Source organism: Ensifer sp., assembly GCF_031989085.1.
In the GTDB taxonomy this organism is placed as follows: Bacteria; Pseudomonadota; Alphaproteobacteria; order Rhizobiales; family Rhizobiaceae; genus Ensifer.
The window spans coordinates 168,165-224,945 of record NZ_DALZXU010000005.1 but is presented as its reverse complement, the minus strand read 5'-3'; the positions used below and the strand labels follow the sequence as shown (position 1 = coordinate 224,945).

Genomic DNA, 56,781 nt, shown 5'->3' with positions numbered 1-56,781 from the left:
GTAGCGTTGCCGCAAACAGGTTAAACTTGAGAAAACGTCCGCCGCCAACGGGACGATTCCGCGTTCAGAAATGACCAGGGCCCGCACCGACCGCCTCGACATGAATGGGCGCGCCGGCATCGCCAGGTCGCGGCGCCAGACTTGACCCGAACCGGCGCCCTGATAGTTTGACCAAAGGGTAAAAGAATCCAAGCGGGCACCACCGCCCGACACCGGACCATGCCGAGGAGAACTGGAATGTCGAACCGCCTCAATACCACGCCGAACGACCTGCGTGCCTTCTGGATGCCGTTTACCGCCAACCGGCAATTCAAGAAGGAGCCGCGCCTGTTCGTCGGCGCCAAGGACATGCATTACACGACCCATGACGGTCGCACGGTGCTTGACGGTACGGCCGGCCTCTGGTGCGTCAATGCCGGCCATTGTCGCCCGAAGATCACCGAGGCGATCCGTCAGCAGGCGGGCGAACTCGACTATGCCCCGGCCTTCCAGCTCGGCCACCCCAAGGCCTTCGAGCTTGCCAATCGCCTGGTCGACATCGCGCCTGAGGGCATGAACCATGTGCTCTACACGAATTCCGGATCCGAATCGGTCGAGACCGCGCTGAAGGTGGCGCTCGCCTATCACCGCGCCAAGGGCGACGGCTCGCGCACCCGCCTGATCGGCCGCGAGCGCGGCTATCACGGCGTGAATTTCGGCGGCATCTCGGTCGGCGGCATCGTCTCCAACCGCAAGATGTTCGGAACGCTCCTGACCGGCGTCGACCACATGCCGCACACCCATCTGCCGGCCCAGAACGCCTTCACCCGCGGCGAGCCGGAACACGGCGGGGATCTCGCGACCGAACTCGAGCGCATCGTCACCCTGCACGACGCCTCGACCATCGCCGCCGTCATCGTCGAGCCGGTCGCGGGCTCGACGGGCGTGCTGATCCCGCCGAAGGGCTACCTCCAGAAGCTGCGCGACATCTGCACCAAGCACGGCATCCTCTTGATCTTCGACGAAGTCATCACCGGCTTCGGCCGCCTCGGCACACCGTTCGCAGCCCAGTATTTCGACGTGACGCCTGACATCATCACCACCGCCAAGGGCCTGACCAACGGCGTCATCCCGATGGGTGCGGTGTTCGTGACCTCCGAAATCCACGACGCCTTCATGAACGGCCCGGAACACCTCATCGAGTTCTTCCACGGCTACACCTATTCCGGCAACCCGATCGCCTCGGCCGCAGCCCTCGGCACGCTCGACACCTACAAGGAAGAGGGCCTGCTCACCCGCGCGGCCGAACTCGCTTCCTATTGGGAAGACGGCCTTCATTCCCTGAAGGACTGCCCCAACGTCATCGATATCCGCAATGTCGGCCTGATCGGGGCGATCGAGCTGCAGCCGATCGCTGGCGAACCGACCAAGCGCGCTTTCAACGCCTTCCTGAAGGCCTATGAAAAGGGCCTCCTGATCCGCACCACCGGCGACATCATCGCACTGTCGCCGCCGCTGATCATCTCCAAGGCGGAAATCGACGAGCTGTTCGACAAGCTCCGCGACGTGCTCGTCAACAATATCTGATAGCGTCACATACGCGTATACCGGCCCTTTCCCTGGCAACGGGGAGAGGGTTAATCTTATCCAGAGACCGAAATAAGGAATGCAGAGATGTCGTCAGCTTTGGAACGAATGATCGACCAGGGCGTCGGCCGCGAGCCGGCAGACATCGTGCTCAAGGGCGGGCGCTTCTTCGATCTGGCGACGGGCGACCTCGTTGCCTCCGACATCGCGATTTCAGGCGACCGGATCGTCGGCACCTATGGCGACTATCAGGGCCGTGAGGAGATCGACATCTCCGGGCGCATCGTCGTGCCCGGCTTCATCGACACGCATCTGCACATCGAATCCTCGCTCGTCACGCCGCACGAGTTCGATCGTTGCGTGCTGCCGCTCGGCATCACCACCGTGATCTGCGATCCGCACGAAATCGCCAACGTGCTCGGCACCGAGGGCATCCAGTTCTTTCTCGATTCCGCGCTCGAAACCATCATGGACATTCGCGTCCAGCTGTCGTCCTGCGTGCCGGCAACGCACCTGGAAACGTCAGGCGCCGACCTGCCGATCGAACGGCTGCTGCCCTTCCGCCACCATCCAAAGGTGATCGGCCTTGCCGAATTCATGAACTTCCCAGGCGTCGTGCACAAGGATCCCGTGTGCCTCGCCAAGCTCGAGGCATTCCAGGGCGGCCATATCGACGGCCACGCTCCGCTCTTGAGCGGCAAGGACCTCAACGGTTACCTGTCCACCGGCATCCGCACGGAGCATGAATGCACGACGGCCGAAGAGGCGATGGAGAAGATCCGCAAGGGCATGCACATCCTCGTGCGCGAAGGCTCGGTCTCCAAGGATCTGCATGCGCTGATGCCGATTATCACCGAACGGCTGTCGCCCTATCTCGCGCTCTGCACCGATGACCGCAATCCGCTCGATATCGCCGAGCAGGGGCATCTCGACCACATGATCCGCACCGCGATATCAGCCGGCGTCGAGCCGCTGGCGATCTATCGCGCCGCCTCGATCTCGGCCGCGCGCGCCTTCGGCCTTCGCGACCGCGGCCTCGTCGCACCCGGTTGGCGCGCCGACCTCGTGGTGCTCGACAGTCTGGAAAATTGCAGGGCGCAGATGGTGTTGTCCGGCGGCCGCCGCGTGACCGACGCGCTTTTTGCCACCCGCACGCCGGTTGCCCCCGTTGGCCTCGACAGCGTCAAGGCCGGCCATGTCAACGCCAGCGACTTCGGCGTACCCACCTCCGACGGCGACACGTCCGTCATCGGCGTGCTGCCGGGCAAGATCATCACCGAGCATCGCCGCTACAGGCTGCCGGCCGATGGCAACGAGACCGGCGTCGACCTCGGCCGCGACATCATCAAGGTGGCGGTGATCGAGCGCCACGGCGTCAACGGCAACCATGCCAATGGCTTCGTCCAGGGTTTCGGCCTGAAGAAGGGGGCGATCGCCTCCACGGTCGGCCATGACAGCCACAACATCTGCGTCGTCGGCGTCAATGTCGAGGACATGGCAACCGCTGCCAATCGTCTCGGCGAGATCAAGGGCGGCTTCGTCGTCGTCGAGGATGGCAAGGTCACCGGCGAGATCGCGCTTCCGGTCGCCGGCCTGATGAGCCTGGAGCCGCACGAGGCCGTGCGCGACACGCTGCATCACCTGCGTCAGGCGGCCTTCGCGCTCGGCGCGACGCTCGAAGAACCCTTCCTGCAGCTCGCCTTCCTGCCGCTGCCGGTGATACCCCACCTGAAGATCTCCGACCGCGGACTTGTCGATGTCGACAAGTTCATGCTGATCGGCTGAACGGAAAGCTCCGCTCAATTGTCGGCAGCGGGGCCGGAAAGCTCCTTGCGGAAATAGACGACCCGCTCGGTTTCCTCGAAGCCGAGCGCCATGTGCAGTCCGTGGCTTTCCAGATTGTCGATATCGGTGTCCGACGCCAGCTCGCGGCAGCCATGGCCGATCGCCCAGCGTTCTGCGGCCGTGATCAGCGCCCGGGCCACTCCGTGGCGGCGGTAGCGTGGCAGCACGTAGATGCCTTCGAGAAAGGCAACGGGCGACGTCTCGCAGCCGTTGACGTAATCGCTGCGTAGAGACACCTCGGCAAAGCCCGCTGCAACGCCCGCATCGTCCTCGCAAAGAAATGCCGCCTGCCGGTCGTCAGCCGCAAGACAGCCGTCGATCTCCTCGCGATGCACCGCTGCCGGCGTATCCGACCAGAGCGCCAGCCGCATTTCCAGCCAGCGGCCGATCATCTCGACATCCATCAGCAACACGCGCATCAGAGCTTCCCGCAATAGGCGGTGAGGCCATCGAGCTTCAGCACCCCGCCTGCAACCTCAGTCGATTGGCCTGGTAGCGACACGGTCTCCACCGCTTTATCGGCAACAAGGAACTCCTGCGGCTCACGCGTCAGGTTGAAGACGAAAAGCAGCCGTTCACCATCCTTCTGGCGCGTGAACGCCAGCAGGTCGCGATTGCTCTCGAGGAACGACATGTCGCCATCGTGCAACGCCGCATAGGACCGGCGGAAGCCAAGCATGGCACGATAGTGATTGAGGACGGTATCGGCGCCTGCTTCCTGCGTATCGACCGCGAGCCGCGACTGTTCGGCCGGCACCGGCAACCACGGCTTTCCACCGGAGAAACCGGCATTCCTCGTGGTTGCCTCCCACACCATCGGCGTGCGGCACCCGTCCCTGCCCTTGAAGGACGGCCAGAACCGGATGCCATAGGGATCACGCAGGTCCTCGAAGGCGACGTCCGCCTCCGGCAGGCCGAGTTCTTCGCCCTGATAAAGACAGACGGAGCCGCGCAGGGTCGAAAGCAGCGTGATCGCGAGCTTGGCCACCACCTCGCGCTCCGCCTCGCTCTCGGCAAAGCGGCTGACATGGCGCATGACGTCATGGTTGGAAAACGCCCAGCACACCCAGCCGTCGGTGACGGCCTTCTGGAAATTGTCGACGCAGCGGCGGATATGGCTTGCGCTGAAGTCCGGGCCAAGCAGATCGAAGGTGTAGCACATATGCAGCTTGTCACCGCCGCTGGTATAGGCGGCAACCGTCTTCAGCGAGCGGGCACCGTCTCCGACCTCGCCCACCGTCGTGCGCCCGCCATAGCCATCGAGCAGGGCCCGGAAGCGCTGGAGGAAGGCGACGTTCTCCGGCTGGCTCTTGTCGTAGAGGTGGTCCTGCATGCCGTAGGGGTTGACGTCGGGCGCGTCGTTGCTGGTCGCATCCGGGTCGGGCACCAGCGGTGGATTGTCCCTGAGGTGGCGATCGTGGAAGTAAAAATTCACCGTATCGAGCCGAAAGCCGTCGACCCCGCGGTCGAGCCAGAAGCGCGCCGCATCGAGCACGGCATCCTGCACCTGCGGATTGTGGAAGTTGAGATCCGGCTGCGAGGCGAGGAAATTGTGCATGTAATATTGCTTGCGCACGCCGTCCCATTCCCAGGCCGGCCCGCCGAAGATCGAAAGCCAGTTGTTGGGCGCCGTGCCATCCGGCTTCGGATCGGCCCAGACATACCAGTCCGCCTTCGGGTTCTGACGGCTACTGCGGCTTTCGATGAACCAGGGATGGCGGTCGGACGAATGCGAAATCACCTGGTCGATGATCACCTTGAGGCCGAGGCAGTGCGCTTCCGAAAGCATCGCATCGAAATCGCCAAGCGTGCCGAACATCGGGTCGACATCGCAATAATCAGAGACATCATAGCCCATATCCGCCTGCGGCGAGGTGAAGAAGGGCGAAAGCCAGATGGCGTCGACGCCGAGCGAGGCAATATGGGCGAGCCGGCGCGTCACACCCTTCAGGTCGCCGATCCCGTCGCCATCGGTATCCTGAAACGAGCGCGGATAGACCTGATAGATCACCGCGCCGCGCCACCAATCGTCACCCGAACCCTGCTGAGACGCCATGCCCTGCCCCCGTGAAACCGATCTGTGCGCCAAGATGTAGCCGCGCCCGCTGCCTGAGTAAACGCCGGACTGCACCACGGCGTCGCGCATTTCCGCCACAACGAAAAACAATCTCTTGCCGAGACCGGCCTTGAACCTTATCCCGTCAACAAGGGAAAAACCAAAGGGAGAGAAGACGTTGGCCGGAACGATGCTGTCGATCGGGGAGTGCATGGTCGAATTGATGCAGGCCGAGGGCGGCCTGTTGCGCAAGGGCTATGCCGGCGACACCTTCAATGCGGCCTACTATGCCCGCCTGTTCCTGCCGAGCGACTGGCAGGTCGCCTATTGTTCAGCCGTCGGCACCGACACGGTTTCCGACGAAATGCTTGCCTTCATGGCTGACAAGGGCATCGACACGACGCCTGTGCGAAAGATCGAGGGGCGCACCCCCGGCCTCTACATGATCCACCTGAAGGACGGCGAGCGCAGCTTCTCCTACTGGCGTTCGGCGTCCGCGGCACGGCTGCTCGCCGACGACCCGGATCATCTGCGCCGCGCCATCGAGGGCGCGGATCTCATCCTGTTTTCCGGCATTACCCTTGCGATCCTTTCGCCCGACGCTGTGGAGACCCTGCTGGCCGAATTGCGCCGGGCCAAGGCCGCGGGCAAGCGCGTGGTCTTCGATCCCAACATCCGCCCCCGCCTCTGGGACGACGCCGAGCGCATGCGCCGCACGCTGTCAGATGGCGCCCGCGCGGCCAACCTGCTGATGCCGAGCTTCGACGACGAGGTCACGCATTTCGGCGACAGCTCGATCGCAGCGACGATCGCGCGCTACAAGGCGCTCGGCGTCGCCGATATCGTGGTCAAGGACGGTGAAAAGGGCGTGACGCTCGCATTCGAAGGGTCAGACGAAAGCCATGTGCCGGCGACACCGGTTGCGCGCGTGGTCGACACCACCAGCGCCGGTGACAGCTTCAACGGCGCCTTCCTCTCGCGGCTCGTGGCCGGCGACAGCCCAAGCGCTTCCGCGGCCTTTGCCGCCCGCGTCGCTGCCGGCGTCATTGGCCATCACGGCGCACTGGTCGACAAGAGCAAGCTCGTCGACTGAGGCGTCCCTCTGCACGTTTCAGCGTTAAAGCAACGCCGCGCGTCGAAGACGAAGCGCGGCGTTGAAAAGACACTGGTGTTGGGATGGCTCAGCGCTTCTTGCGCTTGTTCTCGAACGGGTTTTCCGACGCGCGATAGTGGATGCGGATCGGCACGCCCGGCAGGTCGAAATCGTTGCGCAAGCCGTTGATCAGGTAGCGCGTATAGGATTCCGGCAGTGCGTCGGGGCGCGTGCACGAGATCATGAAGCCCGGCGGGCGAGCCTTCACCTGCGTCATGTATTTCAGCTTCAGCCGGCGGCCGGAGACGGCCGGTGGCGGATGCTGCACCTGCTGGGAATCGAGCCAGCGGTTGAGACGCGCCGTGGAGATGCGACGGTTCCAGGTCCGGTCGGTGTCGATGATTGCCTGCATCAGGCGGTCGAGGCCGTAGCCGGTGTGGCCGGAGATCGGGATGGCGCGGATGCCGCGCGCCTGCGGCAGCAGCCGCTCGGTCTTTTCGCGAAGATCCGCAAGCACCGCCTGCCAGTCTTCCACCAGATCCCACTTGTTGAAGGCGATCACGGCGGCCCGGCCTTCGCGAATGATCAGGTCGACGATCTGCAGGTCCTGCTTTTCGAACGGAATGGTCGCATCGAAAACGATGACCACCGTTTCGGCAAAGCGGATGGCGCGCAGCGCATCGGCAACCGAAAGCTTTTCCAGCTTCTCCTGCACCTTGGCCTTGCGGCGCATGCCGGCGGTGTCGAACATCTTGATGGTGCGGCCGCGCCAGTCCCACTCGACCGAGATCGAATCGCGGGTGATGCCGGCTTCCGGACCGGTCAGAAGCCGGTCCTCGCCGAGAAAGCGGTTGATCAGCGTCGACTTGCCGGCATTCGGGCGGCCGACGATCGCCACGCGCAGCGGCTTTGTCTCGTCATAGGCAGGCTCCGCCTCGTCGTCCTCTTCCCCCGCCTCACCCTCGGTCGGGCGCAGGTCGATGTCGGTCTCGGCCACGTCGTCTTCCGGCGGATAGGCACGATCCTCGCCGATCGCGGCGACGATCGCGTCGCGCAGATCGAGCATGCCCTGGCCGTGTTCGGCCGAAATCGGGCACGGATCGCCAAGCCCGAGCGTGAAGGCGTCGTAGAAGCCGCCGTCGGAACCGCGCGCCTCGGACTTGTTGGCGACCAGCACGACCGGCTTGCCGCGGCGGCGCAGCATCTCGGCCAGCGTATTGTCGGCCGGCGTCAGGCCCGCCTTGGCATCGACGACGAACAGCGAGAGGTCGGCCTCGTCGATGGCGGCTTCCGTCTGCGCCCACATGCGACCCTGAAGCGTGTCGGGTGCGGACTGTTCGAGACCGGCGGTGTCGATGATGCGGAAGCGCAGGTCGATGAGCTTGGCATCACCTGGACGGCGGTCACGGGTAACACCCGGCGTATCGTCGACGAGCGCCAGCTTCTTGCCAACCAGACGGTTGAACAAGGTGGACTTGCCGACATTGGGGCGCCCGACGATGGCGACGGTGAAACTCATGAACGTATCCGTTTCCGACTGAAAGCGCTGCGTGTCGTCAGGACACACAGCGCTTCAATGCTTTGAAAATCAACATATCCTTCTGAAGTCCGGACCGGCCTCCAGAGATATGCGCTTAGGCTTTGCCGCTCGCGGCAATGACGTCGAGCAGCATTTGCGCCCGGCCTGCGACGTTGCGCGGGCTCTGGGCATCATCGACGATCTGTTGGAACCAGCTCTTCGCCTTGGCGACATCGCCGGCCTTATAGGCAGAAAGGCCAAGCGCCTCGCGCGCCGAGTGGCGCATGTTGTTCTGCGGCACCGCCAGTTGTTCGACTTCGGCCGAAACCTGGTCATAGCTGCCGTTGTCGACCAGCAGGTAGGCGGCGCGCAGACGGGCGGCATCGCGAAGGGCTTCGGGCAGGCTCGTATCCTTGCCGATTTCCGAGAACGCCTTGACGGCGGCATCGGTTTCGCCCTTTTCCGCCTGCAGCGTTGCTGCACGAAGACGCGCAAGCACCGGATAGGCGCCGTAGCCATCCTTCTGCAGGGTGTCGAGAGCGGCCAGCGCCTCGTCGGCCTTGTTTTCCTTGGCCAGGTTCAGCGCCTGCAGGAACTCGTCTCCCGACTTCGAGGAGGCGCTGTCGCTCCAGTAATCGTAGCCGACCTTGCCGACGGTGCCCAGAACGATAAGCACGGCGATTGCCACGATGACGCTGCCGAAACGGGCCCAGATATTCTTCATCTGGTCCGAACGCAGTTCTTCATTCACCTCGCGGATAAAGCTGTCGTCTTGGTTCGCCATCGATTGCCCCGGCCTCTCGGCCTTCCCTGCACGCTAATAGGATTTTGCGCCTTCTACCCGATTTTGCGGCAGTTGTAAGGGGGCGCGCGTTATTTAGCCGACAACCATCGGCGAAACGCCGATCACCAGTTCGTGCAATTTCCAGACGATCACGCCGTAAAGGGCAGCACCAAGCACGACGGCGATCAGGTCATAGCGGTAGGAAACAAAGGCCGGATAAGTGATTTCGCCGGCGCGCCAGCGCTTTTTCATCGAAATGCGCAGGATCACCGCCCAGACGAGAAACGTGCCGAAGAGCAGCACCGACGAGGTCTCGCCATTGGCGAGCAGATGGGCGAGCGCCCAGATCTTGATCGCCAGGATGGCCGGATGCTTGGTCACCGTCCGGATCTTGCCTGGGGGCAGGTAGGCGGCGACGAGACAGATGCTGGCGATCAACATCAGGGTAAGCGCGATATGGGCGAGGAACGTCGGCGGCGTGTAGAGCATGCCAGTGGTGGCGCGGGCCTGGTCGAAGCCATAGGCGATGAGGCCGAGGCCGACGAGCGCCGAGATCCCGTGGATCGCATGCCAGGCACCTGTGCCGCTGCGGGCAATCACGGCTGCGCGCAGGCCCGGCGCGAAGCTGCGAACCAGATGGATGCCCAGGAAGATCACGATACCCAATATCAACAGCGTCATGTCGTCACCCGTCCTTCATTGTTGCTCTGTCCACTCGAGACTGGGTATCACGCATAGCCTCTGTGCACAGAAATTTCCAGACAGATCAAAGGATTGCCGCATTCCTGGATAAAGGGACGGCATACGCAAATCGTCGCAGATATCATGATCAGAACATTTATTGCCCTTTCCCTCGCCCTTGTCCCCGCGCTTGCTTCGGCCACCGAACCTGTGGCCGAAAGTGCGGCGCCCACCGTTCCCGCCAAGGACAAGCAGCTCGTGATCGTCTCCTTCGATGGCGCCCACGACAACGCGCTGTGGGAAAAGAGCCTTGATATGGCCAAGCGCACCAATGCGCATTTCACCTATTTCCTCTCCTGCACCTTCCTGATGACGCGCGCCGACGGGAAGCAGATCTACAAGCCGCCGGGGATGAAGCCGGGCCGCTCCAATGTCGGCTTTGCCCAGAGCCGTGAGGAGATCGCCACCCGCGCCGGACATATCTGGCAGGCCCATCTCGACGGCCACGATATCGCCAGCCATGCTTGCGGCCATTTCGACGGCAAGGGGTGGACCAGGGCCGACTGGCAGAGCGAATTTCAGACCTTCGACGTAGCTTTGCGCGATGCCTGGAAGAAGGCGGACAGACCGGATGCCGAACCCGCCGGCTGGGCGGAGTTTGCCCGCACCGGTATCAAGGGTTTCCGCGCCCCCTATCTTTCGCTGAGCGACGGCTTGCTGCCGGCGCTCAAAGCCTCCGGCTTTACCTATGACGCAAGCCTGGTGACCAAGGGCCCGGGATGGCCGACGGAGAAGGAAGGCCTGCCACGCTTCGGCCTGCCGCTGATCCCCGAAGGGCCGTCGAAGCGTCCTGTCATCGGCATGGACTACAATCTGTTCGTCCGCCATTCGATGGGCGTGGAAAACAAGAAAGACAGCGCCCTCTTCGAAGCGCGCACCTATGAGGCTTACCGGAAAGCCTTCGACAAGGAATATGCCGGAGACCGCATCCCGCTGCAGCTCGGCTTCCATTTCGTCGAAATGAACGGCGGCGCCTACTGGCGCGCGCTCAACCGGCTGCTGACCGAGGTCTGCACCAGACCGGATGTGGCCTGCGTCAGCTACGATCAGGCCCTGCCGATGATCGAGCAGGCAAAAAAGAAGGCGGATCGCTCCGCCTTCTGATCTCCGTTGCTTTCGATCCGGCTCAGGCCAGCTCTTCCTCGCCACCGACAGCGATGAACTTCTGCTCGATTGCCGGCAGGGGCTCGTCGTCGATCGCCGCTTCGAAGGCGCGCAGACGCTTGTAGATCGACAGCAGTTCGACAATCGTCGGCCAGGACGAAACCAGATACTGGAACGATGACGTCACCTGGCCGAATGCATTCGAGATCTGGTTCAGCGCGCCCAGCGTGATCTTGCCAGCGATGATCGACGGCGCCAGGATCAGCAGCGAAAAGATGCCGTTGATCTGCAGGTAGAAAATCCGCGCGATGTTGAAATACAGATAGTGGAAATAGAGCCTGAAATAGTTCCGGCGAACATTTGCAAAGAGATCGGCAACGGTCGGCGGCTGGGCACGATCGGCATGATCCTCACCGTAGACCAGTTCCTTGCGGTAGGCCGCTTCGACACGCTGGTTGCGGAACTCGAGGCCCGGCAGCTTGATACCGACGACCGCCAGGAAGACCGTGCCGAACAGCGACCAGAGAATGGCTGCAGTGACAAGCGGATACGGAATGACGCCGACGATCGGTAGCTCGCTGACGTGCGCCTCAAGCTTGATCAACACCGGCGTAAACGCAATCAGCGTCATGACGCTGTCGATCAGGCTGACGCCGAGGCCCTCCACGGTCGTGGAAAAGCGCATCGTATCTTCCTGCACGCGCTGCGACGAGCCTTCGATATGGCGCAGCTTGCCCCAATTTGCCATGTAGTATTCGTTCATCGCGGTGCGCCAGCGGAAGATATAGTGGCTGACGAAGAAACGCGTGATGACCGCAACAGCCACGGCAACCATGGCGATCCCGAGAAAGACAGCGATTTCGCTGTAGAACTCCGCCGCGGTGACAACCTTCGTCTTCGAGACGATCGCCTGGATCAGGTCCCAGAACGGCCCGTACCAATTGTTGATCGCGACGCTGACCTGGACCTGAAAATAGGTGACGAAAAGAATGAGGGCCGAGCCGAGGATCGACCAGTTCTGCCAGCGGTGCGGAGAGTAGACGTACCAGAAAGCGGCAAACAGCCCAACGACGGCGGCGAAATAGAGGTAGAACCAGATGAAGGCGGGCGACCAGAAGGCCGAGATGCCGGTGATCGGCGGTGCATCAGCGGCCAGAGGCGGCATTCCGAAGACGGCGCCCAATTGTTCGCCCCCGGCATACCAGATGGCAACGGCGACGAGCGACCAGACGACAAAGGATGTGAAAAAGAGCTTTGGCTTCGGAAAGAAGGATACGAACAAGTGCGGCACTCTCGTTTCGGGGGAGGAGAACAACTCGCCTCACGAAGCGCCGAAACTAGGGCAAAGCGCCATTTTCAACAATCCGGTAATGTGAACCTTACTGTTATTTCATGGTGCCCTTCAGGGGCGCCCCGGACATGTGGCCGCCCTATCGGGAGCGCGCTTCAGCCGAGCAAGGCAGCCGAAATTCGCTTCAACTCCACCAGGATGATGACGCCGCAAACGAAGAGAACGGCGGCCGCAATCAGGGTCGGCGCCGAAAAGCTGCCGGTGCGCTCGGCAAGCCACCCGGCGACCACGGGGCCGATGATCTGACCGATGCCGAAGGCCGCCGTCATCAGCGCGAGCGCCTTGCGCGGGCTTTCCGGCGCCAGGTGCCGGCCGATCTGCAGGCCGTAGGCGGTAATCATCATGAAGGTGGCGCCGAGCATCAGGCCGCCGGCAAGCGGCGCATAGGGCAGAGGCAGGCTGACGGTGAGCACGAGCCCGACAGCCTCGATCAGAAGGCCGATCGCATAGACGCCGGCAAGGCCGAAGCGCGGTACGGCAAAGCGCCAGAGATAGACCGACAGCGCCGCACTCACGCCCGTCAAGAGCCAGGCGAGGAACTCGATGCTGTGACCGCCGCTCGCATCGCGCGCCATGGTCACGAGGAAGGTCGCCGTGATGACGTAGCCGAAGCCGAAGAAGCCATAGGTCAGCGTCACCACCGTCAGCGGTCGCGTCCAGACGAGCGGCTTTTCGCGCGCAGCACCGCTGCCGGAGACCGGCCCCGCCGGCAACAGCAGCGCGACGATTATGGTCCCGATGAGCGCAACGAGCGCACCGGTAAGCCAGTCGGCCTGCGATGCCGATAGCCCGGCGACACCGGCAAGGGGCGCTGCCCAGACGCAGAGCGACGAGAAGGCAATGCCGAGACCGACGCCGCCGAAATGCACCGCCGGCACGTTGGCAGCGCGCGCCAGCAGTCCATGGCCGAGAACGATGCCGGAGATGAAGATCATAGAGAAGGCGCTGGCAAGGCCGGCGAGGAAGCGGATGAGGCTCAGCACGACGACCGAAGAGGAAAGCCCCATCGCCGCAAGCAGCAGCGTGGTTGCGGCGAGCGCAGCCAGCCCGATGCGCCGCTCGTGCCCATGCGCCCAGCCATAGGCGCCGAGCACCGCGCCGGCGAGATAACCGACGAAATTTGCCGAGGCGATGACACCGGCATCCGCCGGCGAAATACCGAGATCGGCCATCATCGCCGGCAGGATCGGCGTGTAGGAGAAACGACCAAACCCCATGGCGACCGCCATGGCGATGGCGCCGGCGGCAGCGGTCGAGGCGAGGCTTGGCGAATGGGTGCGATCGAGCGTGGTCATAACAGCTTATTGCACTGCAAAACCGCCACCACAAATCACTAAAATTGAAGCACCTATTGAGGAAATAGAACCTGCCCGTCAGCCGGGCAGCGTCACCACCAGCGGACCACCGCGCGTGACGACAACCGTGTGTTCATACTGCACGGTCGGCGCGCGCGGCTCGCTATAGAGCGTCCAGTCGTCCTTGTCGCCGCTCTCGGCCCAATCGGCCCCCATCGAGAGGAAAGGCTCGACGGTAAAGACCATGCCGTCGGTCATGCGCCGGCGCTCGCTCGGATCGGGCCAGGTGGCGATTTCCTTCGGCTCCTCGTGCAGCGAGCGGCCGATGCCGTGGCTGGCAAGGTTGGTGACCAGCGAATAGCGGTTCTTGCGGGCGAAATCGCCGATGGCTTTGCCGATCGCGGCGAGCGGCTGGTCGGGACGCACCTGCTTGAGGCCGACCCACATCGCTCGCTTGCCATCGCGGCAGAGCCGGTCGATCTGAGCCGTCACCGGCGGCACCGGGAAGGATGCGCCGGTATCGGCGAAGATGCCGTCTTTCTCGGCGGAAACGTCGATGTTGACGAGATCGCCGGCGCGGATGATGCGGCTGCCGGGAATGCCGTGGGCGATTTCCTCGTTGACGCTGATGCAGGTGGCGCCGGGAAACTGGTAGCAGAGCTCAGGGGCCGAACGCGCGCCCGCTTCTTCAAGCACCTTGCGGCCGATGGCATCCAGCTCCGCGGTGGTGATGCCGGGCTCGAGCGCCGCACCCATCGCCTGCAGCGCATTGGCGCAGATGCGGCCGATTTCCTTCAGCCGCAGCAGATCTTCTTCGTTGTTGAGGGTCATCCGTGTCTCGCTTTCGTGCCCACATGTAGCCTGCCGGCGCCGGATTTTCCAGCGCCGACGGCTACGCCATGGCAGGCGGGCGATGCGTCAGGCGGAAACGGCCTCGCCGGCCTTCTCATCCGCCAGCGCCTTGCGCACCAGCGGCGCCACCCTGGTACCATAGAGCTCGATGCCGCGCATGATCTGCGCATGCGGCATCGGGCCGATCGCCATCTGCAGGAGGAAGCGGTCGTTGCGGAAGAGCTTCCAGTTCTCGACGATCTTCTCGGCCACGGTTTCGGGGTCGCCGAGGAAGAGATTGCCGGCAGGACTGCGCGCCTGGTCGAAATGCGCCCGGTTGGTCGGCCCCCAGCCGCGTTCACGCCCGATGCGGTTCATCACTTCGGCCTGCGGTCCATAAAACTGGTCGGCGGCAAGTTCGGTCGTATCGGCGATGAAGCCATGCACGTTGATGCTGGTCTTCAGCCTTGCCGGATCCTGGCCCGCGCGACGGGCCGCCTCGCGATAAAGATCGAACAGCGGCGCAAACCGGCGCGGCTCGCCGCCGATGATGGCGAGCGCCACTGGCAGCCCCAGCGCACCGGCACGTGCAACCGACTGCGGCGTGCCGCCAACGGCGATCCACAGCGGCAGCACCTCCTGCAGCGGGCGCGGATAGACACCACGATCGCTGATCGCGGGGCGCATCTCGCCCGCCCAGGAGACAATTTCGCTTTCGCGCAACGCCATCAACAGGTCGAGCTTTTCGGCGAAGAGCTGATCGTAGTCGTCGAGCGACTGGCCGAAGAGCGGGAAGGATTCGATGAACGAGCCGCGGCCGGCCATGATCTCGGCCCGTCCATTGGACAGAAGATCGAGCGTCGAAAACTGCTGGAAAACGCGGACCGGATCGTCGGAGCTTAAAACCGTGACCGCACTCGTCAGCCGGATGGATTTCGTCCTGGCAGCCGCAGCGGCAAGGATCACGGCCGGGGCGGATGCTGCATAGTCAGGGCGGTGATGTTCACCGAGGCCGAAGACATCTAGGCCGACCTGGTCGGCGAGTTCGATCTCCTCGATGAGGTTGGCAAGCCGGCGCTGGCCTTCCCGGCCCTTGTCGACTGCGTTCGGATCGACATCCGCAAAAGTGTAAAGCCCGAGTTCCATGGTGCCCATCCTGTCCTTGTTTACCGACAGATAGTTGGCGCGGGGACAGGCGGCAAATGCGCATCCGGGAAACACAGTGTTTCCCGGATGGATCCAAATGGTTCCGTCGTCAGGCTTGGGTCAGCGTGCGCTTGACCGCATTGCGCCAGCCCTTGAGCTTCGTCTTGCGCGTTGCCTCGTCCATGGCGGGCTCGAAGCGGCGATCGCGGGCCCAGGACTTGGCGAAGGCCTCCTGCTTCGGCCAGACGCCGGCGCGGCTGCCGGCAAGCCAGGCAACGCCGAGCGCCGTCGTCTCGAGAATGGTCGGCCGGTCGACCGGCGCGTCAAGCAGGTCGGAAAGCCGTTGCATCGTCCAGTCCGAGGCGACCATGCCGCCGTCGACGCGCAGCACCGTTTCCTTGCCGTGACTGCGCCAGTCCTTATGCATGGCTTCCAGCAGATCGCGCGTCTGGTAGCAGACCGCCTCGAGTGCGGCGCGCGCGAACTCGGCGGGCCCGGTGTTGCGGGTCATGCCGAAGATCGCGCCGCGGGCGTCCGGATCCCAGTGCGGCGCGCCGAGACCGGTGAAAGCCGGCACCAGATAGACTTCCTGCGAGGGGTCGGCACTCTCGGCCAGCGTACCGGTGTCGGGCGCCGCCTTGATCACCTTCAGGCCGTCGCGCAGCCACTGCACGGCGGCGCCGGCAACGAAGATCGAGCCTTCGAGCGCATAGGTGGTTTCGCCGTCGAGCCGGTAGGCAATGGTGGTGAGCAGCCGGTTTTTCGACCGCACCATATCCTTGCCGGTGTTGAGCAGCGCGAAGCAGCCGGTGCCATAGGTCGACTTCAGCATGCCCGGCTTGAAGCAGGCCTGACCGATGGTGGCGGCTTGCTGGTCGCCGGCCACCCCGAGAATCGGGATCGCGGCGCCAAACAGCGCCTTGTCCGTAACGCCGAACTCGGCGGCGCAATCCTTGACCTCCGGCAACAGGGCGCGCGGCACGCGCAGGATGTCGAGCAGCTCGTCGTCCCAGCCATTGTCGGCAATGTTGTAGAGCAGCGTGCGCGAGGCGTTGGTCGCGTCGGTAACGAAGGATTTTCCGCCCGTCAGCCGCCAGATCAGGAAGGTATCGATGGTGCCGAAGCAGAGCTCGCCCCGGACCGCGCGCGCGTGAGCGCCCTTCACGTTCGACAGCAGCCACTGAAGCTTGGTGCCGGAGAAATAGGGATCGAGCAGCAGCCCGGTCTTTTTGGTGAAGGTCTTTTCCAGACCCTGTTTCTTCAGCTTGTCGCAATACGCTGAAGTGCGGCGATCCTGCCAGACGATGGCATTGTGGATCGGCTTGCCGGTCTCGCGGTCCCAGACAACGACGGTTTCGCGTTGGTTGGTGATGCCTATGCCGGCGATGTCGGCAGCCGAGATCCCCGCCTTCTTGATTGCCTCATTGACGGTGAAGACGACGCTATCCCAGATTTCCTCCGGATCGTGCTCGACCCAGCCCGACTTCGGAAAGTGCTGGCTGAATTCCTTCTGGGCGGCGCCCGCCACCTGCTGCTTGCCGTCGAAGACGATCGCCCGGCTCGATGTCGTGCCCTGATCGATCGCGAGAATATATCCGCCCATATGCCCCTCCCCGGCGTCACAACACGCGTCTTGGCGCACTTCCTCGAGCGCGCCACATCCATTTCGAAAAACTACAATACGATGGCAAAACGAATGTCAAACGAAAACAAAACGCAAGAATTCGTGACGCCCCCTCCACTCGCAACTCTGCGTCGGCGGCCAGAAAAACACAATTGTCACCTCCGCGGTTTTACGCGTAGGTTGGCACTGTTGCGTCGCAAAAACCGGGCAAGATCAGGCGGCGCTGCAAAGGGAGAGATCTGGAATGACGAGAACTGCTGTGATCACCGGTTCGACGAGCGGCATCGGCCTCGCGATCGCCAAGGCATTTGCCCGGGGCGGCGCCAACATCGTGCTGAACGGCTTCGGCGCACCGGACGAGATCAAGGCTGCGACGCAGGACGTCGCGGCACTGACCGCCGGGACGGTGATCTATCATCCGGCCGACATGACGAAACCCGACGAGATCGCCGACCTGATGGCCACGGCTGCAAACCGCTTCGGCAGCGTCGACATTCTCGTCAACAATGCCGGCGTTCAATATGTCGAGAAGGTCGAGGATTTCCCGATCGAACAATGGGACCGCATCATCGCCATCAATCTCTCCTCGTCGTTCCACACCATTCGCGCCGTCCTGCCCGGCATGAAGGCCAAGGGCTGGGGCCGCATCGTCAATATCGCCTCGGCCCACGGGCTCGTCGCCTCGCCCTTCAAATCCGCCTATGTCGCCGCCAAGCACGGCGTCATGGGACTGACGAAGACGGTCGCGCTCGAAGTCGCGGAAGACGGCATCACCGCCAACTCGATCTGCCCTGGCTATGTGCTGACCCCGCTTGTCGAAAAGCAGATCCCCGACCAGGCCCGCACGCGCGGCATCACCGAAGAGCAGGTCATCAACGACGTGATGCTCAAGGGCCAGCCGACCAAGAAATTCATCACCGTCGAGCAGGTGGCATCGCTCGCCGTCTATCTCGCAAGCGACGATGCGGCGCAAATCACCGGCACCCATGTGTCCATGGACGGCGGCTGGACGGCGCAATAGCGCGCGCCCGTCCATTGAGACGAGGCGGGCGACGCCCTAACTCTATTAATATGCGCAGGGGTCAATCGCCGGAAACGTTCCGGCTTTCGCGGCCCTGCACCAGCAGGAATGAACGGCATGCCCCAGGCTCGGGAAAACAAGAACAACGACAGCATTCGTTTCATCCTCAATGACAGCGAAGTCACACTGACCGACGTCGCGCCATCAGCGACCCTGCTCGATTATCTCCGGCTCGAGCGCCGGCTGACCGGCACGAAGGAAGGCTGCGCCGAGGGCGACTGCGGCGCCTGCACCGTGCTCGTCGGCAGACTTTCCGGGCAAATGCTGACCTATGAAAGTGTCAACGCCTGCATCCGCTTCGTCGGATCGCTGCATGGTACACATGTCGTCACCGTCGAACATCTCGCAGCCCGCGACGGCACGTTGCATCCGGTACAGCAGGCCATGGTCGACTTCCACGGCTCGCAATGCGGCTTCTGCACGCCCGGTTTCGTCATGTCGCTCTATGGCCTCTGGTTGTCCAACGACAACCCCAGCCGCGCCGACATCGAGAAGGCATTACAAGGCAACCTCTGTCGCTGCACCGGCTACGAGCCGATCGTGAAGGCCGCCGAAGCGGCGGCAAGCGCCCGTCCGTCGGCAATTTTCGATCCGATCGTGGCGGCGCGCGATGAAACGATCGCTCGCCTGAAGGCGATGCAATCCGTAGAGACGATCACCATCCGCGACGGTGAACACTGTCTGATCGTGCCGGCTGATGCCGCGGGCCTGGCGACTGCGCTTGCCCAACACCAGGGCGCAACCGTCGTCGCCGGCTCGACGGATGTCGGTCTCTGGGTGACCAAGCAGATGCGACCGATCAATCCGGTCATCTTCATCAACGGCATCGCCGAGTTGCAGCAGATCGCACGAAGTGAAGCGGGCATAACAATCGGTGCCGGCGTCAGCTATACCGCGGCCTTTGCAGCCCTGAGCAGCGCCTATCCGGCCCTCGGCCGGCTAATCGATCGCATCGGCGGCGAACAGGTGCGCAACATGGGCACGATCGGCGGCAACATCGCCAACGGCTCGCCGATCGGCGACAGCCCACCACCGCTGATCGTGCTCGGGGCAACTGTGACGTTGCGCTCGACGGAAGGCACCCGCACGCTGCCGCTCGAAGACTTCTTCATCGCCTATGGCAAGCAGGACCGAAAGGCGGGAGAATTCGTCGAGAGCATATTCGTGCCGCACCTTCCGGCAGAAGACCACTTTGCCGCCTACAAGATCTCCAAGCGTCGCGACGAGGACATTTCCGCCCTGCTCGGTGCCTTCCGCATTGCGCTCGAGGATGGCAAGGTAAGGTCCGCCCGCATCGCCTTCGGTGGCATGGCCGGCACGCCGAAGCGTGCCGCATCCGTGGAGGCCGCCCTTATCGGCAAGCCCTGGACCGAGGAAACCGTGCGCGTCACGCAAGGTGCGTTCGAAACCGACTACCAGCCCTTGAGCGACTGGCGCGCCACCAGCACCTATCGCATGCTTGCGGCGAAGAACCTGCTGCTGCGCTTCTTCCTCGAAAGCGAAGGCGAACCGGCAGAGCTCGTGCGTTACGCGGCGGGAGAGAGATGATCATGGACAAGTCGACCTTCGAGGAACGCAAGGCGATCAACGGCCAGATGCATTCGCGCCAGCGCCACGACAGCGCCCACAAGCATGTCGCCGGCACAGCCGACTATATCGACGACATGCCGGAACCGGCAGGCACGTTGCATGGCGCGCTGGGCATGACCGATCGCGCCCATGCCGAAATCACCGCGATGGACCTGTCGGCGGTGGAGGCGGCACCCGGCGTCGTCTGCGTGCTGACGGCGCGCGACATGCCGCATTCCAACGACATCAGCCCGAGCCACCTGCATGACGAGCCGGTGCTGGCCGACGGTATCGTGCAGTTTCACGGCCAGCCGGCCTTTGCCGTTATCGCCGAGACGCGCGACATCGCCCGTCGCGCAGCCCGGCTGGCAAAGATCACCTATCGTGACCTGCCGCATTTCACCGACATCACCGACGCCGTCGCCCATGGCGGCGAACTCGTCACGCAGCCCTTGACCCTGCAGCGCGGCGAGGCGGAAGCCGAACTGGAAAAGGCACCGCGCCGGCTGAAGGGCCGGATGCGCATCGGCGGCCAGGAGCACTTCTATCTCGAGGGCCACATTGCGCTAGCCATTCCCGGCGAGGACGACGAGGTCACGGTCTGGTCATCGACCCAGCACCCGAGCGAGATCCAGCACATGGTTTCGCACGTGCTCGGCGTTCCCTCCAATGCGGTGACGGTCAATGTGCGCCGCATGGGTGGCGGCTTCGGCGGCAAGGAAACGCAGGGCAACCAGTTCGCGGCACTTGCGGCGGTCGCGGCAAAGAAGCTCAATCGCGCCGTCAAGTTTCGCCCGGACCGCGACGAGGACATGACGGCCACAGGCAAGCGCCACGACTTTCTCGTCGACTACGACGTCGGCTTCGACGACGAAGGCCGCATCCACGCCGTGCACGCCAATTATGCGGCGCGCTGCGGCTATTCCTCGGATCTTTCCGGGCCGGTCACCGACCGCGCCCTGTTCCACGCCGACAGCTCCTATTTCTACCCGCATGTGAAGCTGACCTCGCAGCCGCTGAAGACCAACACCGTCTCCAACACCGCCTATCGTGGCTTCGGCGGGCCACAGGGAATGGTCGGCGGCGAGCGCATGATCGAGGAAATCGCCTACGCTCTCGGCAAGGACCCACTCGAAATCCGCAAGCTCAATTTCTACGGCGAGAAGGGTTCGGGCCGCGATATCACCCCCTACCACCAGCAGGTGGAAGACAACATCATCGCCCGCGTGGTTGCCGAGCTCGAGGCCGACGCCGACTATCAGGCACGCCGCCAAGCCATTGTCGATTTCAACCGCACGAGCCGCGTCATCCGCAAGGGCATCGCGCTGACGCCGGTGAAGTTTGGCATCTCCTTCACCCTCACCGCCTTCAACCAGGCGGGTGCGCTGGTGCATGTCTATCAGGATGGCTCGATCCACCTGAACCATGGCGGCACCGAAATGGGCCAGGGTCTCTACGTGAAGGTCGCGCAGGTGATCGCCGATAGCTTCCAGGTCGATCTCGACCGGGTGCGCATCACCGCGACCACCACCGGCAAGGTCCCGAACACCTCGGCGACCGCCGCCTCCTCCGGCACGGATCTGAACGGCATGGCCGCCTTCGATGCCGCACGCCAGATCAAGGAGCGGCTCATCGCCTTTGCCTGCGAGCGCTGGCAGACGACCGCGGAAAACGTCAGCTTCGTCCCCGATCACGTCAAGATCGGCGAGGAACGGATCGCCTTCCCGGAATTCATCAAGCTCGCCTACATGGCCCGCGTGCAACTGTCGGCCGCCGGCTTCTACAAGACGCCGAAGATCCATTGGGATCGCGCGACCGGACGGGGAACGCCGTTCTACTATTTCGCCTATGGCGCCTCGGTATCGGAGGTCTCGATCGACACGCTGACCGGCGAATACATGGTCGATCGGGTCGACGTGCTGCACGATGTGGGCCGCTCGCTCAACCCGGCGATCGATATCGGCCAGATCGAGGGCGGTTTCGTCCAGGGCATGGGCTGGCTGACGACGGAGGAATTGTGGTGGGACGACAAGGGGCGGCTGCGCACGCATGCGCCCTCCACCTACAAGATCCCGCTCGCCTCCGACCGGCCGAAGCTCTTCAATGTCAGGCTGGCCGAATGGGCCGAGAATGCCGAAAAGACCATCGGCCGGTCGAAGGCAGTGGGCGAGCCACCCTTCATGCTGCCGATCTCGGTGCTCGAGGCCCTGTCGATGGCGGTGGCAAGCGTTGCCGATTATCGCGAATGCCCGCGCCTCGATGCGCCGGCGACGCCGGAGCGGGTGCTGATGGCGGTCGAACGCCTGCGGCAATCACTCTGAGACATGCGAACGCCGCGCATCCTCTCGGATGCGCGGCGCTTTGAAGAAATCCGGTCAGATGCGGGGCAGCTCATCACTGTTGAAGAGGCGGCGGGCGCTTTGTTGCGCCTCGGCATCGTTCCCGTAGGGTCCGCGGCCGTCCATGAAACCCATGTCTCTTTTGATGTGGTCGGGCAGCGCATTGACATCGAGCACGGGCCTTGAGGCGACAGCGCCGCGAAACAGTGAGGATGTGAACCGCACGACCGCATCCAGCGAAAGAAGCGGTTTTCTTTCAGTATGTTCGATAACGTCACAAGTCATTTCGATCACCTGTCCGTCTTGGGAAGTTGACTTGCAGGTTGCCGTGAATGAGGATTGCAATCAAATCGAACATCCGTCTGCCTGCATCAAGAGAACTTATCTGTGAAGATGTCCAAGCAGTTTCCGCTGAATGCGCTCCGGGTGTTCGAAGCCGTCGCCCGGCTCGGCAGTTTTACCAGGGCCGGCGAAGAGCTGGGCATGACCCAGACCGCCGTCAGCTACCAGGTCAAGCTGATCGAGGAAAACGTCGGCGAGCCGCTGTTCCTGCGCCGCCCGCGCCAGATCACGCTCACCGATGTCGGCCAGAGACTGGCACCACGGGTGATGGAAGCCTTCGAGATGCTGCAGGAAGCCGTCTCATCGGCACGCGGCGACATCGACAGCGCGCTTTTGATCAGCTCGACCCCGACCTTCGCCTCGCAATGGCTCGCCCGCAACATCGGCACCTTCCAGCTGGCCCATCCCGGCATCGCCGTGCGACTCACCACAAGCGACAGGATCATCGATCTCGCCGTTGAACCTGTGGATCTGGCGATCCACCGGTTCGACGCCTGCCCGGGTCTCGATAGCCATCCGCTGATGCGCGTCGAGTTCAGCCCGATGCTGAGCCCGGCACTTGCCGAAACCGTCGGCGGCATCCACGAGCCGCGCGATCTCCTGAAGCTCCGGATCATCGATGCCGGCGATCCCTGGTGGCGGCTCTGGTTTGCCGCAGCCGGCGTCAGGGATCCGGATCTCGAAGGTCGGCCGACGAGCAGGCTCGGGGCGCAATCCCTCGAGGCACGCGCTGCCATCGCCGGCCAGGGTGTGGCGATCCTGACGCCGGAATTCTACGGCGACGACGTGGCGCTCGGCCGGCTCTACCAGCCTTTCGACCTGCGCTGCAGCGACGGCTGCGATTATCGGCTGGCCTATCCGCATGCCCGCCGCAACACCCCGAAGATCCGCCTCTTTCGCGACTGGATACTCTCCGAGCTCTGCCCGTCGAAGAAGGTCGGGGCCGAATGGGTGGAAGAGCGCAAGACGGCGTCAATTGCCTGAGTTGATCCAAGGGAACCCATCAGGTTTGTCATGGCGGTCGAACGCCTGCGGCAATCGCTCTGAAACATGCGAACGCCGCGCATCCTGTCGGATGCGCGGCGCTCTCAAGAAGTCCAGTCAGATGCGGGTCAGCTCATCGCTGTTGAAGAGGCGGCGAGCATTCTTTTGTGCCTCGGCATCGTCCCCGTAGGGACCGCGGCCGTCCATGAAACCCATGTCTCTTTTGATGTAGTCCGACAGCGCGTTGACATCGAGCACCGGCTTGGCGGCAACCGCGCCACGAAACAGGGAGGATGTGAACCGCACGACCGCATCCAGCGAAAGAAACGGTTTCCTTTCAGTATGTTCGATAACGTCGCAAGCCATTTTGATCACCTGTTCGTCTTGGGAAGTTGACTTGCAGGATGCCGTGGAAGAGGATTGCAATCCAATCGAACATCCGTCTGCATGCATCAAGAGAGCTTATCCATGAAGATGTCCAAGCAGTTTCCGCTGAATGCGCTCCGGGTGTTTGAAGCCGTCGCCCGGCTCGGCAGCTTTACCAGGGCCGGCGAAGAGCTGGGCATGACCCAGACCGCCGTCAGCTACCAGGTCAAGCTGATCGAGGAAAACGTCGGCGAGCCGCTGTTCCTGCGCCGCCCGCGCCAGATCGCGCTCACCGATGTCGGACAGAGGCTGGCGCCACGGGTAACGGAAGCCTTCGAGATGCTGCAGGAAGCCGTCTCCTCGGCGCGCGGCGACATCGACAGCACCCTTCTGATCAGCTCGACCCCGACCTTCGCCTCGCAATGGCTCGCCCGCAACATCGGCTCGTTTCAGCTCGCTCATCCCACCATCGCCGTGCGCCTGGACACCAACGACAACCTCGTCGATTTTGCCAAGGAATCCACGGATCTCGCCATCCGCTCCGGCGCCGGCGTCTGGCCCGGTCTCGACACCCATCCGCTGATGCGTGTCGAGTTCAGCCCGATGCTGAGCCCGGCGCTTGCCGAAACCGTCGGCGGCATCCACGAACCGCGCGATCTCCTGAAGCTCCGGATCATCGATGCCGGCGATCCCTGGTGGCGGCTCTGGTTTGCCGCAGCCGGCGTCAGGGATCCGGATCTCGAAGGTCGGCCGACGAGCAGGCTCGGGGCGCAATCCCTCGAGGCACGCGCTGCCATCGCCGGCCAGGGTGTGGCGATCCTGACGCCGGAATTCTACGGCGACGACGTGGCGCTCGGCCGGCTCTACCAGCCTTTCGACCTGCGCTGCAGCGACGGCTGCGACTACTGGCTCGCCTACCCGCATGCCCGCCGCAACACCCCGAAGATCCGCATTTTCCGCGACTGGATTCTGTCCGAACTCTGCCCGTCGATGCAGTTCGGAGCCGATTGGGTGGAAGAGCGCAGGAAAGCGTCGGCGCGCTAACGGTAACCCCTTAGAATCCATCAGGTTTATCTTCGCGACGATTTCGCCGTGAAATCGTCGCGAACAGGGCAAAACACGCCCGCGGCGCCATGCTCCCCCTTCCCCAACTCCCGGTTTTTGCGCAAGGTGCACTGACGGAGAGAATAAAGGGGACCCCGAATGTACGAGTTTGCCATCGCCTGGGAATGGCTGGCCTTTGCCGTGCGCTGGCTGCACGTCATCACCGCCATCGCCTGGATCGGCTCATCCTTCTATTTCATCGCGCTCGACCTCGGTCTCGTGAAGCGCGATCACCTGCCGGTGGGTGCCTATGGCGAGGAATGGCAGGTGCATGGCGGTGGTTTCTATCACATCCAGAAATACCTCGTGGCACCCGCTTCGATGCCGGAGCACCTGACCTGGTTCAAATGGGAATCCTACGTCACGTGGCTTTCGGGCTTTGCCATGCTCTGTCTCGTCTATTACGGCGGCGCCGATCTTTTCCTGATCGACCGCCATGTGCTCGACATCTCGGCGACCACGGCCATCCTGATCTCGCTCGCCTCGCTGGGCATCGGCTGGATCTTCTACGACCTCTTGTGCAAGTCGCCGTTGGGCAAGAACACCTGGGGCCTGATGGCGCTTCTCTACGTGGCGCTGGTGATCATGGCCTGGGGTTATACCCAGGTCTTCACCGGCCGCGCCGCCTTCCTGCATCTGGGCGCCTTCACCGCGACCATCATGTCGGCCAACGTCTTCTTCCTCATCATCCCCAACCAGAAGATCGTGGTTGCCGACCTGATCGCCGGCCGCACGCCGGACCCGAAGCTCGGCGCGCAGGCCAAGCAGCGCTCGCTGCACAATAACTACCTGACCCTGCCCGTCATCTTCTTCATGCTGTCGAACCACTATCCGCTGGCCTTTGCCACCGCCTTCAACTGGATCATCGCAGCCCTGGTGTTCCTGATGGGCGTCACCATCCGCCACTGGTTCAACACCACCCATGCACGCAAGGGCAGGCCCACCTGGACCTGGCTTGCCACCGCCCTCATCTTCATCCTGATCATGTGGCTGTCGACCGTGCCGAAGGTGCTGACCGGCGAGGAGAAGGCCGAGATCGCCCCGGTCTTTGCCCGGTTCGCGCAGAACGCGCATTTCCCCGCGGTCAAGGACGCGATCTCGACCCGCTGCTCCATGTGCCATGCGGCCGAGCCGGTCTACGAGGGCATCGTGCGGGCACCGAAAGGCGTTGTGCTCGAAAGCGATCAGGAGATTGCCGCCCACGCCCGCGAAATCTATATCCAGGCGGGGCGCAGCCACGCCATGCCGCCTGGCAACATAACAGACATGACGACGGACGAACGCCAGTTGCTGACCGCCTGGTTCGAAAGCGCCGTCGAGGAAGGCAAGACACAATGACATCGACGCTCATCCGCGGCCGCCTCTTGAGCTTTCATCGCGCGCCCCTCTCCATCGACGACAGCGCCGCCTATGCCTATGAGGCCGATGGCGCGCTGCTGGTCGAAGGCAGCGTGATCAAGGCGTCCGGCGCCTATGCGCGCGTAAAGGCGGAGGCTGCCGATGATGTCGTCGAGATCGATCATCGCCCGCATCTGATCGTGCCCGGTTTCATCGACACACACCTGCATTTCCCGCAGATGCAGGTGATGGCGTCCTATGCCGCCAACCTCCTGGAATGGCTGAACACCTACACCTTCCCCGAGGAATGCCGCTTCGTCGAGACTGCCCATGCGGAGCGTATCGCCAGCCGCTTCTTCGACGAGATGGTCCGCCACGGCACGACGACGGCGGCCGCCTATTGCTCGGTGCACAAGGCATCGGCCGACGCCTTCTTCGCCGAGGCGCTGCGGCGCGACATGCGCATGATCGCCGGAAAGGTGATGATGGACCGCAACGCCCCGCAAGGGCTGCTCGACACGCCGGAGATGAGCTACGACGAGACCCGGGCCGTGATCCGCGACTGGCACGGCAAGGGCCGCAACCACGTGGCCATCACCCCGCGCTTTGCCATCACCTCGACACCGGAGCAGATGGACGTCGCCCGGTCGCTGGTGCGCGAATTCCCGGACCTGCACGTGCAGACGCATCTGTCGGAGAACCGCGACGAGATCGCGTTCACCTGCGAACTCTACCCTGAAGCCATCGACTATACCGACGTCTATGCGCGCTACGGCCTGCTTGGCCCGAAGAGCCTGTTCGGCCACTGCATCCACCTCTCCGAGCGCGAGGCGGATGTGATGAGCGAGACCGGATCGGTCGCGGTCTTCTGCCCGACATCCAACCTCTTCCTCGGTTCCGGCCTCTTCCCGCTGCGCGCGCTCAACCGGCGGCAAAAGCCGGTTCGCACCTCGGTCGCCTCCGACATCGGCGGCGGCACCAGCTATTCCATGCTGAAGACGCTGGACGAGGCCTATAAGATCCTGCAGCTGCAGGGCGAGCGGCTGAACCCGTTCGACAGCTTCTTCATGATGACCCGTGGCAATGCCGAGGCACTGTCGCTGGTCGACCGCATAGGCACGCTCGAGGCCGGCACCGACGCCGACTTCATCGTGCTCGACATGGCGGCAACGCCGGCGATGGCGCTCAGAGCAGAAGTGGTCAACTCGCTTTCCGACGAGCTTTTCCTGCTGCAAACCATGGGCGACGACCGTTCCATCGTCGAGACCTATGTGGCGGGAAGACCGGCCAAGTCGGCGCTCAAAGCCGCCTGATTTTCTCGCAAAACGAAAAGAGGTCAAAAAAATTGACCTCTTTTCGTTGACGCTATTAACAAGCCTTCGGCAAACATGGTAAGGGCTGTGACGTCAGTCCTCGAGCAGGCGTGCGCGGCTTCCCCGGCAACCCGCTCTGACCCCGCTTTTCAGATGAAGGCCGTTTCCATGACGCAAATCCTCGAAATCAGCGACCTCAAGGCCCTTGCCAAGCGCCGCGTACCGAAGCTCTTCTTCGACTACGCCGATAGCGGCGCCTGGACCGAGGGCACCTATCGCGCCAACGAGGAAGATTTCGCCAAGGTGAAGCTGCGTCAGCGGGTGCTGGTCGACATGAGCGACCGTTCGCTGGAGACCACCATGATCGGCCAGAAGGTGTCGATGCCGGTGGCGCTGGCGCCGACGGGCCTCACCGGCATGCAGCACGCCGATGGCGAGATGCTGGCAGCCCAGGCAGCCGAGGCCTTCGGCGTTCCCTTCACGCTGTCGACCATGAGCATCTGCTCGATCGAGGACGTCGCTTCGGTCACGACCAAGCCCTTCTGGTTCCAGCTCTATGTCATGCGCGAGCGCGAGTTCGTGCTCAACCTCATCGACCGCGCCAAGGCTGCCAAGTGCTCGGCGCTGGTGCTGACGCTCGACCTGCAGATCCTCGGCCAGCGCCACAAGGACCTGCGAAACAGCCTGTCCGCTCCGCCGAAACTGACCCCCAAGCACCTCTGGCAGATGGCGACCCGGCCCGGCTGGTGCATGAAGATGCTCGGCACCAATCGCCGCACCTTCCGCAACATCGTCGGCCACGCCAAGAGCGTTACGGACCTCTCCTCGCTCGGCGCCTGGACGACTGAACAGTTCGACCCGCAGCTTTCGTGGAAGGACGTCGAGTGGATCAAGGAGCGCTGGGGCGGTCCGCTGATCCTGAAGGGCATCCTCGATCCGGAAGACGCCAAGATGGCGGCCGCGACCGGCGCCGACGCCATCATCGTCTCCAACCATGGCGGACGCCAGCTCGACGGCGCCCACTCCTCAATCAGCATGCTGCCGCGCATCGTCGATGCGGTCGGCCACCAGATCGAGGTGCACATCGACGGCGGCATCCGCTCCGGCCAGGACGTGCTGAAGGCCGTGGCCATGGGCGCCAAGGGCACCTATATCGGCCGCCCCTTCCTCTACGGCCTCGGCGCCATGGGCAAGGAAGGCGTGACAAAGACGCTGGAAATCATCCGCAAGGAGATGGACATCACCATGGCACTCTGCGGCAAGCGCGATATCAACGACGTCGATCGCAGCATTCTGGCGGATTGATCGCGCGCGGGCCAGCCGGCGGCTCCGGGTTGTTTGCATGGGAATTCGGCGGCGGGCTGGCCTTCCGGCCGCAATGGCGCACTATACTTTCATGCTCGACAACATGAACGGTCGTCCTTCGGGTGGATATGGCCCTCGTACCATGCACCCGGTATCGACCGGCACGTTTTCTTCTGGCGCCCATCCAAGCCGGTCCGGTGTCAAATGCACATCGATGCGCGCTCCGTCATAACCCAATGCGGCAGCGATATCCTCCAGCGAAGGTATGGAAGGCGCCACGATATCGAGCAATGTCACGGGCGCTTGATCGAGGCCTTTGACTGCGACGACCGCATCGAGATCGAAGATATGTATCAGTTCGATCTCCGGACATTCGACGGCCTTCAGCATGAAAAGTGCGGGATGATCGCAGGCGGCAGCCAGGAGAGAAGTCGGAACCCGACGCGCGAAGAGATCGAGCAGGAGCGTCACATCTGCTTTGCTCGTCAGCGAAAGCCGCCGGGATTTTGACGGACGCTGCTCTGAAGGTAAAATTCCGCTGAAGACGGATTCGCGAACCGATCGAAAGCCGAAAGGCGCGTAGAGGTTCGGCGTGCCAGTGGCAAGGGTCACCAGGCTGACCCGAGCGTCGGCATAGTCGAGAGCGCGATGCATGAGGTCGCGGAACAATCCTTGGCCACGCAATTCGGGTCTGACAGCGACGGACTGCACGCCATAAGCCCGAACCTGCTCGCCCGAAAGCCAAAGCTGGCGCTGGTAAAGACTGACATTTGCGACCAGCTCGCCGCCGCGCCACCAACCAAACGCAACAACGCTCGGATCGTGACCCAGCGTGTTCAGCGGAGAAATGTCGACCCCGAACACATCGCGTATGAGCTTCGTCAGCTCAGACAACCCTTCCGGGGAGTGAGCGTAGTCTGAACGGAGCTGAAGCCCAGAGTGCATCAATTACCTCTCGCACCGTTTCCATTGCATCGCCGTCAACTGCCGCGATAGGTCGAATAGCCGTAGGGCGAAAGCAGCAGCGGCACGTGGTAGTGGCTGGCCGGGTCGGCGATGCCGAAGCGCAAGGGGATCAGGTCGAGGAAGGCTGGCTCCGGCAATGCCGTGCCGATGCGGCGCAAATAGTCGCCGGCATGAAACACCAGCTCATAGCTGCCGGCCATGAAGCCGGCGCCCTCTACCATCGGTCCGTCGACGCGGCCGTCGCTGTTCGTGTGCACGGTGCGCATCAGTTGCCGCTGATTGCCCTCGAGCCAGTAGAGATCGATACGCAGGCCTTCGGCGGGTTTGCCGAGTGCTGTGTCGAGAACATGGGTGGTCAGGCGGCCGGTGCTGCTCATCGCGTCTCTTCCTTCAGATTGCGCTTTCGATGACGAAAGGCTCTTCGTAGAAATACTCTTCGAGATTGTTGCCCGGCCCCTCGCGGTCGACGACGATGAAGTCGTTGACAGCGCCCACCGTCATCAGCGGATGATGCCAGACATTGCGGCCGTAATTGACGCCTTGGCGACCATGTGCCCGGAACACCCGCGGCGCGCCCGGCTTGCCGCCCTCGTCTTCGGCGACGACCACCAGCCAGGGCCGGTCGTCGAGCGGAGAGAAGCTCTGGCTGCCAAGGGGATGCCGTTCCATCATTGCGACCGAATAGGGGAAGGGCCGTGGCTGTCCGCGAAAGATGTTGATGATGACATTGGCGCCCTCGCCGGTGACATCGGCGCGCGCAAGGCCGTGGAAGCGCTCGGTGTTGCCACCGTTGATAAAGCGCATCGACGCCGGGTCAGCCTCGATGACCGTGCCGAAGGGGGCGAACGCATCCTGCGTCAGGGGTTCGATCGAAAGAATGCGCGACATCAGGCAATGACCCCGCGGCTGTTGCTGCCGGCGGGTTTGGCATGATCCGGTTCGACTACCCTCCATAGCGGCGAGAGCAGAGTGCGAACGGGCAAGTCAGGCATTTTCGTCTCCTGGAAGCATGGATTGCAGCCGCAGACGAGCGATTTTCTCCACCTGCGCACAGGCGGTCTCAAATTCCTCTTCGGTCGAATTGTCAATGCGCCTTTCGAACGAGGCGAGAATATCGTTCTTCGTCAGACCCTTGACGGCGATGATGAAGGGAAAGCCGAACTTCTGCGTATAGGCCTCGTTGAGCGCCGTGAAGCGGGCATGCTCCTCGGCCGAAAGGCGATCGAGGCCGGCCGACGCCTGTTCGGCGGTGGAGTCCGCCGTCAGCTTGCCGGCGACAGCGAGCTTGCCGGCGAGATCCGGATGTGCCCGCAGCACGGCGAGCCTCTCGCGCGGCAATCCCGCGCGAAAGGCCTGGCAAAGGGCCGAATGCACATTGCCGGCTGAAAGTCCGCTCGCGGCCGCCCGGTCGTAGGCCCGTTCGGCAACCCAGGGAGAATGCTCGAACACGCCGCCGAAGCGGCTGACGAAGGCGTCGCGATCGGACATCAGAGAGCCCCTTCCGGCTTGTGGTGTTCGTACCAGTGGCGGGCGATATCGATGCGCCTCGGCACCCAGACCTTGTCATGCGACAGGACGTAGTCGACGAAACGTGCGAGCGCTGCAGCGCGTCCCGGACGGCCGACCAGGCGGCAGTGCAGGCCGATGTTCATCATCTTGGCGTCGCCCGCCTTGCCTTCCTCGTAGAGCACGTCGAACGTGTCCTTGAGATAGGTGAAGAACTGATCGCCGGAGTTGAAGCCCTGGTTGGTCGCAAAGCGCATGTCGTTGGCGTCGAGCGTATAGGGGATGATCAGATGCGGCTTGTCGGCCGCAAGCCCCGGCACCCAATAGGGCAGTTCGTCGGCATAGCTGTCGCTGGAATAGAGGAACCCGCCCTCTTCCAGCACCAGCTTCAGCGTGTTGTTCGACGGCTTGCCCTGGTAAAGCCCGAGTGGACGCTCGCCGGTAAGCTCGGTGTGCAGCCGCACCACCTCGCGGATGTGCTCGCGTTCCACCTCTTCGGGGAAATCCTTGTATTCGAGCCAGCGCAGACCGTGGCTGGCAATTTCCCAGCCGGCTTCCTTCATGGCGGCAACCGCTTCCGGGTTGCGCGCCATCGCCTGCGTCACGCCATAGACCGTCAACGGCACGTCGCGGCTGGTGAACATCCGCCAGAGCCGCCAGAAACCGGCGCGGGACCCGTATTCGTAGATCGATTCCATGTTGAGGTTGCGCTGGCCCGGCCAGGGCTGCGCGCCGACGATCTCAGAAAGAAGACTTTCCGACGCCGGGTCGCCATCGAGGATGCAGCTTTCGCCACCCTCTTCGTAGTTGAGGACGAACTGAACGGCGATCCGCGCATCGCCCGGCCAGTTTGCCTTGGGCGGGTTGCGGCCATAGCCGACGAGGTCGCGTGCATAGGTAGTCTCAGACATCAAATCACCCTTCGAATTTTCCGGAACGGTATCATTGCCGACCGGATTGTCGAGACAAAATGACGTCAGTGCAGACGGTTAGCGGCCCGCCATCAGCGCGGCCACCATCCGCGACAGAGGCGGAATGGGGCTCGGCGCAAGTGTCGCGTCAAGGCTTCCACGCTTGATCCGGTCAGCTCTCTTGGACGCGGAAATCTTGCCGAGCGGGTGCTGCGAGTGCACGCGCATCGGCGCACCCGATTCCTGTTCGACGAACAGCGCCAGACTGCCGATCGTCAAGGGCTGCGCCAGGCAGGGTTCGAACAGACCCCGCAGCGGCGCCTCGATGCGGCGCAATGCATCCTGGTTGAGCGGCCCGGTCAGCATCATGTGGAAGCGATACTCATCCATCACATGCGGGTTTCCCCAGCGATGCAGATTGGAAAACTGCGGCGCCGACAACCGGTCGGGGTCCGAGCGCTCGATGTCGTCTTCGCTCAGCGGCGCCCGGAACGGGTCGAACTCCTGGATGACGCTGGCGGCAAGCAGATGCATCGCGGTGCTGGGGATCTGCGGCATCAGCCCCCAGCACGAACCGAGCCGCGCCACTTCGAGCCGCTCGATCTCGAACGGCGTCTGGGCGCTGGCAAAGTGCATCAGCGCCTTCAAAAGCTGCGCCTCATCCATGTCAGGGCTGAGCCTGAAGGGCGACATCACCACCGCCTGGAAGCCGAAGCGACGCGGAACCGCGGTATGGAAGGCAATCTCGGACGTGGTCAGCCCCGAAATTGATGCCGGTTCGGCCGGCTCCCCGGAATAGACATTGCGACCGAGCCAGCTGGCGGCAACCGTGGAAAGCGGATCGGCCATCGGCGGCGTGAAACAAATGGCGTAGCGCATGCGCATGCTCCGGAAATCCGTGCCGGTGCGGGCCGGCGACCACAATCGTCGCCAAGGCACGGCACTGGCTCAAAACCAAAGAGCTTCCGCAATGCCCGCCAACGGGAAACGCGGCGCTCCATGCCCCGCGTCTTAGGTGATTTGCGTGACAGATTGACGAAGCGCGCGGGGCAAAACCGCACGATCCACCTGCCGTCCATCCGTCGATTTTTTCGGAACCATCACGCCGACCAGCCGTTCCCCAGAGGTAGCAAACAACGATGGAGAAGAAGCGTGACCTATCACAATGCGAACCTTCAGGACGCCAGGATCAAGGAAACCCACGACCTGATCGCCAGCGACAAGGTTGAAGGCACGAAGGTCTATGGGGCCGACAGCAAGCACATCGGCTCGATCGAGCGCGTGATCATCGAAAAACGCAGCGGTCGCGTGGCTTATGCCGTGCTCGGCTTCGGTGGCTTCCTCGGCATCGGCGAAGACCACTATCCCCTGCCCTGGGCGAAGCTGACCTATGATGAGAACCTCGGCGGCTATCGTACTGACGTGACTCGCGAACAGGTCGAAAAGGCGCCGAAATACCACGGCACCGAAGAGTACGACTGGAACGCCGAGAACGGACGCCGGGTCTACGATTATTACGGCGTGCCGCCCTACTGGATGTAACGGTCGGTCATTCCTGCCGTCAGGATTATGGGGCTCCGCCGGTGGCGGGGCCTTTTTCATGCTCGCGGCTTAAAGATGTTTCTCGCGAAGGGCCGCTATGTGATTCCGGCACAAGAAGGAATCGGGCATGTCGATCGTCGGTCGGCCGGCGATCTCGTCGATGACGAAGCGCGAAAGGCGGTGGGCAATGCCGAAGCTCACCTTGAAGCCGCCTGTTAGGATCGACAGGTTGGCGTGATCCGGATGGCGCCCGACCATCGGCTCCCGGCCGGCCGATTTCGGCCGGATCCCTGCCCAGCGCTCCACCACTTCGGCGCCACGCAACGCCGGGACCAGCACCTCGGCGCGCCCAAGCAACTCGGTCAGCAGTTCATCCGTTGACAGCGGATTGGCATATCTGTTTTCGCTCGTACTGCCGACGGCAACGTGTCCGTCGTCATGGGCGACGATATAAACGCCATCGGTAAAGATGACGGGCAGTTGCGGATCCACATCGGCGAGAAGCAGCGCCGCCTGGCCCTTGACCCCCGTGCCACTCGGTTCGCGCAGCGGTCCGCAAAGTGCGTCGATCAGCGGGAAGCTGCCGACGCCCGCGGCAAGCACGCAGTGGCCGAAGGCGATTTCGGCACCGTCGGTCAGTTCCGCTCGCCCTCGTCCGGTATGAATGGCCCGAACGCCGGCCCCCTCGACGATCCGCGCGTTCGGCGCATGCGCCAGCGCGGCGCGCAGGACCGTCAGCATCTGGCGCGGGGCAAGCCGGCCACCAAGCGTATCGAGCACAAGTCCGTGGGCCGCCGCTTCCGCACCGAGCGAGCCGGAGGGAACCGCATCCTGCACGTGCCAGAAGAACTGACGATCACCCGCTCGCCAGTTCTGCAGCGCATCCTGTTCGTGACGCAGCGCGATCTCGCGCAAATGCGGCTTGGCAAGCGGCATGATCCGGCCGTTTCGACGGTAGCCGGCGGAAAGGCCGGTTTCGGCCTCGAGCGCTAAGACTTCGCTTTCGAGCGACACGAGCGCATCGAACTGGAATTGTTTCTTGGCGTTCCATTTGTCGGGCATATGCGGCATCAGCGCGCCGAGGATGCCGCCGCTGGCGCCGGCGCCAATTTGGCGCTCTTCCACCAGGCAGACGCTCATGCCCGCGCGCACCGCCGTGAGGGCTGCCCACAGCCCCATGATGCCGCCGCCGACGATCAAAACTTCGCTCATCGATTGACCTTCTCCGGTGGCGGGATTATCGCCATCGCATGACAGGATCCGCCGCAGAACCGAACCAGCCCCCGGCCCATCAAAGCCTCGATTGGCACGAGGGCGATATGCCTTATTCGCGCGAATTTGGCGATCACTTTTATTGCCGCACCGATGGCCGGCTGGAATGCGGGCACGTCTTTCTGTCCGGCAACGGCCTGCCCGAACGCTGGGCTTCGGGCGGCGCGTTCACGATCGGCGAACTGGGCTTCGGCACCGGCCTCAATTTTTGCGAAACCTGGCGGCAGTGGAAGCTGGCCGCGACAGGTGGCACGCTTCATTTCATCAGCTTCGAGCGCTTTCCGATGCAGGCGGAAGAAATCTCGCGCGCGCTTGCCCACTGGCCGGAGATCGACACGGAACGGCTTGCCCTTTCCGCCCGCTGGCCGGCTGCGAGCGACGGCAGGATCGAGATCGATTTCGGCGACGGCGTTCGTCTCACCGTGGTCTGCGGCCCGGCGCTGGAGAGCCTCCCCCAGGCAACCGAGTGCTTCGACGCCTGGTTCCTCGATGGCTTTGCGCCATCGCGCAATCCCGACATGTGGTCGGAAGAATTGATGCAGCTTGTATTCGACCGGACCGCGTCCGGCGGCAGCTTCGCCACCTATGCCGCCGCCGGCTTCGTGCGCCGCAATCTGCAGGCGGCAGGCTTTGTCGTCGAGAGGCAGAAGGGCTTTGCCGGCAAACGCGAGATGCTGCGCGGCGACAAGGCCTGACTGGGCGCTGAGCGCCGCGTTTTCACGGGCCTTTACTCCACCAGAGAACTGAACTGTCGCAAATGGCGGGGGCATCGGGCCCAAAAATCTGCGACAGAAATCCATCGGCAACGCGGTGGGTTTCTCATGAAAGACGATCAGTTTCCGGATGCTGCAGCAAGTGACACCTCCTCCCCGCTTGAGCGGCGGCGCAGGCCCGGCGGACGCGGCGGCGATCGCACGCGAAAGTCCGCGGGCGGCAAATATCTCAACCTCGTCAACACCCAGAGCAAATCCGCAGTGCTTTCGGACGATGCGCTCGAGGCGATCCACGAGGCGTCGCTGACGATCCTGGAAGAGATCGGCATGGATGTGATCCTGCCCGAAGCGCGCGAGCGCATGAGGGCGGCAGGCGCCGATGTCACCCCCGGCACCGACCGCGTCCGCTTCGATCGCGGGCTGATCATGGACATGATCGCTTCCGTCCCCGCCTCCTTCACCATGCATGCCCGAAATCCCGCCCGCAACGTTGCCATCGGCGGCAACAATCTGGTCTTTGCCCAGATCGCCAGCGCCCCATTTGTGGCCGATCGCGAAGGCGGCCGTCGCACCGGCAACCAAGAGGATTTCCGCAAGCTGGTAAAGCTCGCCCAATCCTACGACATCATCCACACGACCGGCGGCTACCCGGTCGAGCCCGTCGACCTTCATGCCTCGGTTCGGCACCTCGACTGCCTGTCCGATATGGTGAAGCTGACCGACAAGGTCTTTCACGTCTATTCGCTCGGCCGCCAGCGCAACACGGACGGCATCGAGATCGCCCGCATCGGCCGCGGCATATCGATGGAGCAGATGGAGCGCGAGCCGTCGCTGTTCACCATCATCAACACGTCCTCGCCGCTGCGCCTCGACGGACCGATGCTGCAGGGCATCATCGAAATGTCCTCGCGCAATCAGGTCGTCGTCATCACGCCGTTTACGCTTGCGGGTGCCATGGCGCCGGTGACGATCGCCGGTGCCCTGGTGCAGCAGAATGCCGAGGCGCTCTGCGGCATCGCCTTCACCCAGATGGTGCGGCGCGGTTCGCCTGTCATGTATGGCGGCTTCACCTCGAACGTCGACATGAAGACCGGCGCACCCGCCTTCGGCACGCCCGAATACATGAAGGCCGTGATCGCCGGCGGCCAACTGGCCCGCCGCTACAACATCCCCTATCGCACCTCCAACACCAATGCCGCCAACACGCTCGACGCCCAGGCAGCCTACGAGTCGGCGCTGTCGCTCTGGGCGCTGACGCAAGGCGGCGGCAATTTCATCATGCATGCCGCCGGCTGGACCGAAGGCGGACTGACCGCCTCGTTCGAAAAATTCATCCTCGATGTCGACATGCTGCAGATGGTGGCGGAATTCCTGACGCCGCTCGACGTCAGCGAGGACGCGCTCGGGCTCGATGCGGTGCGCGATGTCGGCCCGGGCGGGCACTATTTCGGCACGTTGCACACGCTGCAACGCTACGAGACCGCGTTCTACTCGCCGATCCTGTCGGACTGGCGCAATTTCGAGACCTGGACGGAGGCGGGCCGGCCGACGACCTATGACCACGCCAACCGCGTCTTCAAGCAGAAGCTCAACGAATACGAACGGCCGCCGCTCGACCCGGCGATCGAGGACGAGCTCGATGCCTTCGTCGCCAGGCGCAAGCAGGAAGGCGGCGTCCCGACCGATTTCTGACGGGACGCCACATAGGTAGGTGTCTGAAAAAACGTCAGGGATAAACGGCCGACCGGGCGGTCGCGATCAGTTGCTCGATCGGGACGGTGACGCAATTGCGATCGATTTCGGCAACGGTCTTCTGCTTCACATGTGCTGAAAGCAGCTTGCGCAAATCGCCGAGCGTCTTTGGCGCCGCGCAAATCACCAGGCTGTCGAAGGCATTGTCGTTCAGATAACCTTCCAGCTTGCTGGCCACATCGGCGGCAAAGCGGTGTTTTTCCTCGCGCACCGGATCGCTGCTGTATTCCATCGCCGAGCGGCCGTGACCGACCGATGAATGGCTGCGCCCCGGCTTGTCGGCCATGATGTCCTGGGCACGCTTGGGATCGGTATGGATCACCTCCTCCTCCGGGTGCTGACGTTCGTCCTTCCGCAGGTTGACGCCCTTGACGAAGCGCGCCGTGTTGCCATCCGCGGCCAGTATCCAAGTCCGGTTTTGCACGATTGTCTCCCATGAAATGATGTTGCTCGTGGGCAGGCCAGAATGGGCCTGTAATAGAAACGGATGAAACCCGATCCGGTTCCATGCATTTCGACATCAATGTGCACTTTTTTGGTGTGCCCGCCGCCTACATGCGCGCGAGATAAGCCTCGAAGCTGCGCTCCGGCGAAGGCTCGAAATGCTCGCGCTCGACCTTCATCGACAAAATGCGATCCACCCGGAAATCGCGAAAATCCTGGCGCAGCTCGCACCAGCTGGTCAAAAGCCAGTGGTGGCCGAAGACGCTCAAGCCCAGCGGCCAGACGGTGCGCTCAGAGCTCTGGTCGGCGAGGCTTTGATAGGCCATCGTCACCTTGCGCTCATCCGTGATCGCCCGGCGCAGGTCGCCGAGCACAGGGGGCGTCTGCGGCTGCAGCGCCGAGCGGAAAGCGCGGATCGGGGCGCTGCGCAGGCGGCTGACGTGTTCGGGCGGAAGCCCATGCTCGATCTTGTCCATCGCCTCGCGCGCGGCCTGCGCCAGCCTGCTATCACCAAGCATCTGCACCGCCCGCGCGCCGAAGGCGAGCGCTTCCAGCTGTTCGAAGGTGAAGGCGAGCGGCGGCGCGTCGAATGTCTCGCGCAGCAGGTAGCCGACACCGCGCTCGCCATCGATCGGCGCACCCGAAGCCATCAGGTGCTCCATGTCGCGATAGATGGTGCGGCGCGCCACCTCCATCTTCTCAGCGATCTCCTGCGCTGTCATCGCCCGGCCGGTCGCGCGCATGAGCTGGATGATTCGAAACAGCCGGTCGGCCGGTCTCATGGGCGTGGTCCTGTCGAGGGCTGGTGAGGTAGTGGCCATAAGGCTGTCAGTTGCACTGTGCTTAAGTCAAGTGGCAAACAACAGGAGCATGACATGACCACCGAAAGCATCCTCGAACTCGCCGTCTGCATCGTCGCGGACCGGCCGGCGGCCCTGGCCGCGCGGCATCGGGCGATGCGGGCCGTTTCGAACTATCCAGGCTTCATTTCCTGGCGCGCCGTCGGCTCGTGCGAAACGCCCGGCATGCTCGCCGATCTTGTCGAATGGGAAACGCTCGATGCTGCCAAATCGGCGGGCGAACGTGTGCGCCGAGATCCGGATTTCGCCCCTTACATGGCGTCCATCAGCGCGGTAATGCTGATGCAGCATTTTGCGGTCGAACAACAGATCTGAGCAGAAAGACGATCCGGCGATGGCGGAACCACTGAAAAACCTGCTGCACCCGGGCGTTGTCACAGCGATTGCCGATCGCCTGGACGCCGCCTGCCCGGCCTTCGAGCACGCAAGGTTCGAGGCGCTCGCCGGCGACGGGCTCGAGGCGCTGGAATTGATGCAACGATCGCTGCAGATCCGCGACGCCTTGATCGCAACCCTGCCGCAGTCCTTTCCGCAAGCGGCCGCCGCCCTCGCAGACTGCCTGCCTTCCGATGGCCTGCCCGGCCTCAGCGGCTGGGCCCTGCTGCCCGTCACGCAATATGTCGCAGCCCGCGGGATCGATGATTTCGAGCTGTCCCTGTCATTGCTGCGCGCACTGACACCGCACTTCACCTCCGAGTTCGGCATCCGCGTCTTTATCGACCGCGATCAGGATCGGGCGCTTGCCATCATCGGCTCATGGGTGACCGACGCCAATCACCATGTCCGCCGTCTGGCGAGCGAGGGCACCCGCCCCCGCTTGCCCTGGGCGATGCGGCTGCCGAAGCTCATTCGCGATCCCCAGCCGATCTTGCCGATCCTCAAGGCGCTGATCGACGACCCGGAAGATTATGTCCGCCGCTCGGTCGCCAACAGCCTCAACGACATCGCCAAGGATCATCCCGATCTGGTCGCAGATTTCGTGGCCGGGCACATGGCGGGGGCCTCGCCCGAACGGCGGCAATTGCTGCGCCATGCCTCGCGAACGCTCTTGAAACAGGGCCATGGAGCGGCGCTTTCCAACTTCGGCTTTGCCGCACCGGCCGGCATCGAAGCCGCCTTCTCGCTCGACCGGTCGGAGATCGCGCTCGGCGAAAGCCTCGTCTTCAAGCTGGCGGTCAGGCACACTGAAAAGACCGCCCAGAAGATCATGATCGACTACGCCGTGCACCATCGCAAGGCCAACGGTACGACCTCGCCCAAGGTGTTCAAATGGACGTCCGCGACGCTGGAACCGGGCGCGACGATCGAGGTCGAGAAGCGCCACGCCATCCGCCCGATCACAACCCGTCGTTATTATCCCGGCGCCCATCGCGTCGTCATCCTCGTCAACGGCCAGGAGGCAGCCGACGCCGATTTTCATCTGTCGGTTGACGAATAACCTCCCCTCATTTCGCACCTGCGAAAAGATGGACCTTGACTTTTTCGTCCAAAACAACGACATGGTGCCCAGCGTCACCTTCAGGCCGCCGCGTGAGCGCGCCCTCGGCAACACAGAAAGCCGTGAAGAAGGAAAAGCGCACCCATACGCCGTAAGCGGCGACAGCACAGGCGCTTGACGACTTTTTCTTAACCCACAAGTTCCCAATTCACGCGGGGTTCTTGACGCCGAACGACACCGGAACAGCAGACTGCGGTTCCGGCGAATGTGTTTGGCGCCCCCAAAAGGTATATGCATTTGTCCACCTTTAAAGATCTTGGTCTTTCCGAACACATTCTGGAGACCCTGTCTGCCAACGGCTTCGAAAAGCCGACCCCGATCCAGGCACAGGCCATCCCGCTCGTATTGAAGGGCCACGACCTGATCGGCCTCGCCCAGACCGGAACCGGCAAGACGGCCGCCTTCGGCCTTCCGATGATCGAAAAGCTGGTTGCCGACGGCAAGCGTGCCGACCCGCGCAACATCCGCGCCTTGGTGCTGGCCCCGACCCGCGAACTGGTCAACCAGATCGCCGCCAACCTCAAGCTGTTCGTCAAGAAGTCCCCGCTGAAGATCGGCGTTGTCGTCGGCGGCGTCTCGATCAACAAGCAGACCGAACAGCTCGCCCGCGGCGTGGATATCCTCGTCGCAACGCCGGGCCGCCTGCTCGACCTCATCAACCGCAAGGCCGTGACCCTTACCCAGGGTCGTTACCTCGTGCTCGACGAAGCCGACCAGATGCTCGACCTCGGCTTCATCCATGACCTGCGCAAGATCTCCAAGCTCGTGCCGAAGAACCGCCAGACGCTGCTGTTTTCGGCGACCATGCCGAAGCTGATCGCCGAACTCGCCGGCGAGTACCTGACCGACCCGGTCAAGGTGCAGGTCACGCCTCCGGGCAAGGCCGCCGACAAGGTCGAACAGTATGTTCACTTCGTTCCCGGCAAGGACCTGAAGACGGTCATCCTGAAAAAGACCCTGACCGAGAACCCGGACGGCCTGTCGCTGATCTTCAGCCGCACCAAGCATGGCGCCGAGAAGCTGATGAAGCATCTCGACCACGTCGGCTTCAAGGCCGCCTCGATCCACGGCAACAAGAGCCAGGGCCAGCGCGAGCGCGCCTTGAAGGCGTTCCGTGACGGCGAGATCCGCGTGCTTGTCGCCACCGACGTCGCTGCCCGCGGCATCGACATCCCCGGCGTCACCCACGTCTACAACTACGACCTGCCGGAAGTTCCGGACGCCTATGTTCACCGCATCGGCCGTACCGCCCGCGCCGGTCGCGACGGCATCGCCATTGCGTTCTGCGCGCCGGACGAAATCCGCCTGCTTCGCGACATCGAGAAGCTGATGGGCATCAACATCGCCGTCGCCAGCGGCGAAGCGCCGGCCGACCAGGCCCGTCCGTCCAAGGGACGCGGCGGTCGCGGCAACGGCAATGGCAACGGCCAGAACCGCGGCAACAACGGCGGCGGCCAGCGTCAGGAAGGTCGTCCGCGTCGCGAACGACCGGCCCGCCAGTCGGCACTCGGCCCGAGCAGCTTTGCCGGTGACGACCTGCTGCGCGACGACCGTCCGCAGAAGGCCGAACACCGTGGCCAGCGCCCGGCCGGCCAGGGCCATGCCGACGGCCGTTCGGAAGGCAACCGCAACCACGAGCCCAAGAAGCACCACGGCCGTCCCGGCCAGAAGCCGGGTGAATGGCGCAACAAGGGCCCGCGTCCTGAAGGCCAGGGCGGCGAGCGCCGCGAAGGCGGCCAGGGCGGCATGCGCCGTGGCGCCGGCGGCGGCAACCGCGGCCAGCAGGGCTGATCTGCACGCGCCTTTCGGGCAAGCCGCGCGAGGCGGCTTCGTCCGGGAATGCCTGAAGATATAGAATTGAGAACGGTGGGTCGCTTCGGCCCACCGTTTTTTTTATGCGCGTTGCTTGCGGTTGGTGAGGTAAACGCCGGCAACAGCAATGACCGTGCCGATGATCATCGGCAATGTCAGCGCCTCGCCGAAGAACAGCCAGGCCTGCACGGCGGCGAGCGGCGGCACGAGATAGATGAGCGAGGCCGCGCGCGACACCTGGCCGCGCCGGATGAGATAGAGCAGCAGCGCGATCGCGCCCATGGAAAGCCCGAGCACCGACCAGGCGAGTGCGGCAACGATCTGCAGGTTCCAGGTCACGTGCAGGTCTTCCAGCATCAGCGCCAGCGGGATCGTGACGATCAGCGCGCCGAGATACTGAAGCGCCGCGATCGTGCGGATGTCGCCGCTTTGCAGATGCCGCTTCTGGTAGAGCGTGCCGTAGGTGACGGCGGCCATGCCGAGCACGTTGATGACAACGGGCAGCAGGTGGATCGGCGTCGCGCCGGTGTCGAGGACCAGCACCTTTGGCAGCACGGCAAGGGCGATGCCGAAGAAGCCGAGAACAAGCCCGAGTTTCTGCTGCATGCTGAGTTGCTCGTCGATGACGACGGCGGCGGCAACGGCTGTCATCAGCGGCTGCAGCCCGGCGATGATGCCCGAGATCGCCGCCGGCACACCCTGCCCGATCGCCCACCAGACAGCGCCGAGGTAAAGCCCGTGCAGGAACATTCCCGAGATCACCGCATGAGCCGTGGCTTTCCAGGATGTCGGCCATTTCGCCCGCGTCACCAGACAGAAGCCGATGAACAGCAGGATCGCCAGCGTGTAGCGCAGCACCAGAAACGTCAGCGGATCGGCATAGACGGCCGCATATTTGGCGACGACCCAGCCGGTCGACCACAGCAGTACGAAGATAGCAGGTGCCAGGCGGGCGAGCGTCATTGATCGATCCGAGCGCACGAAGGAAGGTCAGCCGCGATAGACGCGGGCGCGTTGATGGTCAAAGCAATTTTTCTGATGATGACGATCAGCGAATTGGAACCATCAACCGCAGCGACGACAGAGACAGCGAAACGAAACCCGGCTCGTACTCCTCGCGGTAATCGAACCTTGCGGTATCGGCCGAGAGCCCTTCCGCCGCGATCCATTCGAACATGTGCCGATAATGCGCAAAGACATCGCCGTCGTCAGGATGGTGCATGGCACTGGCGAAACGCATCGATGGCAGGTCGACATGGCCGGGGTGCCGGGTCGCTTCCGCGATCTCCGCGACGAAGCCGACGAGATAGCGGAAACCGTCGGACCGATCGTTCCAGGACAGGCCGACGAGGGTCGGATGGTCGTTCGGATGCAGTCGCAGGTGATGCTCCTGCATCTCGGCAATCAGCCGGCGCACCGCGCCATCGGCCGCCTCGACGAAGGTTCCCTCCCAGAAGGCGCCGGCAATCCGCTGCGCCGGTCTTTCGACGATTTCGAACGCCATTGGCTCCTCCCGCGAAAGCTGGCTCGGGCGCCGTTTCAGGCGTCCGCACCATAGATAATCCAGCGGCATGGGATGGCAATCGCCTTTGCAGATGAGGCTGTCAGAGCAGATCGACGAAGGCCCGCGCCGCGCGGCTGAACTGGCGATCGCGATGCGTCAACAGCTCGAAGCTGCGCTCGGCCAACTCGAACGGCAATTCCACCAGCCGGCCGCTGTCAACGAAGGGCTGGGCCGCGAGCCTGGAAACGGCTGTGACGAAAGGGCCGCTCTCGACGGCCGTCAACACCGCCTCGTTCGACGGAAGTTCGAGTTCGACCTTCAGCTGGCCGGTATCGGCACCCTGCGCCCGCATCGACTGCAGGAACATGGCGCGCGTGCCCGATCCTTGCTCGCGCAGCACCCAGCGTGCGGCAAGCAGTGCTTCGAGATCGATAGGCCTGCCGGCAAGGGCGTGACGGGGCGGCGCGTAGATGGCGATCCGGTCGACCGCCACGCTGCGATGGTCGAGCTTTTCCGCGTCGACCCTGCCCTCGACGAAACCGAGCTGCGCCGTTCCCTCTTCTACCGCCTCGGCGACGACGGCGGTGTTGCGCACGGTCAGCGTCACGTCGATATGCGGATAGTCATGGGTGAAACGGGCGAGACGGACCGGCAGCCAGTAGCTCGCCACCGTCTGGCTGGCCGCGATCGCCAGCGTCCCCCGGCGCAGATGCGAGAGGTCGTTGAGGCAGGCGGTCGCCACCGCCGCCCGTGCCAGCACGGCCTTCGCCTCCGGCAGAAAGGCCTTTCCCGCCTCCGTCAGTGCCAGCCCGCGGCCGATGCGATCGAACAACCTGACGTCGTGCTGCGTTTCCAGCGCGGCGATCGCGGCACTGGCGGCGGACTGCGTGACGTTCATGGCTTCGGCCGCCCGCGTCATATGCAGGCGCTCCGCGACAGCCACAAAGATGCGAAGTTGATCGAGTGTCATGGAAAATCAATCGCAAAAATCGATCGGATTGACAAGAACAATCCGTTAGACTGATTTATCGATCGGACTAGATTGTGTTCATGTCCAGATCGCATTCCCCATTCCCCGCTCATCCGACCACCCTCGCTGCCCGCATGACGCGCATTGCGCCAGGGCTGATCCTCTGTTGTATCGTGGCATTCGCCGCCTTCGTGCTCGAACGGGTCGAGGCGCGCTGGACCGGCCGCCCCTGGCTGGAAGCGCTCGTGATTGCCATCCTTCTCGGCGCGCTGGTGCGCACCGTCTGGACGCCCGGCGACCGCTGGATGGCTGGCATCCGCTTCTCCTCCAAGCTGCTTCTCGAAGCGGCGATCGTCCTGATCGGCGCCAGCCTCAGCTTCAAGGCGATCGTGGCGAGCGGCCCGGTTTTGCTCGCCGCAATCGTCGGCATCGTCTTTCTTTCTATCGTCTCCGGGTATCTCATCGCCCGGCTGCTCGGCCTGCCGAAGCGCATGGCGACGCTGATCGCCTGTGGCAATGCCATCTGCGGCAATTCGGCGATCGCCGCCGTCGCCCCGGCCATCGGTGCCGAAGGCGATGAGGTCGCCGCCGCTATCTCCTTTACAGCGATCCTCGGTATCGCCGTCGTCCTGACGCTGCCCCTGATTGGCGGCTGGCTCGGCATGTCGCCCTATGGCTTCGGGGTGTTGGCCGGCATGACCGTCTATGCGGTGCCGCAGGTGCTGGCGGCGGCCTCGCCGTTCAGCGCGCTTTCCGTGCAGGTCGGCACGCTGGTCAAGCTCGTCCGCGTGCTGATGCTGGGCCCGGTCGTCCTTTGCTTCTCGATCATCAACCGCGAGGGCGAAGCGCATCCGCTGGCGCCGAGCCCGGCTGCCGGCAAGCGTCCCGCCCGGCTCGCGACATTCGCGCACTTTGTTCCCTGGTTCATTCTCGGGTTCCTGGCCGTTGCGGTTGCCCGCAACAGTGGCATGATCCCGGATGCTGCGGCAGCCGGCGCCGCACACGCCGCCACATGGCTCACCGTCGTCGCCATGGCAGCCCTCGGCCTTGAGGTCGACATCCGCAAGCTTGCCGATGCCGGTCCGCGCGCCAGCGCTGCCGCCATGCTGTCGCTCCTGGTCTTGGCTGGCCTGGCGGCCGCGGCCATCGCGCTCTTCAGCCTCGGGTGAATTTCGAGACGCGCACAAATTTCAAGCATTTGCTTGTTTTCCAGGACGCCCGATGCGCGGCAGCTGATCCGATGGGCGAAGGCCGCTCCATTTTTACGCATCACCCTGGCCGCAACAGCCGCAATAACGCGTCAAAACTTTCTTGTCCCGCGACTGTGCACGCTTCTTGCATTGCATCCAGCGTTGTACTCAAATGGTCGAAAATAAGGGGACCACGCCTTTGGCATTTGACGAAATGATGAATGCGGACAGCAGTCCGCGCCAGCCATATTCGACCTATCATGAATGGTATGCCAGCCAGGACAGAAATCGGCTCATAGCGAAATCCAAGGACGCCGAGAACATCTTCCGGAAAACCGGCATCACGTTCGCGGTCTACGGACACGCAGACAGTTCCGAAAAGCTCATCCCCTTCGATCTCATCCCCCGCATCATCTCAGGCCGCGAATGGCGCAAGCTCGCTCAAGGGATCGAACAGCGGGTCATCGCGCTCAACGCCTTCCTCGACGACATCTACCACAAGCAGGAAATCATCCGCGCCGGCCGCGTGCCGCGCGAACTGATCGAGAAGAACGTGGCCTTCCTGCCGCAGATGATCGGCTTTCGCCCGCCGGGCGGCGTCTACACCCATATCGTCGGCACCGACATCGTGCGCACCGGCGAGGACCAGTTCTACGTGCTGGAGGACAATGCCCGCACGCCATCCGGTGTCAGCTACATGCTGGAAAACCGCGAAACGATGATGCAGATGTTCCCCGAACTCTTCCATCAGAACCGCGTGCGACCGGTCGAGAACTACCCGAACCTTTTGCGCCAGAGCCTGGCGTCGCTGGCGCCTCCCGGCTGCAGCGGCAAGCCGCGCGTCGCAGTGCTCACCCCCGGCATCTACAACTCCGCCTATTACGAACATGCGTTCCTTGCCGACATGATGGGCGTCGAACTGGTGGAAGGGTCGGACCTGCGCGTCATAGACGGCAAGGTGAAGATGCGCACCACCCGCGGCTACGAGGCAATCGACGTGCTTTACCGCCGCGTCGATGACGACTTCCTCGATCCCCTGACCTTCAGGCCGGAGTCCGCGCTTGGCGTTCCCGGCATCATGGATGTCTACCGTGCCGGCAACATCACCATTGCCAATGCGCCCGGCACCGGCATTTCCGACGACAAGGCGATCTATTCCTATATGCCGGAGATCGTCGAGTTCTACACCGGCCGCAAGCCGCTCCTGGAAAACGTGCCGACCTGGCGCTGTTCCGAGCCGCAGAGCCTGAAATACGTGCTCGAACACCTGGAAGAGCTGGTGGTCAAGGAAGTGCACGGCTCCGGCGGCTACGGCATGCTGGTCGGCCCGACCGCCAGCAAGAAGGAGCGCGCGCTCTTTGCCGAAAAGCTCAAGGCACGCCCGACCAACTACATTGCCCAGCCGACCCTGTCCTTGTCGACCGTGCCCATCCTCGTCAACAAGGGCATTGCGCCACGACATGTGGATCTTCGTCCCTACGTCCTTGTCTCCGACAAGGTGCAGATCATCCCCGGCGGCCTGACGCGCGTCGCCCTCAAGGCCGGTTCGCTTGTCGTGAACTCCAGCCAGGGCGGCGGGACCAAGGACACCTGGGTGCTGGAGGACTGAGACCATGTTGGGAAGAACTGCAAACGGTCTCTACTGGATGTTCCGCTATATCGAACGCGCCGAAAACAGCGCCCGGTTGATCGATGCCGGCCTGCGCATGGCGCTGACCCGCAGCGAGGCGACGGAGGGCGATTGGGACGGCGTATTGCAAAGTGCCGGCGTGCGCGAACTCTATGACGAGGTGCACGAGACGCTGACAAGCATCGACGCCATCGACTTTTTGTTGCGCGACCGCGCTAACCCGTCGAGCGTGATGTCCTGCATCGAGGCGGGTCGCCACAATGCCCGCATGGTGCGCACGGCGCTGACGCGCGAAACCTGGGAAGCGACCAACGAATGCTACCTCGAGATGAAGGCGATCCTCTCGAGAAAGGCGCGCCCGACCGACATGCCGGAGATCATCGACACGATCAAGCGGCGTGCCGGCCTCATCCGCGGCGCCTTCCACGGCACGATGCTCAGGAACGAGATCTTCAACTTCTCGCGCATCGGCACCTTCATCGAACGGGCCGACAACACCGCGCGCATCCTCGACGTCAAATATTACGTGCTGCTGCCGGCGGTCGCCGCCGTCGGCTCGTCGATGGACAATGTGCAATGGGAATCGATCCTGCGCTCGGTCTCGGCGCATCGCGCCTATGGCTGGGTCTATGATGCCGAACTGAAGCCGTCGAACATCGCCGACTTCCTGATCTCCAACGGTCGCATGCCGCGATCGCTCGCCTATTGCTACGAGAAGATCGCCAGCAACCTCGGCTATCTCGAGCGCGAATACGGCGAACGCCATCAGGCGCACGAGACGGCGGACCGGACGCTTGCCGCATTGCGCAGCCGCTCCATCACCGACATCATGGATCAGGGCCTGCACGAATATCTCGAGGATTTCATCAGCCAGAACAACCGTCTGGGACAGGAAATTTCCGACGGTTATCGTTTCAACTGAGTTTCGGGAGGACAGCATGCACCTGAAAATCAGCCACACGACCGAATACCACTACGACGAGCCGGTACAGTACGCGCTGCAGCGGTTGCGCCTGACGCCGATCACCGGCGTCGGCCAGACCGTGCTCGGCTGGCAGACGCTGGTCGACGGGGCGGCGATCGAAGTGAGCTATGACGATCACTTCGGCAACCGCGTGCATCTCGTCAGCGTCGACGGCGATCGTGAGGCGATCCGCATCACCGCGTCAGGCGAGGTCCACACCGAGGACCGCGCCGGTGTCTTCGGACCGCACCAGTCCTATGTGCCGCTGTGGCTCTATGCCCGCGAAACGCCACTGACCAAGGCGGGCAAGCTGATCCGCGATCTCGCAAGATCGGCCGAAGGCGACACCGACCTTGCCCGCATGCATGCGCTGATGGCGATGATCCATGAGGCAGTCGAATACAAGGCCGGCGAAACCCATGCGGAAACGGCCGCCGAGGATGCGCTCGAGGCCGGCAAGGGTGTTTGCCAGGACCATGCCCATATCCTGATCTCGGCCGCTCGCTCGCTCGACATGCCGGCACGCTACATCTCGGGCTATCTGATGATGGAGGGGCAGACGGAGCAGACAGCCAGCCACGCCTGGGCCGAAGTGCATCTGCCCGGCCTCGGCTGGGTCGGCTTCGATGCGGCCAACAAGATCTGCCCGGACGATCGCTACGTGCGCATCGCTACCGGCCTTTGCTACCGCGACGCCGCTCCGATCTCGGGCCTGATCCACGGCGAGGCCAACGAGATGCTGAAGGTATCGGTGACGGTCGAGCAGCAGACGCAGAGCCAGAGCCAGACCCAAAGCCAGTAAAGGTCAGACAGGGCGCCTGCCTGCGCCCCATCTGCCTGCGCGCGACATCGTCAACGGTGTCGCTCGACGCGCCCTGATGCCGAAGCCGAGCTATGCCGCCGACGACCGCAGCGGCCCGAAAAAGCCGATGACGCGGGTAATTTGCACCTGATCCGGATCGAGGAAGATGACGTCCAACCCCTCCGGGAACGACGATCCGTCGGGCAGGACGAATGTCCAGGCAAAGCGCGCGACATCATGATGGACATCCACGTCGCTGGTGCGTGCAATGCGCACGCCGGGATACCTGGCCCTGACGCCTGCGATGTGCGTGAGCAGCTCTTCCCCGCCTTCGACATGAACCGTCGGGTCAGTGTAACTTGCCCCTTCGCTCCAGATCGGCAGCAGCAACGCCCGGCGCTGTTCAGGCTGCTCCTGCGACCAAGCGGCACAATACGTATCGATGAGATGCTCCAGGCGCATTTGGTTTCACTCCAGTATAATCAATGGCTTGACGGGGCCCTGCTCGGGCAGCAACACCCGAGCGCGTCCTCCTTCTTTTGTCGCAGGCAGCGAACCGTCAACAAGGCAGGCGGATCGATGGGGATGTGTCGTTTCAACCTCCATTCCCAACTCCCCCGCCGCCAGAACACGGATTGCAGACCACATTCGGGCACGCCATATAGGCTGGCAGGATACGCGGCATGCGTGCCGTTGAAAGAGCTACAATGTGAAGAGGGCGGCGCCAATACGCACGAACGCGTAAGTGGTTACCCGCCGGTAAGGTCGCCTGGATGGACAGCCCCATGGACAATGGTTTTTCGACCGCGATGAAACTGGTCGCTGGCAAGTGGAAGATAGCAATCCTCTGCGAACTCGGCACGGCGCCCCGCCGCTTTGGCCGGCTGCGACAGTTGATCCCCACGGTCAGCGAAAAGATGCTGACACAGCAATTGCGCGAGCTGGAGGCTGACGGGCTTGTGAACCGAACCGTCTATCCGGGGTCACCGACGAAGGTCGTCTATTCACTGACGGAAAGCGGATCGGCGCTCAACGCCGGAGCCGTGGGATTATGCCATTGGGCTGAGCAATTCCATCTCGCGCCCATTCCCACGCGCCCTTCGCCTGAAACGCCCTAAATCCCGTCCTGGGTCGCTGCCCAGGGGATAGCGCCAGCCGACCGCCGAGCCAGAGCCGGAAATTAGCTGGTCAAGCCTGCATCGGGGCGCACGCCCGTGCGCCCCGTTGTCGATGATAAGGGCCGGATCTAGCGAGAGGCGCTCGACTGCAACAGCCGGCAGAGTGAAACCAGTCCGCTGTCATAGCCCCCGCCGACCACGTCGCGGCAACGCTTCAGCGCTTTGCGCCGATCGCCGGCCGACATGTCGTTGAACGCGGCAAGCGATGCGGCCGGCGAAACGACGCCGGAGCCACCCGACGAGCCGCCGCCATTGCCGGGGTTGCCGTTGCCTGGATTGCCGTTGCCTGGGCTGCCGCCCGGTGTCCGGCCAAGGCCGAGACCGATGCCGAGGCCAAGGCCGTTTCCGCCGCCGGCATTGGCGTTGACGCCGGCCGTCAAGCCGTCGCGTCCACCGACATTGGCATCGACAGTGGCTCTCAGGCCATTGCTGCCGCCCAGCCCGACATTGGCGTCGGCATTGATGCCGTTTCGGCCGCCGGCGCTGGCCGTAACGTCGGCATTCACGCCGCGGCTACCGCCGATTGACGCAGTCGCATCGGCATCGATGCCACGCGACCCGCCGAGAGATGCATCGACGTCGGCGTTGATGCCATTCGAACCGCCGAGGGAAGCGCCGACATTGGCGTTGAGCCCGTTCGAACCGCCAATCGAGACCCCGACATTGAGACCGCCGCCGTCGGCGCTTTGACCAAGAGAGGGTGTGGCAAGTGCCACCGTCGCCAGAAGTCCCAGCGACATTGCGATGATATTCCTTCGCATGTTCGTCCTCCTTCACCAAATCAAGGTCGGAATGACCCTGACCCCTGGCAATACGCTTGAGGACGTTTTATGGTTTCGTGAAATACATCCAGGATGAATTACTTTGCACATCGTAGCTAATACATTGCCCTAGCCGCAAGGCTGGGCGTTTCCTTATGAAACGACTGGCGGGACGAACGGGCAACCCTCAGGAAAAGCGGTCCAGGCCGGGGCGGCCATGCGAGAGCCTACCCGCCGACAATATGCAGAAGATGATCGGCCAGCTTGTGCGCCAGCGCCACGACCGTGAAGGTCGGCGTATCGTTGCCGGCCGTCGGGAACACCGAGCTGCCGGCAACGAACAGATTGTCGGCGCCATGAACCTTGCATTCCGCGTCCACGACCCCCTGGCCGGGATCGGCGTGCATGCGCGTCGTTCCCATGTGATGCCAGGTCCACATCGGTCTTTCGAGGCCGGCCATTTCCTCGGGTTCCACGACTAGTTTTCCGAGACCCGACTTCGTCAGTTCGCTACCCAATATGGCGATCGTGCGCAGGACCGAATCGATCGTTCGGGCCGAAAGCTGCCAGCGCAGATTGACCATCGGCAGGCCGAAACGATCCTTCTTCGTCGACAACATCACCCGGCTTTCCGGTTCCGGCTCGGGCTCGACGATGTGGAGCAGGCGAAACGAGCGAAGAAGGCTCGAAGGGCGCATGAGATGCATGAGCCAGGTCCAGCTGACGAGGCCTTCCCTGCCAACCGCCCGCACCGCAGCGTTGACCTCAACGCCATGTAGTCGTTGCTCCCGATAAGCCAGCAGCCTCTCCTTCATCGCCCGCAGCTTGACCATGTCCTGGCCGATGAAGCAGGGCTCAAGCCATGCCCGGTAGTTGAGCAGCTCCTCGCGTCGCTGTTCTTCGGCCGGCAGTGTCAGCCCGTTGACGAGGTAGGGGCGTTGGCGCGTATAGCTCAACGCACTGCGAATGCGCTGGCCGCGGGCGATGCGGATACGATCGAGCCCGTTCAGCGTTTTCAGCACGGATCCATCGGCCGGCACCAGCGTGCCGATCGAAAATCGCGGATGGTCCATGAAAAAGCGTCCGGCGGTTCGCTCGTCGCTGCCCGGCCCGGCGCTCAAAAGCAGCAGACGCGCATTCTCGATCCCCCCCGCCGCAAGCACGAATGTCCGCGCCCTGACGTGAACGGTTTCGCCGGCCCGGTTCTGCACGACCGCCGATGCGACCGTGCGCCTGTGTTCGTCGAACGCGAGATAGAGCAGCGTGGAATAAAGGAGGATGCTGATATTCGAGGCGCTTTCGAGCGTATGGCACAACCGCTTGCCCGGACGATTGTGCCGGCAAAGTTCGAGGTGATCGACCGAGATGATGTCGGACCGCCCCGGAAACAGCGGCTGGCGCTGTGTGAGCGCGTTGACATCGGCAATGCCCAGGGTTTCCTGCGCGCGCCGATAATAGGGAAGCAGATGGGTCCGGTCGAAGGGCCAGCCACTGTGCCTGACCCAGGGGCGCGCTGCGAAGTCCTGGTCGTCGAGCGGCTTGCAGAGCCCTCCCCAACCCAGTGCCTGCGTGCTGCCGCCAAGGCCACGCAGCCGGCAGGTGTCGAGTTCGGCATAGGCAAGCCCGGTATTTTCGCCGACCGCAAGATCGCTTGCGATCGGGATTGCGTCGACGCCGCCGCTTTCGAGGATACAGACGGAAACACGTCCGCCGGCAAGGTCCGACGCGATCGTCAGGCCACTCGCACCGGCACCGACGATGCAAATGTCGAAGGTCTTTTCGGCGGGAATGTCGATCCGTTCACGCAGGATCATGCATCACCCCGCGCGGCTGCAAATGGACGATCGGCATCACGGCAGAGCAAGACACACCTCCCGCGCACAGACGAAGCTCAGATCAATTGCATTTGGATGTCACGCCGCCACGCCGATCTGCCCCCTGCAGACATGGAGAAAGCGCACGCTACGGCCCCTAAAGCATTCTCTGCTTCAATCAATACACCCGATCCGGGCAGCGCGAAACGCGTGAACGCAACAATTTTAAGAATACGCTAAATTAGCTACAAAAACCCCGCCAATGCCCGTTGTCAGCGGCATTGGCGGGGTTCTGGATATTGGGCCCCATGCATCATTCCGCCCTCGAGGAATTCAACCCGAAGGCGGGATGCCTGAAAGCTAGTGGCTGTCGCGTTCCACAACCGAGCCGCGCGCGCCGACGAGGAAGTCGAGGTCGGCGCCGGTATCCGCCTGCATGACCGTGTTGACGTAGAGGCCACCATAACCGCCCTTTTGCGGCTTTACCGGCGAAACCCATGCGGCGCGGCGGCGGGCTAGCTCCTCATCGGAAACCTCGAGCCGGATGGTGCGGGCGGGAACGTCGACGGCAATCATGTCGCCGTTTTCGACCAGCGCCAGCGGTCCGCCGGCGGCCGCTTCCGGCGCGGTGTGAAGGATGACGGTGCCATAGGCCGTGCCCGACATGCGCGCATCCGAAATGCGGATCATGTCGGTGATGCCCTTCTTCAGCACCTTCGGCGGCAGGCCCATGTTGCCGACCTCTGCCATCCCCGGATAGCCCTTCGGCCCGCAATATTTCAGCACCATCACGCAGGTCTCGTCGATATCGAGATCGTCACGGTTGATGCGGGCGTGGTAGTCCTCGATGCTTTCGAAGACGACGGCACGGCCGGTGTGCTGCATCAGGTGCGGCGATGCCGCCGACGGCTTCAGGACACAGCCCTTGGGCGCCAGATTGCCGCGCAGCACCGCGATGCCACCCGACTGGGTCAGGGCCTTTTCGCGTGGCACGATGACATCGTCATTGTAGTTGACGACGTCCTTGACGCCGTCCCAGATCGTCTCGCCGGTGACGGTGATGGCATCCTTGTGCAAGAGGCCCATTTCGCCCACCGCCTTGATGACAACAGGCAGGCCGCCCGCATAATAAAACTCCTCCATCAGGTGCTTGCCCGATGGCTGCAGGTTGACGATCGTCGGCACGTCGCGGCCGAACTTGTCCCAGTCGTCGAGCGTCAGATCGACGCCGATGCGGCCGGCGAGCGCCAGGAGATGCAGAACGGCATTGGTCGAACCGCCGACCGCGCCATTGACGCGGATCGCGTTCTCGAACGCCTCCCGCGTCAGGATGTCGGAGGGCTTCAGGTCTTCCTTGACCATGTCGACGATGCGACGGCCAGACAGTTGCGAGATCACCCGGCGGCGGGCGTCGACGGCCGGAATCGCGGCATTGCCGGGCAGCGTCATGCCGAGCGCTTCAGCCATGGAGGCCATGGTCGAGGCCGTGCCCATGGTCATGCAGCTGCCGGCAGAGCGGGCCATGCCCTGCTCCGCATCCATGAATTCTGCGAGAGACATTTCGCCGGACTTCACCATTTCGGAAAACTGCCAGATGGCGGTGCCGGAGCCGACGTCCTTGCCGCGCCACTTGCCGTTCAGCATCGGGCCGCCGGATACGAGGATGACCGGGATGTCGACGCTGGCAGCCCCCATCAGCAGGCTCGGCGTGGTCTTGTCGCAGCCACCGAGCAGCACGACGCCATCGACCGGATTGCCGCGGATCGCCTCTTCGACATCCATGGCCGCCAGGTTGCGGAACATCATAGCCGTTGGCCTCAGCGTGCTTTCGCCGACAGAAAACACCGGGAATTCGACCGGAAAGCCGCCAGCCTCATAAACGCCGCGCTTCACCCGCTCGGCGAGATCGCGCAGGTGCGCGTTGCACGGCGTCAGCTCCGACCAGGTGTTGCAGATGCCGATGATCGGCCGCCCGTCGAAGGTGTCGGCCGGCAGGCCCTGGTTCTTCATCCAGGAGCGATGCATGATGGCATTCTTGCCCGTGCCGCCGAACCATTCCTGCGACCGCAGCTTGCGCGGCCACTCAGCTTTCTTTTTCATGTTGTCCTTCCTTAAGCGGCCCGCGCCGGAACGCGGGCCCTGGACGGCGCCCCCTTAGGCCAGGGTGTAAGCCGTCTTGACGGTTGTGTAGAATTCGGCGGCGTAGCGGCCCTGCTCGCGCGAGCCGTGCGAGGAGCCCTTGCGGCCGCCGAAAGGCACGTGGAAATCGACGCCGGCGGTCGGCAGGTTGACCATCACCATGCCGGCCTCGGCGTTGCGCTTGAAATGCGTCGCATGTTTCAGGCTGGTGGTGGCGATGCCCGACGACAGTCCGAACGGCGTGTCGTTGGCCACGCTGAGCGCCTCGTCATAGTCCTTCACCCGGATCACCGCGGCGACCGGCCCGAAGATCTCTTCTTGGCTGATGCGCATGCCGTTGCTCGCCTCGGTAAACAGTGCCGGCTGAAGGTAGAAGCCGGGTGTGTCGCGCTGCACGCGTTCGCCGCCGAAGGCGAGTTTTGCGCCTTCCTGTCTGCCGATGGCGATATAGTCGGTGTCCTGGTCGAGCTGGCTCTGGTCGACCACCGGGCCAATATGAGTACCGGCCTTCAGCGCGTCGTCGATGACAAGCCCCTTCATGCGCTCGCCCATCGCGGCAACGAAGCGGTCGTGAATGCCTTCGGTCACGATGATGCGCGACGACGCGGTGCAGCGCTGGCCGGTGGAGAAGAAGGCGGAGTTGACGGCCGCTTCGACGGCGACGGTCAGATCGGCATCGTCGAGCACCACGAACGGGTTCTTGCCGCCCATTTCCAGCTGGTACTTGCGATTGTGCTCGACCGAGGCGAGCGCCACGCGCTTGCCGGTTCCGGTCGAACCGGTGAAGGTGATCGCCTGAATATCGGGGCTGTCGAGCATCGCCTGGCCGACGACCGAACCCTTGCCCATCACCAGGTTCAACACGCCCTTCGGCAACCCGGCGCGATGGAGAATGTCGACGATCGCCCAGGATGAGCCCGGCACCAGTTCGGCCGGCTTGAAGACGACGGTGTTGCCGTAGCACAGCGCCGGCGCGATCTTCCAGGCGGGGATGGCGATCGGGAAATTCCACGGCGTGATGATGCCGACGACACCGACCGGCTCGCGGGTGATCTCGACGCCAATACCAGGGCGCACCGAGGGGATGACCTCGCCGGCCAGCCTGAGCGCCTCGCCGGCGAAGAAATCGAAGATCTGGCCGGCGCGCACGGTCTCGCCGATGCCTTCGGCCAATGTCTTGCCTTCCTCGCGCGACAGAAGCCGCCCGAGCTCGTCCTTGCGCGCCAGGATCTCGTCGGCGGTCTTCCTGAGGATCGCATGGCGCTCGAGAATGCCCGAGCGCGAGCAGGCAGGAAAGGCGGCCTTGGCGGCAGCGATCGCAGCCTTCGCATCGTCCACAGAGGCGCGGGCATACTCCCCGATCACGTCGTTGGTGTCGGACGGATTGATGTTGGCAACGCCATCACCGCCGACCCATTCGCCGGCAATCAGGTTCTGGTGCAATGTCATGGCCGCGGCCTCCTTCATCTTCTCGTCGCGGGACGGCCGCAGTTGAACGGCCTTCCCCGGGGCATCTCGGTTCCGTTAGAGCTGATGGATCGCGACCGGTTCGTCCGCCGCGATCGCCAGCGGGTTGCGCAGCGGCAGGCCGAACCCGGCAGCCTCGATCTCGAAAACGTCGCCCTCCTCGGTGCGGATGCCGTCGCCGAAGGACAGCGTCGCCGTGCCGAACATGTGCACGTGGACGTCGCCCGGCTGGCGGAACAGGCCGTACTTGAAGTGGTGGTGTTCGAGGTTGGCAAAGCTGTGCGACATGTTGGCCTCGCCCGACAGGAACGGCTTCTCCCACAAGACCTTGCCGCCACGCAGGATTCGCGAGGTGCCCCGCACGTCCTCCGGCGCAGCGCCGACACGGAT

53 protein-coding genes (1 of these 53 cut by a window edge) are annotated in these 56,781 nt (G+C 63.4%); 23 read left to right on the top strand and 30 right to left on the bottom strand.

Annotated elements, in window-relative coordinates; all coding sequences use genetic code 11:
* Window positions 1-237 precede the first annotated feature (237 nt).
* Together RTP54_RS21615 and ade are read left to right on the top strand one after the other, a co-directional pair.
* A complete protein-coding gene (locus RTP54_RS21615) occupies window positions 238-1,566 on the top strand; it encodes an aspartate aminotransferase family protein (protein ID WP_112812131.1) in 1,329 nt (442 codons plus the stop codon).
* Window positions 1,567-1,653: 87 nt separating this feature from the next.
* On the top strand, window positions 1,654-3,351 hold the full coding sequence (gene ade / locus RTP54_RS21610; RefSeq protein WP_112815346.1) for an adenine deaminase: 1,698 nt from the start codon (window positions 1,654-1,656) through the stop codon (window positions 3,349-3,351).
* A gap of 14 nt (window positions 3,352-3,365) precedes the next feature.
* Here the strand turns inward: ade and aac(6') are convergent, their stop codons facing one another.
* Together aac(6') and RTP54_RS21600 are read right to left on the bottom strand one after the other, a co-directional pair.
* A complete protein-coding gene (gene aac(6'), locus RTP54_RS21605) occupies window positions 3,366-3,830 on the bottom strand; it encodes an aminoglycoside 6'-N-acetyltransferase (protein WP_312365750.1) in 465 nt (154 codons plus the stop codon).
* Entirely contained in the window at window positions 3,830-5,467 is a 1,638-nt protein-coding gene (locus tag RTP54_RS21600) for an alpha-glucosidase family protein (RefSeq protein WP_312365749.1), read from the bottom strand. Before RTP54_RS21600 ends, aac(6') begins: the two co-directional genes overlap by 1 nt.
* Before the next feature lie 178 nt (window positions 5,468-5,645).
* Here RTP54_RS21600 and RTP54_RS21595 point away from each other — a divergent pair, with 178 nt between their 5' ends.
* Window positions 5,646-6,560 carry a sugar kinase gene (locus tag RTP54_RS21595; protein ID WP_312365748.1) on the top strand — a complete coding sequence of 305 codons (915 nt, stop codon included), beginning with the start codon at window positions 5,646-5,648 and terminating at the stop codon, window positions 6,558-6,560.
* Window positions 6,561-6,648: 88 nt separating this feature from the next.
* Here RTP54_RS21595 and der read toward each other — a convergent pair whose 3' ends face one another.
* From der to RTP54_RS21580, 3 genes are all read right to left on the bottom strand, one after another.
* Complete coding sequence (der, locus tag RTP54_RS21590) at window positions 6,649-8,079, bottom strand: ribosome biogenesis GTPase Der (RefSeq protein ID WP_112812127.1); 1,431 nt, start codon at window positions 8,077-8,079, stop codon at window positions 6,649-6,651.
* 115 nt (window positions 8,080-8,194) lie between these two features.
* Window positions 8,195-8,863, bottom strand: a complete 669-nt coding sequence (locus RTP54_RS21585; protein WP_112812126.1) for a tetratricopeptide repeat protein — start codon at window positions 8,861-8,863, stop codon at window positions 8,195-8,197.
* A 93-nt stretch (window positions 8,864-8,956) separates the two neighbouring features.
* Window positions 8,957-9,544 (bottom strand): NnrU family protein, encoded by a 588-nt coding sequence (locus RTP54_RS21580; RefSeq protein WP_112812125.1) that lies wholly within the window; start codon window positions 9,542-9,544, stop codon window positions 8,957-8,959.
* 144 nt (window positions 9,545-9,688) lie between these two features.
* On the opposite strand from RTP54_RS21580, the gene RTP54_RS21575 reads away from it, so the two are divergent.
* Window positions 9,689-10,708 carry a polysaccharide deacetylase gene (locus tag RTP54_RS21575; protein WP_312365747.1) on the top strand — a complete coding sequence of 340 codons (1,020 nt, stop codon included), beginning with the start codon at window positions 9,689-9,691 and terminating at the stop codon, window positions 10,706-10,708.
* A gap of 22 nt (window positions 10,709-10,730) precedes the next feature.
* Here the strand turns inward: RTP54_RS21575 and sbmA are convergent, their stop codons facing one another.
* The 5 genes from sbmA to glpK all read right to left on the bottom strand — a co-directional run bounded on the left by sbmA (window position 10,731) and on the right by glpK (window position 16,934).
* A complete protein-coding gene (gene sbmA / locus RTP54_RS21570) occupies window positions 10,731-11,990 on the bottom strand; it encodes a peptide antibiotic transporter SbmA (protein WP_112812123.1) in 1,260 nt (419 codons plus the stop codon).
* Between the two features lie 164 nt (window positions 11,991-12,154).
* Complete coding sequence (locus RTP54_RS21565; RefSeq protein WP_312365746.1) at window positions 12,155-13,354, bottom strand: MFS transporter; 1,200 nt, start codon at window positions 13,352-13,354, stop codon at window positions 12,155-12,157.
* 78 nt (window positions 13,355-13,432) lie between these two features.
* The gene (gene map / locus RTP54_RS21560; RefSeq protein ID WP_312365745.1) at window positions 13,433-14,185 is read right to left on the bottom strand and encodes a type I methionyl aminopeptidase; all 753 of its coding nucleotides are present in this window, start codon (window positions 14,183-14,185) and stop codon (window positions 13,433-13,435) included.
* 87 nt (window positions 14,186-14,272) lie between these two features.
* Window positions 14,273-15,331 (bottom strand): LLM class flavin-dependent oxidoreductase, encoded by a 1,059-nt coding sequence (locus RTP54_RS21555; protein ID WP_312365744.1) that lies wholly within the window; start codon window positions 15,329-15,331, stop codon window positions 14,273-14,275.
* A 109-nt stretch (window positions 15,332-15,440) separates the two neighbouring features.
* The gene (gene glpK / locus RTP54_RS21550; RefSeq protein WP_112812121.1) at window positions 15,441-16,934 is read right to left on the bottom strand and encodes a glycerol kinase GlpK; all 1,494 of its coding nucleotides are present in this window, start codon (window positions 16,932-16,934) and stop codon (window positions 15,441-15,443) included.
* 265 nt (window positions 16,935-17,199) lie between these two features.
* Here glpK and RTP54_RS21545 point away from each other — a divergent pair, with 265 nt between their 5' ends.
* The 3 genes from RTP54_RS21545 (at window position 17,200) to xdhB (ending at window position 21,926) form a co-directional block, all read left to right on the top strand.
* Entirely contained in the window at window positions 17,200-17,976 is a 777-nt protein-coding gene (locus RTP54_RS21545) for a 3-hydroxybutyrate dehydrogenase (RefSeq protein WP_312365743.1), read from the top strand.
* 117 nt (window positions 17,977-18,093) lie between these two features.
* Entirely contained in the window at window positions 18,094-19,584 is a 1,491-nt protein-coding gene (gene xdhA, locus RTP54_RS21540; protein WP_312365742.1) for a xanthine dehydrogenase small subunit, read from the top strand.
* A gap of 2 nt (window positions 19,585-19,586) precedes the next feature.
* Complete coding sequence (gene xdhB, locus RTP54_RS21535; RefSeq protein ID WP_312365741.1) at window positions 19,587-21,926, top strand: xanthine dehydrogenase molybdopterin binding subunit; 2,340 nt, start codon at window positions 19,587-19,589, stop codon at window positions 21,924-21,926.
* 54 nt (window positions 21,927-21,980) lie between these two features.
* On the opposite strand, the gene RTP54_RS21530 is transcribed toward xdhB, so the two are convergent.
* Entirely contained in the window at window positions 21,981-22,238 is a 258-nt protein-coding gene (locus RTP54_RS21530; protein ID WP_112812119.1) for a hypothetical protein, read from the bottom strand.
* Between the two features lie 93 nt (window positions 22,239-22,331).
* Between RTP54_RS21530 and RTP54_RS21525 the strand changes: the two genes are divergently transcribed.
* Window positions 22,332-23,270 (top strand): LysR substrate-binding domain-containing protein, encoded by a 939-nt coding sequence (locus RTP54_RS21525; protein WP_162704172.1) that lies wholly within the window; start codon window positions 22,332-22,334, stop codon window positions 23,268-23,270.
* 117 nt (window positions 23,271-23,387) lie between these two features.
* On the opposite strand, the gene RTP54_RS21520 is transcribed toward RTP54_RS21525, so the two are convergent.
* Window positions 23,388-23,726: a hypothetical protein gene (locus RTP54_RS21520; RefSeq protein WP_312365740.1), complete on the bottom strand. Its 339-nt coding sequence runs from the start codon at window positions 23,724-23,726 to the stop codon at window positions 23,388-23,390.
* A 12-nt stretch (window positions 23,727-23,738) separates the two neighbouring features.
* Between RTP54_RS21520 and RTP54_RS21515 the strand changes: the two genes are divergently transcribed.
* The 4 genes from RTP54_RS21515 to RTP54_RS21500 all read left to right on the top strand — a co-directional run bounded on the left by RTP54_RS21515 (window position 23,739) and on the right by RTP54_RS21500 (window position 28,696).
* On the top strand, window positions 23,739-24,680 hold the full coding sequence (locus RTP54_RS21515; protein ID WP_312365739.1) for a LysR substrate-binding domain-containing protein: 942 nt from the start codon (window positions 23,739-23,741) through the stop codon (window positions 24,678-24,680).
* 159 nt (window positions 24,681-24,839) lie between these two features.
* A complete protein-coding gene (puuD, locus tag RTP54_RS21510) occupies window positions 24,840-26,078 on the top strand; it encodes a urate hydroxylase PuuD (RefSeq protein ID WP_312365738.1) in 1,239 nt (412 codons plus the stop codon).
* The gene (guaD, locus tag RTP54_RS21505; RefSeq protein WP_312365737.1) at window positions 26,075-27,391 is read left to right on the top strand and encodes a guanine deaminase; all 1,317 of its coding nucleotides are present in this window, start codon (window positions 26,075-26,077) and stop codon (window positions 27,389-27,391) included. Before puuD ends, guaD begins: the two co-directional genes overlap by 4 nt.
* A gap of 168 nt (window positions 27,392-27,559) precedes the next feature.
* A complete protein-coding gene (locus RTP54_RS21500) occupies window positions 27,560-28,696 on the top strand; it encodes an alpha-hydroxy acid oxidase (RefSeq protein ID WP_112815403.1) in 1,137 nt (378 codons plus the stop codon).
* Window positions 28,697-28,777: 81 nt separating this feature from the next.
* On the opposite strand, the gene RTP54_RS21495 is transcribed toward RTP54_RS21500, so the two are convergent.
* The 6 genes from RTP54_RS21495 to RTP54_RS21470 all read right to left on the bottom strand — a co-directional run bounded on the left by RTP54_RS21495 (window position 28,778) and on the right by RTP54_RS21470 (window position 32,958).
* On the bottom strand, window positions 28,778-29,590 hold the full coding sequence (locus RTP54_RS21495; RefSeq protein WP_312365736.1) for a GNAT family N-acetyltransferase: 813 nt from the start codon (window positions 29,588-29,590) through the stop codon (window positions 28,778-28,780).
* 86 nt (window positions 29,591-29,676) lie between these two features.
* Window positions 29,677-30,039 (bottom strand): hydroxyisourate hydrolase, encoded by a 363-nt coding sequence (gene uraH / locus RTP54_RS21490; protein ID WP_312365735.1) that lies wholly within the window; start codon window positions 30,037-30,039, stop codon window positions 29,677-29,679.
* A gap of 13 nt (window positions 30,040-30,052) precedes the next feature.
* Window positions 30,053-30,550, bottom strand: a complete 498-nt coding sequence (locus RTP54_RS21485) for an ureidoglycolate lyase (RefSeq protein WP_112832820.1) — start codon at window positions 30,548-30,550, stop codon at window positions 30,053-30,055.
* 96 nt (window positions 30,551-30,646) lie between these two features.
* A complete protein-coding gene (uraD, locus tag RTP54_RS21480) occupies window positions 30,647-31,150 on the bottom strand; it encodes a 2-oxo-4-hydroxy-4-carboxy-5-ureidoimidazoline decarboxylase (RefSeq protein ID WP_112812113.1) in 504 nt (167 codons plus the stop codon).
* Entirely contained in the window at window positions 31,150-32,079 is a 930-nt protein-coding gene (puuE, locus tag RTP54_RS21475) for an allantoinase PuuE (protein WP_112832821.1), read from the bottom strand. Before puuE ends, uraD begins: the two co-directional genes overlap by 1 nt.
* Before the next feature lie 78 nt (window positions 32,080-32,157).
* Window positions 32,158-32,958, bottom strand: a complete 801-nt coding sequence (locus tag RTP54_RS21470) for a DUF1045 domain-containing protein (protein WP_312365734.1) — start codon at window positions 32,956-32,958, stop codon at window positions 32,158-32,160.
* Window positions 32,959-33,231: 273 nt separating this feature from the next.
* Between RTP54_RS21470 and RTP54_RS21465 the strand changes: the two genes are divergently transcribed.
* Complete coding sequence (locus RTP54_RS21465) at window positions 33,232-33,621, top strand: PRC-barrel domain-containing protein (RefSeq protein WP_112815332.1); 390 nt, start codon at window positions 33,232-33,234, stop codon at window positions 33,619-33,621.
* Window positions 33,622-33,690: 69 nt separating this feature from the next.
* Here RTP54_RS21465 and RTP54_RS21460 read toward each other — a convergent pair whose 3' ends face one another.
* Entirely contained in the window at window positions 33,691-34,833 is a 1,143-nt protein-coding gene (locus RTP54_RS21460; protein WP_312365733.1) for an FAD-binding oxidoreductase, read from the bottom strand.
* A 38-nt stretch (window positions 34,834-34,871) separates the two neighbouring features.
* On the opposite strand from RTP54_RS21460, the gene mnmD reads away from it, so the two are divergent.
* Together mnmD and RTP54_RS21450 are read left to right on the top strand one after the other, a co-directional pair.
* Entirely contained in the window at window positions 34,872-35,588 is a 717-nt protein-coding gene (mnmD, locus tag RTP54_RS21455) for a tRNA (5-methylaminomethyl-2-thiouridine)(34)-methyltransferase MnmD (protein ID WP_312365732.1), read from the top strand.
* A 126-nt stretch (window positions 35,589-35,714) separates the two neighbouring features.
* A complete protein-coding gene (locus RTP54_RS21450; protein ID WP_312365731.1) occupies window positions 35,715-37,298 on the top strand; it encodes a trimethylamine methyltransferase family protein in 1,584 nt (527 codons plus the stop codon).
* A 34-nt stretch (window positions 37,299-37,332) separates the two neighbouring features.
* On the opposite strand, the gene RTP54_RS21445 is transcribed toward RTP54_RS21450, so the two are convergent.
* Together RTP54_RS21445 and RTP54_RS21440 are read right to left on the bottom strand one after the other, a co-directional pair.
* The gene (locus RTP54_RS21445; RefSeq protein ID WP_112812107.1) at window positions 37,333-37,782 is read right to left on the bottom strand and encodes a host attachment protein; all 450 of its coding nucleotides are present in this window, start codon (window positions 37,780-37,782) and stop codon (window positions 37,333-37,335) included.
* A gap of 127 nt (window positions 37,783-37,909) precedes the next feature.
* The gene (locus tag RTP54_RS21440) at window positions 37,910-38,584 is read right to left on the bottom strand and encodes a helix-turn-helix transcriptional regulator (RefSeq protein WP_112815328.1); all 675 of its coding nucleotides are present in this window, start codon (window positions 38,582-38,584) and stop codon (window positions 37,910-37,912) included.
* Window positions 38,585-38,677: 93 nt separating this feature from the next.
* Here RTP54_RS21440 and RTP54_RS21435 point away from each other — a divergent pair, with 93 nt between their 5' ends.
* From RTP54_RS21435 to RTP54_RS21425, 3 genes are all read left to right on the top strand, one after another.
* A complete protein-coding gene (locus RTP54_RS21435; protein ID WP_112812105.1) occupies window positions 38,678-38,977 on the top strand; it encodes a hypothetical protein in 300 nt (99 codons plus the stop codon).
* A 19-nt stretch (window positions 38,978-38,996) separates the two neighbouring features.
* Window positions 38,997-40,100 (top strand): DNA alkylation repair protein, encoded by a 1,104-nt coding sequence (locus tag RTP54_RS21430; protein ID WP_312365730.1) that lies wholly within the window; start codon window positions 38,997-38,999, stop codon window positions 40,098-40,100.
* 297 nt (window positions 40,101-40,397) lie between these two features.
* On the top strand, window positions 40,398-41,951 hold the full coding sequence (locus tag RTP54_RS21425) for a DEAD/DEAH box helicase (protein WP_112815401.1): 1,554 nt from the start codon (window positions 40,398-40,400) through the stop codon (window positions 41,949-41,951).
* Between the two features lie 102 nt (window positions 41,952-42,053).
* Here RTP54_RS21425 and RTP54_RS21420 read toward each other — a convergent pair whose 3' ends face one another.
* The 3 genes from RTP54_RS21420 to RTP54_RS21410 form a co-directional block, all read right to left on the bottom strand.
* The gene (locus tag RTP54_RS21420; protein WP_112812103.1) at window positions 42,054-42,935 is read right to left on the bottom strand and encodes a DMT family transporter; all 882 of its coding nucleotides are present in this window, start codon (window positions 42,933-42,935) and stop codon (window positions 42,054-42,056) included.
* 85 nt (window positions 42,936-43,020) lie between these two features.
* A complete protein-coding gene (locus tag RTP54_RS21415) occupies window positions 43,021-43,476 on the bottom strand; it encodes a GyrI-like domain-containing protein (protein WP_112812102.1) in 456 nt (151 codons plus the stop codon).
* 100 nt (window positions 43,477-43,576) lie between these two features.
* Window positions 43,577-44,446 carry a LysR substrate-binding domain-containing protein gene (locus RTP54_RS21410; protein WP_312365729.1) on the bottom strand — a complete coding sequence of 290 codons (870 nt, stop codon included), beginning with the start codon at window positions 44,444-44,446 and terminating at the stop codon, window positions 43,577-43,579.
* 74 nt (window positions 44,447-44,520) lie between these two features.
* Between RTP54_RS21410 and RTP54_RS21405 the strand changes: the two genes are divergently transcribed.
* The 4 genes from RTP54_RS21405 (at window position 44,521) to RTP54_RS21390 (ending at window position 49,032) form a co-directional block, all read left to right on the top strand.
* Window positions 44,521-45,615, top strand: coding sequence for a putative sulfate exporter family transporter (locus RTP54_RS21405; protein ID WP_312365728.1), 1,095 nt, complete (start codon window positions 44,521-44,523; stop codon window positions 45,613-45,615).
* Between the two features lie 235 nt (window positions 45,616-45,850).
* On the top strand, window positions 45,851-47,245 hold the full coding sequence (locus RTP54_RS21400) for a circularly permuted type 2 ATP-grasp protein (RefSeq protein WP_081788908.1): 1,395 nt from the start codon (window positions 45,851-45,853) through the stop codon (window positions 47,243-47,245).
* Window positions 47,246-47,249: 4 nt separating this feature from the next.
* Complete coding sequence (locus RTP54_RS21395; protein ID WP_112832825.1) at window positions 47,250-48,188, top strand: alpha-E domain-containing protein; 939 nt, start codon at window positions 47,250-47,252, stop codon at window positions 48,186-48,188.
* A gap of 16 nt (window positions 48,189-48,204) precedes the next feature.
* Entirely contained in the window at window positions 48,205-49,032 is an 828-nt protein-coding gene (locus tag RTP54_RS21390; protein WP_312365727.1) for a transglutaminase family protein, read from the top strand.
* Window positions 49,033-49,122: 90 nt separating this feature from the next.
* Here the strand turns inward: RTP54_RS21390 and RTP54_RS21385 are convergent, their stop codons facing one another.
* Complete coding sequence (locus RTP54_RS21385; RefSeq protein ID WP_112832827.1) at window positions 49,123-49,494, bottom strand: nuclear transport factor 2 family protein; 372 nt, start codon at window positions 49,492-49,494, stop codon at window positions 49,123-49,125.
* A 323-nt stretch (window positions 49,495-49,817) separates the two neighbouring features.
* Between RTP54_RS21385 and RTP54_RS21380 the strand changes: the two genes are divergently transcribed.
* The gene (locus tag RTP54_RS21380) at window positions 49,818-50,150 is read left to right on the top strand and encodes a helix-turn-helix domain-containing protein (protein WP_312365726.1); all 333 of its coding nucleotides are present in this window, start codon (window positions 49,818-49,820) and stop codon (window positions 50,148-50,150) included.
* Between the two features lie 128 nt (window positions 50,151-50,278).
* On the opposite strand, the gene RTP54_RS21375 is transcribed toward RTP54_RS21380, so the two are convergent.
* The 5 genes from RTP54_RS21375 to araD1 form a co-directional block, all read right to left on the bottom strand.
* Window positions 50,279-50,971 (bottom strand): hypothetical protein, encoded by a 693-nt coding sequence (locus RTP54_RS21375; protein WP_312365725.1) that lies wholly within the window; start codon window positions 50,969-50,971, stop codon window positions 50,279-50,281.
* Window positions 50,972-51,198: 227 nt separating this feature from the next.
* A complete protein-coding gene (locus RTP54_RS21370) occupies window positions 51,199-52,785 on the bottom strand; it encodes a GMC family oxidoreductase (protein WP_312365724.1) in 1,587 nt (528 codons plus the stop codon).
* Window positions 52,786-53,145: 360 nt separating this feature from the next.
* Window positions 53,146-54,885, bottom strand: a complete 1,740-nt coding sequence (araD, locus tag RTP54_RS21365; protein WP_312365723.1) for an L-arabinonate dehydratase — start codon at window positions 54,883-54,885, stop codon at window positions 53,146-53,148.
* 54 nt (window positions 54,886-54,939) lie between these two features.
* A complete protein-coding gene (locus RTP54_RS21360) occupies window positions 54,940-56,373 on the bottom strand; it encodes an aldehyde dehydrogenase family protein (RefSeq protein WP_312365722.1) in 1,434 nt (477 codons plus the stop codon).
* A gap of 75 nt (window positions 56,374-56,448) precedes the next feature.
* Window positions 56,449-56,781: the 3' end of an AraD1 family protein gene (gene araD1 / locus RTP54_RS21355; protein ID WP_312365721.1), read on the bottom strand. It continues 663 nt past the right edge of the window; only the last 333 of its 996 coding nucleotides appear in the window; its start codon lies off the right edge, out of view — the gene reads right to left on this strand; its stop codon occupies window positions 56,449-56,451.

What these genes read in the sequence shown, in the direction of transcription:
- RTP54_RS21615 (WP_112812131.1), top strand. Translation starts at nt 238, where the DNA reads ATGTCGAACCGCCTCAATACCACGCCGAACGACCTGCGTGCCTTCTGG.
- ade (WP_112815346.1), top strand. Translation starts at nt 1,654, where the DNA reads ATGTCGTCAGCTTTGGAACGAATGATCGACCAGGGCGTCGGCCGCGAG.
- RTP54_RS21600 (WP_312365749.1), bottom strand. Translation starts at nt 5,467, where the DNA reads ATGGCGTCTCAGCAGGGTTCGGGTGACGATTGGTGGCGCGGCGCGGTG.
- der (WP_112812127.1), bottom strand. Translation starts at nt 8,079, where the DNA reads ATGAGTTTCACCGTCGCCATCGTCGGGCGCCCCAATGTCGGCAAGTCC.
- RTP54_RS21585 (WP_112812126.1), bottom strand. Translation starts at nt 8,863, where the DNA reads ATGGCGAACCAAGACGACAGCTTTATCCGCGAGGTGAATGAAGAACTG.
- RTP54_RS21580 (WP_112812125.1), bottom strand. Translation starts at nt 9,544, where the DNA reads ATGACGCTGTTGATATTGGGTATCGTGATCTTCCTGGGCATCCATCTG.
- RTP54_RS21575 (WP_312365747.1), top strand. Translation starts at nt 9,689, where the DNA reads ATGATCAGAACATTTATTGCCCTTTCCCTCGCCCTTGTCCCCGCGCTT.
- RTP54_RS21565 (WP_312365746.1), bottom strand. Translation starts at nt 13,354, where the DNA reads ATGACCACGCTCGATCGCACCCATTCGCCAAGCCTCGCCTCGACCGCT.
- map (WP_312365745.1), bottom strand. Translation starts at nt 14,185, where the DNA reads ATGACCCTCAACAACGAAGAAGATCTGCTGCGGCTGAAGGAAATCGGC.
- RTP54_RS21555 (WP_312365744.1), bottom strand. Translation starts at nt 15,331, where the DNA reads ATGGAACTCGGGCTTTACACTTTTGCGGATGTCGATCCGAACGCAGTC.
- glpK (WP_112812121.1), bottom strand. Translation starts at nt 16,934, where the DNA reads ATGGGCGGATATATTCTCGCGATCGATCAGGGCACGACATCGAGCCGG.
- RTP54_RS21545 (WP_312365743.1), top strand. Translation starts at nt 17,200, where the DNA reads ATGACGAGAACTGCTGTGATCACCGGTTCGACGAGCGGCATCGGCCTC.
- xdhA (WP_312365742.1), top strand. Translation starts at nt 18,094, where the DNA reads ATGCCCCAGGCTCGGGAAAACAAGAACAACGACAGCATTCGTTTCATC.
- xdhB (WP_312365741.1), top strand. Translation starts at nt 19,587, where the DNA reads ATGGACAAGTCGACCTTCGAGGAACGCAAGGCGATCAACGGCCAGATG.
- RTP54_RS21515 (WP_312365739.1), top strand. Translation starts at nt 23,739, where the DNA reads ATGAAGATGTCCAAGCAGTTTCCGCTGAATGCGCTCCGGGTGTTTGAA.
- puuD (WP_312365738.1), top strand. Translation starts at nt 24,840, where the DNA reads ATGTACGAGTTTGCCATCGCCTGGGAATGGCTGGCCTTTGCCGTGCGC.
- guaD (WP_312365737.1), top strand. Translation starts at nt 26,075, where the DNA reads ATGACATCGACGCTCATCCGCGGCCGCCTCTTGAGCTTTCATCGCGCG.
- RTP54_RS21500 (WP_112815403.1), top strand. Translation starts at nt 27,560, where the DNA reads ATGACGCAAATCCTCGAAATCAGCGACCTCAAGGCCCTTGCCAAGCGC.
- uraH (WP_312365735.1), bottom strand. Translation starts at nt 30,039, where the DNA reads ATGAGCAGCACCGGCCGCCTGACCACCCATGTTCTCGACACAGCACTC.
- RTP54_RS21485 (WP_112832820.1), bottom strand. Translation starts at nt 30,550, where the DNA reads ATGTCGCGCATTCTTTCGATCGAACCCCTGACGCAGGATGCGTTCGCC.
- uraD (WP_112812113.1), bottom strand. Translation starts at nt 31,150, where the DNA reads ATGTCCGATCGCGACGCCTTCGTCAGCCGCTTCGGCGGCGTGTTCGAG.
- puuE (WP_112832821.1), bottom strand. Translation starts at nt 32,079, where the DNA reads ATGTCTGAGACTACCTATGCACGCGACCTCGTCGGCTATGGCCGCAAC.
- RTP54_RS21470 (WP_312365734.1), bottom strand. Translation starts at nt 32,958, where the DNA reads ATGCGCTACGCCATTTGTTTCACGCCGCCGATGGCCGATCCGCTTTCC.
- RTP54_RS21460 (WP_312365733.1), bottom strand. Translation starts at nt 34,833, where the DNA reads ATGAGCGAAGTTTTGATCGTCGGCGGCGGCATCATGGGGCTGTGGGCA.
- mnmD (WP_312365732.1), top strand. Translation starts at nt 34,872, where the DNA reads ATGACAGGATCCGCCGCAGAACCGAACCAGCCCCCGGCCCATCAAAGC.
- RTP54_RS21450 (WP_312365731.1), top strand. Translation starts at nt 35,715, where the DNA reads ATGAAAGACGATCAGTTTCCGGATGCTGCAGCAAGTGACACCTCCTCC.
- RTP54_RS21440 (WP_112815328.1), bottom strand. Translation starts at nt 38,584, where the DNA reads ATGAGACCGGCCGACCGGCTGTTTCGAATCATCCAGCTCATGCGCGCG.
- RTP54_RS21435 (WP_112812105.1), top strand. Translation starts at nt 38,678, where the DNA reads ATGACCACCGAAAGCATCCTCGAACTCGCCGTCTGCATCGTCGCGGAC.
- RTP54_RS21430 (WP_312365730.1), top strand. Translation starts at nt 38,997, where the DNA reads ATGGCGGAACCACTGAAAAACCTGCTGCACCCGGGCGTTGTCACAGCG.
- RTP54_RS21420 (WP_112812103.1), bottom strand. Translation starts at nt 42,935, where the DNA reads ATGACGCTCGCCCGCCTGGCACCTGCTATCTTCGTACTGCTGTGGTCG.
- RTP54_RS21415 (WP_112812102.1), bottom strand. Translation starts at nt 43,476, where the DNA reads ATGGCGTTCGAAATCGTCGAAAGACCGGCGCAGCGGATTGCCGGCGCC.
- RTP54_RS21410 (WP_312365729.1), bottom strand. Translation starts at nt 44,446, where the DNA reads ATGACACTCGATCAACTTCGCATCTTTGTGGCTGTCGCGGAGCGCCTG.
- RTP54_RS21400 (WP_081788908.1), top strand. Translation starts at nt 45,851, where the DNA reads ATGATGAATGCGGACAGCAGTCCGCGCCAGCCATATTCGACCTATCAT.
- RTP54_RS21395 (WP_112832825.1), top strand. Translation starts at nt 47,250, where the DNA reads ATGTTGGGAAGAACTGCAAACGGTCTCTACTGGATGTTCCGCTATATC.
- RTP54_RS21390 (WP_312365727.1), top strand. Translation starts at nt 48,205, where the DNA reads ATGCACCTGAAAATCAGCCACACGACCGAATACCACTACGACGAGCCG.
- RTP54_RS21385 (WP_112832827.1), bottom strand. Translation starts at nt 49,494, where the DNA reads ATGCGCCTGGAGCATCTCATCGATACGTATTGTGCCGCTTGGTCGCAG.
- RTP54_RS21380 (WP_312365726.1), top strand. Translation starts at nt 49,818, where the DNA reads ATGGACAATGGTTTTTCGACCGCGATGAAACTGGTCGCTGGCAAGTGG.
- RTP54_RS21375 (WP_312365725.1), bottom strand. Translation starts at nt 50,971, where the DNA reads ATGCGAAGGAATATCATCGCAATGTCGCTGGGACTTCTGGCGACGGTG.
- RTP54_RS21370 (WP_312365724.1), bottom strand. Translation starts at nt 52,785, where the DNA reads ATGATCCTGCGTGAACGGATCGACATTCCCGCCGAAAAGACCTTCGAC.
- araD (WP_312365723.1), bottom strand. Translation starts at nt 54,885, where the DNA reads ATGAAAAAGAAAGCTGAGTGGCCGCGCAAGCTGCGGTCGCAGGAATGG.
- RTP54_RS21360 (WP_312365722.1), bottom strand. Translation starts at nt 56,373, where the DNA reads ATGACATTGCACCAGAACCTGATTGCCGGCGAATGGGTCGGCGGTGAT.